The organism is Spiroplasma endosymbiont of Anurida maritima (assembly GCF_042465095.1).
Taxonomy (GTDB): Bacteria; Bacillota_I; Bacilli_A; order Mycoplasmatales; family Mycoplasmataceae.
The window spans coordinates 351029-408699 of sequence record NZ_CP102059.1; the positions used below are offsets into that span (position 1 = coordinate 351029).

The window sequence follows — 57671 nt, forward strand, 5'->3', positions numbered from 1 at the left end:
AGTTTTTCTCCATAAAGTTCTCCAGTTTAATTAAATTTATTCAAGATATTTACCTTTTGAAAAAGATAAATAATTTTTAATAACGATTATAATTTGTATTAACAATGTTATACCAACTAATGAAAATGATGTAATTGCTAAGGCAAAAATATAATTCTTATATTATTTGTATCATAATTAGTAAAAAATAAAATAACAAACACAAACCCCAGGAACAAAAAGAATGTAAATGGGATATATAATAAATTTGCTATTCTTGTTAATTTTTTTGATCCAATATAACATTCATTATGCATTGGTCCAACATTTTTAGAAATAAAGAAACTTCTCTTAAAAACAGGTTTTGCTTCAACAATTTTATTATTATTATTTATTTCTGTTTTACACAAAATACAATGCATCCATTAAAATTCATCTTTGATTGAAAATAAATTTTTAGCATTTCTAGTTGTAATACGAATCATTTCTTCGTATGGAATTTGCTTAATTTCAGCTAATTTTCTTACAGTATACACAATAAAATTAGGATAGTTTAACTTTCCTCTATAAGGATGTGGAGTTAAATATGGAGCATCAGTTTCCACAAGAAGTTTTTCAAATGGAAGTTCTTTTGCAACATCTCTTAATTCTTGAGCATTATTAAAGGTAATGTTTCCAGCAAACGAAATATATAATCCTAAGTCAATGAATTTTTTTGCCATATTTAAATCACCGTTATAACAGTGCATTAAACCTTTTGTGACATTCATTTCTGCCATAATTTCATAAGCATCTTCATAGGCATCTCGACAATGAATTATAACTGGTAAATCATATTTTTGAGCTATTTCAATTTGACGTTTAAATCATTTTTTTTGTACATCTGGTTCAACATTTTTATGAAAGTAATCTAAACCAATTTCACCAATTCCAATTATTTTGTCACTAGCAGCTAGTTTATCTAATTTAACATAATCATCTTCTTGATAACGATCAACATCTGTTGGATGAAACCCAACAGTTGCATAAACATTTTCATATTTTTGTGCTTGTTGTGTTGCTAAAATACTTGTTTCTAAATCATATCCAACATTATTAATTAAAGTAACATTTGATTGTTTTGCATCTTCTACAATCTTTGTAACTAATTCTTCGCTATCTTGATATTTATGTGATGCTAAATGACAGTGTGTATCAAAAATTCCCATATATACTCCTTTATTTACCTAAACAATACTTTCTAAACATTTCATCTAGAAGTGATTCTTCATTGATGTTCCCTAATATTTCTTGTAATAAACTTCAAGCATTGTTTAAATCAATATTAATTATGTCTGGTGGCATATTATTATCAACATTTTCTAGTGCTTGTTTTATAAAAAGATGACATTGTTCTAGTTTAGCTATTTGATTAATATCAACTAAAACTGTTGTGTTATCTTTAAAAAGTTCCTCATTTAAGAATATCTCTTTTATTTTATCAACTAATGATTTAATTTTTTGATTTTTAGCAGATATTTTTAAATAACTTTCTTTTAAATCTTTTATTGTTTGTTCTAAATCTTTATTTATAGCTAAATCTTCTTTATTAACAACTAAAATTAATTTTTTATCATTAACTTTAACTAACTCTAAGATTTCTAAATCTTTTTTAGAAAGTTTCTTTGTTCCATCCAAAACATATAAAACTAAATCAGCTTTACCTATTTCATTTTTAGCTTTTTCAATCCCTAATGTTTCAATTTTATTTTTAGTTTTTCTTATACCAGCTGTATCAATAATGTTTAATGAAATATCATCTAAATTAATTTTTGTTTCAATAATATCTCTAGTTGTTCCAGCAATGTCAGAAACAATTGCACGATCTTCATTTGCTAAAGCATTTAATAATGAAGATTTTCCAACATTTGGTTGTCCTAAAATTAAAACATTAATTCCTTCGTTTAGTTGTTTACCAATTTTGCTATAAAAAATTGTTTCTTGTAATTCTTTGTTTATATCAAATAACTTATCTTTTAAATCCTCTGTTGTTATATCCCCTACTCCATCATATTCGGGATAATCGATATTAACTTCAATATTAGCAACAATATCTAAAAGGTTGTCTTTTAATTGTGAAATTTTAGATGATGATTTTTTAAAAAGGTTTTTTTGAGCTAATTTTTTAGCATTACTATTTGTGGCATGAATTAGATTATTAATAGCTTCAGCTTCTATTAAATTTATCTTTCCATTTAAAAATGCTCGCTGTGAATATTCACCATTTAAAGCTAATCTCGCTCCATGTTCAATTAACAATTGAATTATTTCTTTTGTAATTAAAATTCCCCCATGACAATTAATTTCAATAACATCCTCGCCCGTAAAGCTTTTAGGACTTGTAAAACAACTTAGTAATACTTCATCAACAACTTGTTTTTTATTCATTATTTTTCGCAAATAAACTTTAAAAGATGATTTATTTAGGGATTGATCTAAAACTTTATTAATAATTTCATAACTATTAGGTCCAGATAATCTAATAACTGATATTGCTTGGGTCGCAAAAGACGTTACCGGAGCTACAATTGTATCATTAATCATTTATTTACCTTCCTAAAGCTTGCTTAGCAAGTTTGTCTGCTAAATCGTTATATTTATTATCACTGTGTGCTTTTATTTTATAAAATTTAATTTCTACCTTAGTTTTATAATCAGAAATTTTTGCAATATAATGTTTAGCAATTTCACTGTTTGCTTTTCATTTACCTAATGCTCATTTTTCAATTCCCGTGTAGTCATAAAAAATTGTTATTTGTTTTATATTGTGATTATATGCAAAATCAATTGCTTTTAAAGCGCCAAAAATTTCCCCAGCAACATTGCGAGCATCATTAAAACGAACATCATCAATTTTTTTACTATATTCAAGTTTATGAATGTTTTGCTCAGAATCCATGTAGAACATCACAACTCCAAATCCAAAACCTTTACGTCCTTTGATAAAAGAACCATCAACAAAAGCGGCACAAGCATTGAGGCTAACATATTTATTTATTTGCATAAGTTATTCCTTTTTATTATTTTACAAAAAAAAGTAAAAAGATTTCTTTTTACTTTTAAAAATTTATTTTTTTGGTTTATCTTTTTTTGATAAAGACACTTTAACTTTCTTCTTGGGTTGAGCTGTTCGAGTTTTGTCTTTTTTAGGTTTGTTATTTTTTGATTGATAACTTGTAACATCAATTGGTTCTATGTGGTTCACATCACCAGTTCCATTTGAAGTTGCAGTTGCTTTTTTAAAGTTAAATAAATTGATAAAACGATCACGCATTGTTACTGAGTTTTTCTTACGCTTTCTTTTTTTCAAGAAATGGAAGATTAATGTTTGCGTTATTTGAATTGTCGCTGAGAAAATTCAATAAATCGCAACCCCAGAAGCAATACTTAAAGTAACAATGAAGAATACAACAATCATTACCCCTTGCATAATAAATTGTTTTTTACGTGCTTTCTTTTGTTCGGGTGTTGTTGCTTTTTTACCTTTTAAGTTAAGTAATGTTGGTAACAACATTGATGTAACTTGAATTGGTAAATAAATTACTAATAATACTAAGTAAATTCAGTATCCTGAAGTAATCATGTCTCAAGGTTGTTGAATTAACGCGATTTCTCCAACTTGTGCTACTTTTAATAAACGTACAGTTCTAACAACGGTATACATCGCAATTAGGAAAGGAATTGATAAGAAAGATGAACCAATCGCTGATAATGGTGACACCCCTTCTTTTTTATACATTGACATTAATTCCAGTTGTTGCTTTTGTTTAGCTGCCGGATCTCGCGAACCTTTGTATTTCGCTTGAATCTCTCCTTGCTTCATTTGCATTAACTGCATTTTGTCTTGGTTTCGTTGTGCTTTTCACGAAAATAATAAAGTAATTAATCTAATAATTAATGATGTTAAGAAAATAGCTGCAATAATACCAGCACCATTACTTAATCCCCCAAATCCATTAATGAAACTAACCATTAATCAAGAAACTGGGAACACAAAGAATCCATAGAATGGTGATGCTGTTTTAACAAACGCATCTCCTCATGTTTGAATCCCTAAGTAAGGATATTGGTGTAATTGACCATCAATAATACTAAAATAATGTTCTTTTCCTAAACCTGATGTTCCAATAAGGATTTCAAAGAAAACCCCTGGTTTGTAAACATCTTGCCCTGTAACATCACGAACTTGTCAAACGTTGTATTTACTTACCATCATTTGTCCGCAACCTCAAAGCATAGAAATAATTAAAAACATATAAAGACCAAGCTTTAATCATTTTCAAGTTATTGCATATCAAGGTTTTCGATTTATTTTATTTTCTGAAAAAATATAATCTCGATAATTCATTTTACCCCTTTTGTTTATTGTTATTATTGTTAATTTTGTTAAAAGAATTTTTAACTGACGTTTGTTTTTCTAAAAAAGCTGTATTCAAAAAGTTAGCTCTAATAATCAATACAAAGTCGTAAGTTTTTTGATAATCTAGTGTTAAAAAAAAACTGTTTAAAATTGCTCTTGTTTGTCTTTTATATAAATTTCGATAAACAGCATTACACAACTTTTTACCAACTGAAATTCCAACACGATTTTTATCTATATTATTTTCTTTATAATATAAAAAATGCGTTTTACTTTTGATTATGTTACCTGTTTTAATAATGTCTTGGAATTCATAATTTTTTTTTACAATATATTCTTTTTTCATTAAAAAATGCTTTTATGCTGATATAGATTTTCTACCTTTAGCTCTTCTACGAGATAAAACTTTTCTTCCACCTTCATTAGCCATTCTTGCTCTAAACCCACATTTACGTTGGTGTTTAATCTTACTTGGTTGGTATGTTCTTTTCATATTTCCTCCTATTTTACTATAAAAACGCAAAATAACATTATGATAATATAATATTTTAAAGTGTAATACAAGAAAATATTTTAAAAATTGCTAAAACATATATTACAAAATGCCCTATTATTTTAGTATAATTATAACCGAAAAGGATTGGTTAGTTAAATGAATAATAATGTTTGAGATGATGTAAAAGAAATACTAGCAAAAGATGAAACAATTGATTCAGAATTATATAACCGATATTTTAAGAATACCTATTTTGGGAACATAATTGACAATAATATAATAATCGTTTGTAAAAATAAAATAACTATTAGTATTTTAAAAGCTGGCTTAAATAATAAAATTGAAAGAATTCTTTTTAATACAAATGGAATTCAATATAAATTACATTATGAGTTAGAAGCTGAGTTTAAAAATAATAAAACAAATGAAAATTTAAATATATTAAAAGAAAAGAAGATTATTGAAGATAATCAAGAACAAGAAGATAGCGATAATAAATTAGAGGAATTTTCAAAGAAATATACTTTTGATCGATTTATTAAAGGAGATTCTAATAATATCGCTTTTCATGCTGCATTATCGGTAACAAGAGAGATTGGTAACAAATGAAATCCATTATTTATATACGGAGATTCGGGATTAGGTAAAACTCACTTATTATTTTCAATTAAAAACAAAATAGTTAATGAAGATAAAAATCACTTAGTTAAATATTTAAACGCTGATGAGTTTGGAAAATTAGCTTTAGATGTTTTAAAAGATAAAAACCATTTAATTGAAGAATTTAAAACTTCATATAATAAATATGATTGTTTATTAATTGATGATATCCAATTATTGGCGAAAAGAAGTAAAACAAATGAATTATTTTTCTATATTTTTAATTCATTTATTGAAAAAAATAAACAAATTGTTATTACATCAGATAAATATCCAGATGAATTAGATGGTTTTGAAAGTAGAATCATTTCAAGATTCTCAAATGGTTTAAGTGTTGAGTTAAAATCACCAGACTTCGAAACAGCTTTAATAATATTAAAGGAAAAAATTAAAGAATTTAATCTATCAGCTTCAATTCATAATGATGCTTTAGAATATATTGCTCTTAATTTTAAAGGTGATGTTAGAAAAATTGAAGGTGCTGTTAAAAGATTGTTATTTTTAACATTAATTAACAATAAAAAAGATTTTGTTTTTACTTTAGAAAATGTTAAATCTGAATTTGGAAAAATAGCAATGAGCGATAACGAAAAAATTACCTTTAAAAAGATTAAAAAAGTTGTTGCAAACGAATACCAAGTAACAATTAAAAGTATGGTCTCGAAATCAAGAATTAAGATGATTAGAGAAGCTCGACAATTAGCAATGTATTTTTGTCGAATATTATTAGATGAACCTTTAAATAAAATTGGAAACGAATTTGGAGGACGAGATCACACAACCGTTATTAACTCAATTAGAAAAATTGATGAAGAAATAGCAAAGGACAAAAACTTCAAAAAATACGTAAATAGCATAAAAGAAAAAATTGAAAAGTAATTCACAACTTTATTAACAATTTATTTTGGTGTTTTATTAGATGAAATAAGGGATTTTTAACTTTTTCCACTTCCTAACACTTATAATAATAATAAATAATATATATAATATAAATTAATAAGAGATATATTAAATTTCAATTAAAGGTAGGTTTATAAAATGATTGTTAAAGTAAATAGAATTTTATTTTTAGATGCATTAATCAAAGCAGGTAGAATAGCAACTTATAAAACTAATATTCCAATTCTTCAAGGGATTATGTTAGATGTTAAAAAAGATCGTATGGTATTAGTATCATCTGATGGTTCTACATCTTTTAAAATTGAATTATTAGCTTCACACAAAGTCCAAATTAACTCAATTGGAAGTTTGTTAATAAAAAATAAACAAATCATTGAAATTGTTAAAAAAATGGAAGATGAATATATTAATTTAGAATCAGTTGAAAGTAGTGTTTTAAGAATCAAAGGAGATAAGTTTGACTTAAACTTTAATACTTTAAATGCTGTGGAATTTCCCGATATTGATTTTGAAACAAAAGGGGTTGAAATTAACTTTAATTCCAAAGAATTGATTAAAGCGGTTAATCAAACAGCTTTTGCAATTGATCCTAATGAAAATAACGTGATATTTACCGGTTTAAACATCAAATCAGACATAGAAAACAACAAAGTTGTATTTTCATCAACAAACGTTAAAAGATTGGCTTATAAAGAAACTTATTCAAGTCAAAAAAATAATTTTAATATCATTGTTCCTTTAAAATTTATTAGCGATGTTGCTAAATTAATTGAAAATGTTGAAAAAGTTTCAATGTTCTTAGAAGGAACAGGCATTACTTTTGCTTTCAACAATTCAATTATCAAATCTAAATTAATCGAAGGAAGTTATCCAGATATTTCAAGTGTTATTAAAATGGATACATCAACAAACATTTTAGTAAATCGTCAAAAAATCATTAAAGTTATGGATCGTGCTAGTGTCTTTTCTGTTCAAGATGAACAAAGAACGAATGTTGTAATTTTAAATGTTTTAGAAGATAAACTAAATTTCAGTTCGTATGCTAAAGAAACTGGGCAATCAGAGGAAATTGTTGATAATGTAAAAATTAATGGTAAACCAATCAAAATTTACTTTAATTCAAAATACTTCCTAGATGCCATCAGAGCTTTTGAGTACGATAACATTATTATTAGCTTTACAGATGAAAATGGTCCAATCATTATCAGTTCGAAAGAAGAAGAAGAACTACATCAAGTTGTTCTGCCAATAAAATCGTATTAAATAAACATTCAAAATAAACTATTTTTAACCTATTTTGAGAATAAAGTACTATAAAACGAACAAAGATATATAAATATAAATAATATGCTTTAAAATGCCTTATTTTAAGATAAAAATGGTAAAATTATCTTGAAATGAGGTTTTTTAATGGCTAATAGTTATAATTCAGATTCTATTCAAATTTTAGAAGGTTTAGAAGCTGTCCGTAAAAGACCGGGTATGTATATAGGTTCAACGAATAAAAAAGGTTTACATCATTTAGTATGAGAAATTATTGATAATTCAGTTGACGAAGCATTAGCTGGTCATTGCGATAGCATTTTTATTAAAATTAACAATGATAATTCAATCACAATTAAAGATAATGGGCGTGGAATTCCTGTGGATATCCACAGCAAAACTGGTGTATCAACTGTGGAAACTGTTTTTACAGTTTTACATGCTGGAGGAAAATTTAACTCAGATTCCTATAAGATATCAGGGGGTTTGCATGGTGTTGGTGCTAGTGTTGTTAACGCTTTAAGTAAATTTGTGAATATTGTTATTAACAAAGACGGTAAAAAATATTTAATCGAATTTGTTGATGGGGGTAAAGTAAAAAGTTCTTTAAAAGAAATTGGAACAACTGATGTTTCAGGAACAGAAGTTACTTTTTTACCAGATAAAGAGATTTTTACAGAAGAAAGTGAATTTGATTTTGAAGTAATTGAAAAAAAAGCAAAACAATTAGCTTTTTTAAATAAGGGATTAAGTTTTATCATCATTGATGAAAAAAATGATCGAACAATCAATTATAAATATGAAGAAGGTATTAAAGATTATATTAAAAGTTTTAGTAAAGATTTAACTGAATCAATTACAGGAATTTTTTATACAGAAGATATTCTTGATGGGATAACTGTGGAATGTGGTTTTCAATATAACAATAGTTATAACGACAATGTTTTTTCTTTTTGTAACAACATCAACACAAGTGATGGGGGAACTCACGAAGAAGGAATGAAATTAGCTTTAGTTAAAGAAATAAATCGTCACTATAAAGCAAGTAGTAAAAGTAAAAATGTTGAAAAATTCATTTGAGATGACATCAAAGAAGGAATTGTTGCTATTTTATCAATCAAACATCCAGATCCACAATATGAAGGACAAACTAAGGGTCGATTAGGAAGTTCTGATGCTAAAAAAGCTGTTAATGACATTGTTAGTCATAAATTACAGGAATTTTTACTAGAAAATCCGCAACAAGCTAAAAAAATCATTGAAAAAATTCAATTATCTTTTAAAGCACGTGTAGCTTCACAAAATGCTCGTGAAAGTACTCGTCGTAAAACAGTTTTTGACTCTTTTACACTTCCAGGTAAATTAACTGATTGTGAAACTAAAGATAAAGAACTTTCAGAAATTTATATTGTCGAGGGAGATTCAGCCGGGGGAAGTGCAAAATCAGCTCGTCACCGTTTTTTCCAAGCAATACTACCACTACGTGGGAAAGTTTTAAACGTTGAACGTGTAAAACAAGAAAAAGTTACTGGAAATAATGAAATAAATTCAATTATTTTAGCTTTAGGAACAGGAATAAAAAACCTTTTTGATGAAAAAAAACTTCGTTATAACAAAGTTATCATTATGACTGACGCTGATGTTGATGGGGCGCATATTAAAATCTTACTTTTAACATTTTTTTATCGTTATATGAAAAAATTATTAGAAAATGGGCATGTTTACATAGCACAACCACCATTATTTAAACTTTCACATAACAATAGTCATAAATATCTATATTCAGAAAAAGATTTAGAAAAAGAAAAAGCTATTTTAGATAGCAATTCTAAAAATTATAATATCCAAAGATATAAAGGGTTAGGGGAAATGAATCCAGACCAACTTTGAGATACAACAATGAATCCAGAAAAAAGATTGTTATTAAAAGTAAATGTGGATGATGCACTTGCGGCGAACGAACTTTTTGTGAGTTTAATGGGAGATAATCCTGAACCACGTAAGAAATTTATTAAAGAAAATGCTAAGTTTGTTAAAAANCTTAGATGTGTAGGAGAAACAATGAGTACAAGTGAAAAAATAAAAGAACTTTTATCTGGTACAAAAGTTGATGATGTTGATATCACAACCGAAGTTAAGACAAGTTTTTTAGATTATGCCTTATCAGTTATTGTTTCAAGAGCGATTCCTGATGTTAGAGATGGGTTAAAACCAGTTCATCGTCGAATTATTTACGCGATGAAAGGTTTAGGAATGACGTATGAAAAACCATATAAAAAATCAGCGCGTGTAGTTGGGGAAGTTATTGGTAAGTATCACCCTCATGGAGATAGTGCCGTTTATGAATCAATGGTAAGAATGGCGCAAGATTTTTCTTATCGCCATCCTTTAATTGATGGTCATGGGAACTTTGGGTCATTAGATGGTGATTCACCAGCCGCAATGCGTTATACAGAAGTGCGTTTAAGTCGATTAGCATGTGAAATGGTCCGTGATCTTGAAAAAGAAACGGTTCCTTTTGTAAGTAACTATGATAATTCAGAAAGAGAACCACGTTTTTTACCTGCCTATTTTCCAAATTTACTAGTAAATGGAACAACAGGGATAGCTGTTGGGGTTGCCACAAATTTAGCTCCTCATAATTTAGGAGAAGTAATTGATGCAACAATCGCTTATGGTGAAAATAATGATATTACAGTTGAGGGTCTTTTAGAATACATTAAAGGTCCTGATTTTCCAACAGGAGCCCTTGTTACATCTGGGGTTAAAATGATTAATGCTTATAAAGAAGGGCATGGTTCTGTCACAATTCGTTCAAAAATTGATATTGAAACACACGGTCCTAAAAATGATCGTAAAAGAATTATTGTTAAAGAAATTCCTTATATGGTAAATAAAGCAAAATTAATTGAAAAAATTGCTGATTTAATAAAAAGTAAGACAATTACGGGAATTTCTGACATTCGTGACCTTTCTTCAAATAAAGGTGGAGTTAGAATTGCGATTGACTTAAAGAAAAATGTTGAAGAAAAAATTATTAAAAATAATTTATATAAATTAACACCATTACAGACTAATTTTTCTTTTAATGTTGTGGCATTACATGATAACCAACCAAAAGTTTTATCATTACATGACTTAATAAAGTATTATTATGAACACAACATTAATATGATTATAAAAAGAAGTCAATTTGAGCTTAAAAAGCTTAAACAACGTCATTTAATTTTAGAAGGTTTAAAAATTGCCTTAGCAAATATTGATGAAGTTATAAAAATCATTAAAAATTCTGCAACAACACAAATTGCTAATGAAAATTTAGTAAAATCTTTTAATCTTGTTCCAGAACAAGCTAAAGCTATTTTAGAAATGAGACTTCAAAGATTAACAGCGTTAGAAATTGAAAAAATTAATAATGAAATTAAAGATATTGAAAAACGTATAAGTTATTTAGAAGAAGTTTTAAGTTCAAAAGAGCTTCAAAACAAAATTTTAACTAATGAGTTATTAGAGTTAAAAAATACTTATGATAACCCAAGAAGAAGTACAATTATTAAATTTGCTAGTACAGAAATTAACCCAGAAGAATTAGTTACTAAAGAAGATATTTTAGTAATGTTAACTAAAAATAATTACATCAAACGTCTATCTGATGAAGGTTTTAAGTTGCAAAAACGTGGGGGAAAAGGGATTAAATCCTTTAATGAAAACACATCTGAAGATAAACTTTCAAAAATTATTAATATGAAGACAACAGATTTAGTTTATTTCTTTACCGATCAAGGAAAAGTATATACATTAGAGGCTTATAAAATTGAAACGTATTCAAAACAAGCGCGCGGGTTACCGATAATTAATTTAATTCATATTAATAAAGATGAAAAAATTGTTTCAATCAATGCTTTATCAAAAGAAGATATGAATAAAAACTTTGTTTTTGCAACTGAAAAAGGAATTGTAAAAAAAGTTAGTGTACAAGATTTTGTAAAAGTGCCGCAAACTGGTNNAAAAAAAGCCACATCTTTACGAGATGGGGACAGATTATTTGGAGTAACGCTTTCAAAAGAAAATGATCAAATTATTTTAGTTAACTCAAAAAATAAGTTAGTTAAATTTGATGAAAGCAATTTATCATTAATGGGACGAACTACTATTGGTGTTAAAGGAATTCAAAACGATGATAGTACACTAATTGGATTAGTTTCAGCTCAAAACTCAGAATTTCTATTATCAATTTCTGAAAAAGGTTATGCTAAAAAAACTTTTATTAGTGAGTATAAAGAAACAAATCGTGGAACAAAAGGTGTTAAGGCTATGAACTTAACAGATAAAACAGGAAACTTGAAAACTGTTAAAGCAGTATTTGGAACTGAAGATGTTATTTTAACAAGTCATAATGGGTTTATTTTAAGAATTTCTTTAGAAGAAATTCCAGAATCAAAAAGACAAACAGTTGGGGTTAAAACTATTAAAGTTAACGACGATGATAAAGTGGAAATTTTAGAAGTTTTTAATCAACATCAAAAGGAGCAATAATGTTAGATCAAAAATTAATTGTAAATAAAACTAAAGAAGTTATTGAAAACCTAACCAAAAGAAATGGTGATTTTAGTTTTATCGAGAAAATTAAAGTAGAAATATTAGAAAAAAATACTTTGTTAGAAAAATTAGAAAACCTTAACAATAAACGTAATGTTTTATCAAAAAGCATTGGACAAATGATGCAAAAAAAAGAGCTTGAAAAAGCGCAAGAAGTTAAACAAGATATTAGTAATATAAAACAAGAAATTGTTAAGTTAGAAGGTAAAATTGAATCTTTTAATGAAAAAATCCACAACAAACTAGCTGTAATTCCTAACACTTTAGATTCTTCTGTTCCGATTGGTAAAGATGAAAATGACAATAAAGAAGTTTATGTTTGAGGCGAAAAATTTTTAAATCGAAATAAAGTTACATTAGAACATGATGTTATTGCGGTTGAAAAAAACCTTGCTTCATTTGAAGCTGGTGTTAAATTATCTGGATCAAGATTTTTAATCTATAAAAATCAAGGAGCAAAATTAATTAGAGCTTTGCATAATTTCATTATGGATTTACATGAAAAAAATAATTTTGAAGAAATTATTCCACCATTAATTGTTAATGAAGACATTATGTTTGGAACAGGGCAGTTACCAAAATTCAAAGATGATGCTTATAAAATAGAAGGCAAAAATGCTTACTTAACACCAACAGCTGAAGTTTCATTAACAAATATTTATAAAGATACGATTTTAGAAGTAAAAGAGTTACCTAAGAAATTAACAGCTTTTACACCATGTTTTCGTCAAGAAGCTGGTTCAGCTGGTAAAGATACAAAAGGGTTAATTAGATTACATCAATTTTTAAAAGTTGAGTTAGTAAAAATTGTTGATCCTGAAACATCTGATAAAGCATTAGAAGAGTTAACAAGCTATGCTGAAAACATCCTAAAAGCTTTAGAATTGCCATATCGAAAAATTTTATTATGTTCTGGAGACACAGGATTTAGTGCTGCTAAAACATATGATTTAGAAGTTTGATTTCCGTCACANAAAAAATATCGTGAAATATCTTCTTGTTCAAACTGTAAAGATTTTCAAGCGAGAAGGGCAATGATTAGAATTAAAAAAGATAAAAAAAATGTATTTGCTCATACATTAAATGGTTCGGCTTTAGCAATCGATCGTTTAGTAGCGGCTATCTTAGAAAACTATTGAGATGGCGAAAATATTAATATACCAAAAGTTTTAATTCCATATTTCAAAGCAGAAAAAATATAAGGGAACTTATATTTTTTTTTATGTTTATATGTTTCACGTGAAACATTCAACATAAATTATTGTATTTATAGTTTAAAAATATCTGAACACTACATTATTTTTCTACATAAACAACCACCTTTATTTAGGTTTATTTTTCTATTCAAATTAAAATGTTTCACGTGAAACATTTACAATGACCAGTTTAAAGGGTGGGTGTTTTTTATTGTTCTTGAAAAGTATGCATACAAGCATTTATTGCAGGCTTAATTTTTGTTATATAAAATCGTTTATTTCTATTAACAATTAAAATGTTTCACGTGAAACATTTGTAAGTCACAGCCTTTTGCTTCGTATTTTTAAAGCAAATAGATAATAAAATGCTAATTTATTTTTTAGAAATATGTATACAAGTTACACAACCAGCATTTATTTTATGTATACAAGTTACACAACCAGCATTTATTTTATGTATACAAGTTACACAACCAGCATTTATTTTATGTATACAAGTTACACAACCAGCATTTATTTTATGTATACAAGTTACACAACCAGCATTTATTTTATGTATACAAGTTACACAACCAGCATTTATTTTATGTATACAAGTTACACAACCAGCATTTATTTTATGTATACAAAACTATTGATCTTAAGTTTGATTTAACATTTTAAACGACCCGCAGAAAAAAATTTATAGACAAAATAAAAAGCATACACCTTAATTACAGATAAAAAATATGTATGCAAATTTATGCTAGGGAATGTCAATAAATTGTAAAAATCATTATTTTAAAAACTTGTTTTTCTTATGTGTATAAAATGTTTCACGTGAAACATTGGTTAATATCAAAAACTATATTTCAAATAGAAAACAATTATTTTTATATATGAATAATTAAAAGGGCACTACCAAATGTATATCTTAAAACATATATAATTTCATGTTAAAAAAATTAATTTTAGTATATTTTTAGAACACTATTTTCTATATGTTTCACGTGAAACATTTTAAAACCACTTTTAATTTATTATTTTTTAGTAAAAAACCCCTTATGTTCTAACAGCTTTTTTTAAAAATTTTTAAAATTAATAAATAATTTTATTTTTTACTACTTTGTAAATGTGCTATAATTTTATTGCCGGTACAATAGTTACATTCGAACCTGGTCAGAACCGAAAGGTAGCAGCCATAAGATTAAGGACTATGTGTGTTGGCATTTTTTATATATCGCGGAGTTCAGGATGAAAAATTTTAAAAACATAAAAGATTTTTTACAACATAAAATTAATAAAACTAGCGAAAAAAAAATACCGATAATAGCAGCAGCAGTTAAAAACAATAAAATAATTACCTTTTCTAAAAATAAAAAAGGGTGAAATAATAGGTTAAAACATGCTGAAATTAATGTGATAAATAAATGTCTAAAAAAGAAAGTAAATTTTTCTGACATCACTATATATGTTAATTTAGAGCCCTGCATGATGTGCATGGGAGCCATTAAAAACGTAGGTATTTCGAAAATATATTATTATGTTGAGAACCAAAAAAAAGGTTTCATAACATCAAATTTTACACACGATATATCAAAAATGGATATAAAAAAATCAAACGATAAAAAGATAAATAATTTTTTTAAGGAAAAACTTGAAAATTATTTTAAAAAAATAAGGGGATAAACATGGCATACATTTCACTATATAGAAAATATAGACCTAAAAGTTTTAGCGAACTTGTAGGACAAAAAGAGATAAAACAATCTTTGCAAAATTCAATTATTGATAAAACATTTCAACACGCATTTATTTTTTCAGGACCACGTGGTACTGGTAAAACAACAACAGCTAAAATTTTTGCCAAAACAATTAACTGTCTAGATATAAAAAATGGTGATGCTTGTAACAAGTGTTTAAACTGTAAAGATTTAAATGAGAATCACTCAATAGATATTATTGAAATTGATGCTGCATCAAACAACGGTGTAGATGAAATTAGAACTATAAAAGAAAATGTATACACAAACCCAACTAAAACTAAATTTAAAGTTTATATAATTGATGAAGTTCATATGTTGTCTATTTCGGCATTTAATGCTTTATTAAAAACATTAGAAGAACCACCGTCACACATAGTGTTTATTTTAGCTACAACAGAGTTATTTAAAATTCCTCAAACTATAATTTCACGTTGTCAGCTTTTCCCATTCAATAAACTTTCTAACAATGATTTAAATTATAATATGCAAATAATTTTAGAAAAAGAAAATGTTAAATTTGAAAAAGAAGCTTTAAATGAAATATCAACTTTGTCTAGTGGTTCTGCAAGGGATTCACTAACAATTTTAGAACAGATAATAAATTTTTCTAAAAGTAGCGATGTCACTATGGAAAATTTAAAAAACAGTTTTATGATATTATCTTCAAAAGAAAAAATGAATATTTTACTAATGATCATTAATTACAAAGTTAGTGATTTACTTTCTTTTATTGATTACATATCTTCTAAGGGAATTAATTTAATTCAATTGTTAAATGATTTATTAGTCATAATTAAAGAATTACTACAGTTTAAATTAACTTGAAAACAAGATTTTATCTCAACAATTAATATTGATTTTGCAGAAGAAATTGCAAGCAAAATTGATTACAGTTCGCTTTTAAAGTTGTCAGATGAATTCATTTCAGCAATTTCAAATCACAACGCAAACGTTTCAGAAGAGAGCTATATTAAACTTTTATTTATCAAAAGTTTAAAAATATTTGAAAATGGACAAAACATTGTTGATAACAAAGTTCTAAATAATATAGATAATGTAGAAAATATTTCCAAAACAAAAAAAGAAGAAACATTGGAAATAAAATCTTACGACGATAAACCAAAAAGTACGGTTGTTGAAAAAAACGCAATTAACCAAAACGAAAAAGACATAGAATTAAAGATTGTTGATAATCAAGAGTTAGAGTCGACAAAAATTTCGGAAGTGGAAAAAATAGAAAGTGTAAAAGCTGACTTTGTTCAAGAAAATGAAGTTCACACAAATACAGTTTTACCAATTCATGAATTAAAAGACATCAATGTAGAAATGGATACTTTAATTCAAATTTTGTCTAATGCAAACAGTTCAAGTTTAGCAAAAGAAAGACGCGAAAAAATAGTAAATATTTTAAATAAGATTTATAGCGAAAAAACTTTAAAGCTAAATTATTTAGATGAGTTTAAAGACGCAAAAGTTGTTTGTGTTAGTGATGATGAAATTATGCTAAAGGTAGAAACAAAAGCACAAGCTAATGCTTTATTGCACGAGTTATCAAATTGAGAGACAAGAAGTAAATTATTTGTTATTTTAGAAAAAGAATATCTAATTGCTGTTGTTAGTGATCAAGAATTACAAAACTTAAAAATGGATTTTTATAAATTAAAACAAGCAAATAAATTACCACAAAATCAAAGTCAAAATATTGAAAAATATTACGAAAATTTATTTAGCAAAAAAATTGAAGATTATGAAGAACATAAAGAAGCAATTGAATTAGGAAAAGAAATTTTCAAAAATATACAGATAAAATAGGTTTTTATGGACAAATACACAGAATTAATTGAACAATTTAAATTACACTTTAATGTATCTAAAAAACAAGCTGAGAGGCTTTTGGCGATATATTTAAACAATGAAGATAAGTCTAAATCATTAATTGAATTTTTAGAAAATTTTCATTCTAAATATAAACAATGCAAAACTTGCTTTTCTCTTGTGTTAGATCAAGATTGTATGTTTTGTGAAAATGAAGAAAGAGATCAAAATATTATTTGTGTTGTTGCAAATGTTTCCGATGTATTTTCTTTTGAAAAAAGTAAATTTTACAATGGTTTATATCATGTTTTAAATGGAGAAATTAATATTCGTAATGGAATATTGCCGGAAAATTTAACATTAAATCAGTTAAATAAACGTTTAGATGTTAATATTGTTAAGGAAGTAATAATTGCTTTAAGCTCAACTTTTGAAGGTGAAGTTACATCTCAATTTATTAGAAATAATATAGTTTCAAAAGAAATAAAAGTAACAAGGTTGGCAAAAGGAATTTCAACTGGTAGTTCAATCGATTACTTAGATGAAGAAACACTAAAGCAAGCATTAAAAGGAAGAACAGATATATAGGAGGAGTTTATGCTCTTTATAACACTTGAAGGAATTGATGGTGCCGGTAAATCAACGGTAGCAAGATTTTTAAAAGAAAGATTAGTAGAAGCCGGTCACGAAGTTATTTTAACGAGAGAACCCGGGGGGCAATGAAATTGCAGAACATATTAGAAAAGTTATATTAGAAAAAAAATATGTTTCAATGGACCCTTGAACAGAGGCACTTTTATATATTGCGGCTCGTAAGCAACATTTAAATGACGTAATTATTCCTGCTTTAAAAGAAGGCAAAATCGTTATTTGTGATCGATTTATGGATTCGACATCTGTTTATCAAGGATATGCAAGAGGTTTAGGAATTAGAACTGTTGATGAAGTTCAAAGAACTGTTATTGGCTCAACACAACCAGATTTAACATTATTTTTTGATTTAACAGTTGAAGAAGCTCGTAAAAGAAAAATAAGTCGTTTTGAAGAATCAGATCGCTTAGACTTAGAAAATAGAGATTTCTTTGTAAAAGTTCATGAAGGTTACCAAGTTTTAATAGGTGACAATGTGGATCGTATTAAAGTAATTGATGCAGAAAAACCGCTAAAAAACGTGATTGAAGAAGCATTTTTACAAATTAAAGACAAAATTAAAGATATTAAAGAAAGCGTTTAAAATGAATATATTTGATAATGAAAAAGTTAATAATTTATTTTTAGATTTTAGAAAAAAAAATAATTAATGGCGATTTTCCCAATCAAATAATTTTTTATGCTCAAAACAATCAAATTTTAGAAGATTTTTCAAATTTGTTAGCAAAACAACTTTTTTGTCCAAAAGAGCAAAAAGACATTAACTGCGATTGCGCTACTTGTACCAGAATTGAGCATATTCACGATTACATTAATGTTGGTAATTTCAAGGATCAAATTAAAAAAGAAGAAATAAAAAATATTATTAAATTGTTTTCTCGTTCAGCACTAGAAAAAAGTGCAATTAAACTTTATCGTATTAAAGGAATAGAAAATTTTAATAGTTTTTCAGCAAATTCTTTATTAAAATTTTTAGAAGAACCACCAAATAATACATTTGCAATTTTGTTAACAACAAATTTAGAAAAAGTTCTTCCAACAATAAAATCTCGTTGCCAAATTTTCTTTTTAGAAGATAAAAATAATAAAAAGGATGTAAAAGATAGTAATAATATAATTGATAAATTACAACAACAATTTCTAAAAAACCTAGCGACTAATAAAGATAATAACTTTATTTTAATTAGAAGTATTATTGCTATGAAAGATTTTGATAGTAAAGATTTCTTAAATAAAATGCTTGAAACATTTATTGAATCTAATTTCAATAACTATGAAATTACGCTAAAAGCTTTAGCGGAACTTAAACGAAATCAAAATGTTAACTTAGTAATGCAAAAGTGAATTTTGGAGCTTACATAATGGAAATTCTTAATGATGTTTTAGGTTATAAAAATACTAAAATTATTCAAGATAGTGAAATGTTTAACTTCACTTTAGATTCAGTATTTTTAGCTCGTTTTGTTTCCTTTAGACAAAGAGACAAAAAAATTTTAGACATTGGAACAAACAATGGTATTATTCCGATTATATTAACAAAGTACTTTAAAGGAACAATTGATGCTATTGATATACAACAACCAGCCATTGATTTAAGTTTAAAAAATTTAAAATTAAACAACATTGAAAATCAAGTTAATTTAATTTTAAAAGATATCAATGAGTATAAAGTTGCTAACGAAAACAAATATGATGTTGTTGTGTGTAATCCTCCTTTTTATAAAAAAGGAGAAGCTAAACTCTCAAATAATGAAGCTGTAGAAATTGCTCGCCAAGAAAAGTACTTAACCTTAAAGCAATTAGTTCAAAAAGCAAAAAGCTTACTAAATAATAAGGGATATTTTTATATAGTCTTAAGAGCTTCAAGGTTGCAAGAGCTAATGGTGCTTTTCAATGAAAATAATTTTGGAGTTCAAAAACTAAAATTTATTTATCCTAAAATAACTAAACCAGCAAACAGTGTGCTTGTGGAAGCAAGATTATTATCAAATTCTAATATTGTTGTTGAAAAACCATTAATAACACATAATGAAGATAACACTTATACAAAAGAGGCGCAGAAATATTTTGAAGATTAAATTTAACAAAAAAATGTTTGATAAAAATAAACAATATATTATTGCTGTTTCGGGTGGACCTGACAGCGTTTTTTTATTGGATTATTTTGTTCAAAACATAAGTAAAAATATAATTATAGCGACAGTTGATTATTGCAAAAGAAAAGGCAGTGATTTTGATTTTAACTTAGTAAAATCATACGCCAACAAGAATAACCTTAAATTTTTAGGTTTAAAATGTACAAAGAATGTCTATGGCCAATACAAGCAATATAAAAATTTTCAAGAACAAGCACGTAAAATTAGATATGATTTTTTTAACAAGATATTAAAAGATTGCAACTTACAAACGGGTGTTATTGTTGCTCATAATTTAACAGATAATATTGAAACATTTTTAATTCAAAAAGAACGTAAAACAGTTGTAGAACACTATGGTTTGAATGAAACAAGCTATTATTATAATCATAATCTTGAAAATAATAATCAACTAAAAGTTTTTCGACCAATGTTAAACGTTAAAAGAGAAACAATAATAAAATATTTAGAAAAACATAAAATAGCTTATGCAATTGATGAATCAAATGCTGAAAGTAACTATTTGCGAAACTATATTAGGAATAATGTTTTAAAAACAAAAAATTATAAACAACTTCTAAAAAGCATTTTAAAAAGTAATGAAGAGTTAATGAAAATAAAAAATACTTATAAAAATTTGCTAGGTAAAACAAGTTTTAATATTAATTTATATAATAATTTATCTTTACTAGCTAAACCAATGTTTATTTATAGTTTTATAAAAGAAAAAAACATGGAAAAACTACTTGTAGATAAAAAAAAGAAATTTGTTTTAGAAATTGTAAAACAATTAGATCAAGAAAAGCACAATGTTTTAATAAGTCTTGGTTTAAATTATTATTTTTGTAAAAATTATAAAGATATCCATATCATTAAAATTGATGATAACGATGTATATAATAAACTTGATGAAAGTAAAATACATTATAAAACAAATGATAGAAATATTTTTACAAAATTAAATTATAAAAAAGTTAAACTAAACAAAATCATTATGAAGTCAAAGATTCCATTATTAGAAATAATAAATGGTTATGTTATTTATGATAAAAAAGGTAATGTAATTGATTTTTCAAATAATATTAAAAAAGCTATGTTGAATAAATATTTATAACAATAGTTATTTTTTAATATTGGGTTTATATATGATAAAATCATATTGTTTATATTTTGATAAAATAAAAGTTTTATAAAATACAAGAAAGAGGTACTTAAATGAATAGTAACAACAGCGGAAATAACACTGCTAGAAAAAGAATGTGATTGGGGGTTTTCAGTTTAATTCTTTTTATCGTGTTAATCGTTGCGATTGTACTTTTATGACTTAGAAGTGATGTAACTAAAATATCACAAGGAGACATGGAAAAAGTAGTAGAAAACGGCGAATATAACGATACTGAGATTGATCGCATCACAGTAACGGCCAAATCTGGTAGAAACACAGTTGCAATAGAAGGAGAAATCCAATTTCAAGGACAAGTATTAAAATACAGTTCTGAATGATCAAGAGATGCTTTTGACGCTTTTTCTTTTTACACAATTGAAAACCCTGAAGGGGTTGTTGAATATCATAACCGCTGAGAAGAAGAGTTGGGAAATAAATTATATGGTGGATTTAATGTAATCGATCGTGAATATGTACCAGCATGACAATCAATGTTAATGCAGTGAGTACCATTTGTGTTAATAATAGGTCTTGGAACATTCTTTATGTTTAGAATGATGTCAAGAGCCGGTGGTGGAGCCGGTGGTGGTAATCCATTCACAATGGGTAAAAATAAAGCAAAAGAAATTAAATCTAATGTTAAATTTACAGACATTGCTGGAATTCAAGAAGAAAAAATAGAATTATTAGAACTTGTTGATTACTTGAAAAACCCAGGAAAATACTCAGAAATGGGAGCAAGAGCACCTAAAGGGGTATTAATGGAAGGTCCGCCAGGAACTGGTAAAACATTATTAGCAAAAGCTGTAGCTGGAGAAGCTGGAGTACCATTCTTCTCAATTTCAGGTTCAGAGTTTGAAGAAATGTTCGTTGGGGTTGGAGCTTCTCGTATTAGAGAAATGTTTAACACAGCAAAAAAAGCAGCGCCATGTATTATCTTTGTGGATGAAATTGATGCTGTTGGGCGTAAACGTTCAAATTCAATCGGAACAGGAACAAGTGAACAAACACTTAACCAATTATTGGTTGAAATGGATGGATTTGGAACAAACTTAGGGGTTATTATTATGGCCGCAACTAATAGAGTTGATGTATTAGATCCTGCTTTGTTAAGACCTGGTCGTTTTGACCGTCAAATTCAAATTTCATTACCAGATATTAATGAGCGTGAAGCAATCTTAAAACTACATGCTAGAAATAAAAAAGTATCATCTGAAATTGATTTTCGCCGTATAGCAGAAAGAACACCTGGTTTTTCTGGAGCGCAATTAGAAAACGTATTAAACGAAGCATCAATTTTATGTGTTAGAAAAGATCTTAAATTAATTACTGTAAAAATAATCGATGAAGCGATTGATCGTGTAGTTGGGGGACCAGCCAAAGAATCAAGAAAATATTCTGTTATTGATAAAAAAATTGTTTCTTACCATGAAGCTGGTCATGCATTAATTGGAGTTAGATTAGATGCTGCAAGTAAAGTTCAAAAAGTTACAATTATTCCACGTGGACAAGCTGGTGGATATACAATTATGACACCAAAAGAAGAAACAATGTTTCATAGTAAAGAAAACTTGTTTGCAACAATTACTGGTTATTTAGGTGGGCGTGCATCAGAACAAATTATTTTTGGAAAAGATCGCATTACAACAGGAGCTCATGATGACTTAGAAAAAGCAACAAGAATTGCAAGAAACATGGTAACTGAATATGGAATGTCTAGTTTAGGGCTATCACAATTAGAATCTGTTAAAGATGAATATATGGGAGCACAAAAACGTTATTCTGAAGCTGTTTCTGCAAAAATAGATGCAGAAGTAAATAAGATTTTAGATGAATGTTTTGTAAAAGCTTTAAAAATTATTGAAGAAAACCGTAACTTACTAGACTTAATTGCAGAAAGTTTACGTATTTTAGAAACAATTACAGCAGAACAAATTGAGTATATAAGTGAAAACTTAGATTACCCACACGCTGTTAAAGAACAACAAGAACGTGATAAAGAATATAATGAGAAAAAATCACGTGGTGAAGTTTTAGAAATAAAACCGAAAAAAGCTAAAAAGACAGATAAAAACTAATAAATAAAAACCGTTTAGGTTTTTTATTTTTATTTAAATTATAAATTTCAAGGGAGACAAACTTATGGCAAATATAACAAAGGCAACTAGTAAAAAGTATAATATTAGATACACAGTTATTGATGGAACTGATATGGTAAATGAAATGTTAAAAACATTACAAATATCACCATTAGCTACAGTAGCTTTAAGTCGTGCAATGTTTGCTGGGACTTTAATTGCTGTTGATGAAAAATCAAAATGAAATGCTCATTCTTTTGTTTTAAATGGAAATGGAATTTTAGGTAAAATCTATGTTGATTATTTTGACAAACAAACTAGAGTAACTTGTGCAAATCCATATTATGATCATAAATTAGTTGATAATGCTAAAGGAAACTTAGTTTCACAACTTGTAGGAACGACTGGAATTTTAAAAGGAATTAGATTCAATGAACACAACAAACCTTTCGAAACAAACGTGCCAATAATTTCTGGAGATGTTGATTTAGATTTTGCTTATTATTTAAACCAAAGTGATCAAATTAAATCTGTAATTGCAAGTTCAATAAAAATAGCGCCAACACCTTTTAAAGTTGAAGGAGCCAAAGGTTTTTTAGCTCAACTATTACCAGGATTTACGGATGTTGATATAGAGTTTTTAGAAAGTAAAATTACAAATTTACAAAGCGTAGAACATAAATTACTAGAATTTAAAACTAATGAAGAAATCATTAAGTTCTTAGATGACAGTGCAAAAATTATCGGAACAGATAATGTTGTTTATAAGTGTTTTTGTGTAAAAGATAATGCTAAAAAAGCACTTTCTGCATTAACAGAAGAACAAATATTAGAAACAATTAAATCTGATGGTAACATTGAAGTTTCTTGTGAATTTTGTTCAAAAAAATATCATTTTTATAAAGAAGATTTAGAAAACTTCGACGCAAAAAAAGAATTANNAAAAATTAAAAACCACAGAATAAATAAATAACTTCATGTTAGAAGAATTTATTTATTCTTTTGTTTAATGGTATTATTTAATGGTATTATGTTATTAACATAAATTTATAGAGGTAAAAGAATGTCAAAAAAAGAAACAAACATAAAAAAAGAAGTTAAAGACAAACCAGTTAAAGGTGAAGCTTTAAAGCAATTTAAGAAGGATTTAAAAGATCAAAAAAATTTAACTAAAATTAATTCTAAAAAAATTCTAAAAGGTGAAGTTGTTACAACAGAAAACCACAAACCTAATACAGAAGATAACATTATTGAACTTGTAAACGTTCAAAAGTCATATATTACTGGAGAATTAGAAACTAAAGTTTTAAAAGGTGTTAATATAAGTTTTAAAAAGGGAGATTTCATCGTTATTTTAGGGCCATCTGGTTCTGGTAAAACTACTTTATTAAACATTATTTCAGGTTTAGATAAAACTTCTAAAGGGGATGTTTTTGTTTTAGGACATAACTTAAGTTTATTAAAAGATTCTGATTTAACTAAGTTTAGAAGAGACCATGTTGCTTTTATTTTCCAACAATATAATTTATTAACAAACTTAACAGCAAAAGAAAATGCTGAAGTTGGAGAAAACTTAGCAAAAGTTAAGAATGATAAAATGACAATTGAAGATATTTTTGAAACTATTGGGATGAAAGAACAAATGAACAAGTACCCTCACCAAATGTCTGGGGGACAACAACAACGTGTTTCAATCGCAAGAGCACTTTCAAAACAACCATCTATTTTATTTGGAGATGAACCAACAGGAGCTCTAGATGAAGAAATGGGTAGAAAAGTATTAGAAATTTTAGTTGATGTAAACAAAAAATATAAAACAACAATTATCGTAGTTACTCACAACCCTAACATTGCAGACATTGCAAACACTGTTATTCACGTACGTAACGGACTAATTGATGAAGTTAAAAATAATAAAAATCCAAAATCACCAAGTGAAATTGATTGATCATAAAATAAAAAATAAAAAACAGAGGTTTTTTATTTTTTATTAAAAATTTAAAAAGGTAAGAAATGAAAATAGGTAATATTGAAATAAAAGGAAAAGTTTTTCTAGCGCCAATGGCTGGAATTACAAATCAAGCATTTAGAATCTTGTGTCGAGAACAAGGGGCTGGTGTTGTGTATGCCGAAATGGTTAGTGATAGCGGGATTGTTCAACAAAACCAAAAATCAATTTCTATGATTAAGGTTAACAATGAAGAACACCCAATTGCCTTACAAATTTTTGGTAACAACGTAGAAACTTTTGTAAAAGCTGCTAAATATGTTGATAAACATAGTGGTTGTGACATCATTGATATAAATATGGGTTGTCCAGCACCGAAGGTTGCTAGTAGTGCACAAGCCGGTTCTGCTTTGTTAAAAGATATGGATCGTGTTTATGAAATTGTTAGTGAAGTTGTTAAAAATGTTAAAAAACCAGTAACAGCTAAAATTCGCATTGGATGAGATGAAGATAATATTAACTGTGTAGAAATAGCTAAAACAATTGAAAAAGCCGGTGCAAAAGCAATTGCGGTTCATGGGCGTACAAGATCACAATTTTTTGGTGGTAAAGCGGATTGAACCTGAATTAAAAAAGTTAAAGAAGCTGTTAGTATTCCTGTAATTGGAAACGGCGATATTTTTACCAAAGAAGACGCTAAAAAAATGTTAGATGAAACGGGCTGTGATGCTGTTATGTTGGCTCGTGGGGCCCAAGGAAACCCTTGGATATTTAAAGAAATTCAAAATTATTTGGACGGAATAGAATCAACACCAAAACCAACTATTAACGAGTGGCGAGAAACAATCTTTAGACACGCAACAATTTTGGAAGAATTAAAAGGTGAAGAAATTGCTTGTAAAGAAATGCGAAAAAACTTAGCATTTTATTTAAAAGACAAACCAAACGTTAATGTAACAAAAGTCAAAGCAGTAAAAGTTAATACTATCAAGGAAATAAAAGAAATAATAAACGATTATGTTGAAAACATATATAATTAATATTAATACAAGGAAAAGGAATAAATAATATGAGTCAAAGANCATTTTTCAGAACAAGAAATTATTAGAAGAGAAAAATTAGCAAAGTTAGAAGCTGAAAATAAATATCCGTTTTTAATTGCAAAATTTGGTAGAACACATCAAACAAATGAATTAATTAAGGAGTTTGAAAGTTTCTCAAAAGAAGAATTAAAAGAAAAAAATGTTGTTGTTAAAATTGGTGGAAGAATAAGAGCTTTTAGAGAAGCTGGTAAAGCTGTTTTTGCTTTAATTCAAGATCAATATGGAACAATTCAACTATACATTAGACAAGATGTTGTAGGTCAAGATATGTACAAGGATATTTTAGACTTAGATCTTGGAGATATAATTGGAGTTGAAGGTTCAATGATGAAAACAAACACAAATGAATTAACTATTCGTGTGGAAAAATTATCATTGTTATCAAAAGCTTTAAAACCATTACCAGATAAACACCATGGGATGACTGATGTTGAAGAAAGATATCGTCGTCGATACGTTGATTTAATTATGCGTCCAGAAACAAAAGATGTTTTCTTAAAGAGAGCTAATGTTATTAAATATATGCGTGAATTCTTAGACACAAAAGGATTTATTGAAGTTGATACACCAATTTTACAAGTTATCCATGGTGGAGCTAATGCTAAACCATTTACAACTCATCACAACGCTTTAGATATGGATTTATATTTAAGGATTGCTACAGAACTACACTTAAAAAGATTAGTTGTTGGTGGATTTGAAAAAATATATGAAATTGGACGTATTTTTAGAAATGAAGGAATGTCAACTCGTCATAATCCAGAGTTTACTTCAATTGAGTTATATGCAGCATTTGAAGATGTAGAATATGTTATGAATATTACAGAAAATGTTATTAGATATATTTCAGATAAAATAACAAAAAAAGAATCTGTGATGTACAACGACAAAGAAATATTTTTAGGTAAAAAATTTGCTAGAGTTCATATGGTAGATGCTATTAAAGAAGTTACTGGCGAAGATTTTTGAAAAGTTTACAAATTAGAAGATGCTTTAAAAATAGCAAAAAAACATAATGTTAAAGTAGATAAATTTAATCGTTCTGTTGGACAAATTATTAATATTTTCTTTGAAGAATTTTGTGAAGAAAAAATTGTTCAACCAACATTTATTTTTGGACACCCAGTTGAAGTATCTCCGTTGTCTAAGAAAAATGAAAAAGATGCAAGATTTACAGATCGTTTTGAATTATTTATTGATGGAAGAGAATATGCAAATGGTTTTTCTGAGTTAAATGATCCAATTGAACAATATGAAAGATTTGAAGAACAATTACAACAAAAAGATCATGGAAATGATGAAGCTCACGAAATGGACATAGATTTTGTTGAAGCTTTAGAATATGGCTTACCACCAACAGGTGGAGTAGGAATTGGAATTGATCGTCTAGTAATGTTGCTAACAGGACAAGATTCAATTAAAGATGTAATTTTATTCCCTCACATGAGACCAAGAGGAAAATAATAAAAAATAGTTTAAAACTATTTTTTTTATGAGATTCAAAGGAGAAATTATGAAATATTGTGTAATAATTCCGGCAGCTGGTAACTCTACGCGTTTCAGTGAAAGTGAAGACAAGCTTTTAAAGTTAATTAATAATAAAAATTTATTAGCTCATACAATTACAAATTTTTTAGAAGATACAAACTGCATAAAAATAATTTTAGTTGTCCAATCAAAAATAAAAAATTTACTATTAGTTAATGATTTATTTAAAGATAAAAAAAATTATTTGAACAGATGGCGGATCTTCAAGAACACATTCTGTATATCAAGGCTTTTTAAAAACTATTGATATAAAAGTGGATAATATATTAGTTCACGATGGGGCACGTCCTTTTGTGTCGATAAATTTAATTAATAGTTTGTTAAAAGAAATTTCAACAAAAGATTTTGCTTTACCAGCTATAAAAACTACAGACTGTATAAAAAAAGTAGAGGATAATAAATTAATAACTATTGAAAATGAAAATTTACATGCAATTCAAACACCACAAGCATTTAAAAAGGGAGTTTTAAACCAAGCTTTTATTAAATGAGACAAAAAAACTATATATAAGGATGATGCGGAACTTATAGAAAAAAACATTAATAGTTATAACTTTTCACTTGTTCTTGGTGAAGATACAAATATTAAAGTAACTTATAAAAAAGATTTGTTTAATAATACAAATGACTTTAACGGTTTTTTTTAATTACTTTTTTATCTATTTTTATGATATTATTAATACTGAGTTAATAATTTAAATATTAATTCCTTGTTCTTATAAAAGAACCAAAGACCGTAAGGAGAGGTAACATGAAAAAATACGAAATTATGTATATTCTAAATCCAGAACCAACTAAATTAGAAGCAGTTCAAAAAAAATTAGAAGATATACTAAAAAGTAACAACGGAAAAATTATTGAAGAAAACGCATGAGGGGTAATGGATGCTGCTTATGTTATTAAAAAACTTAAAAAAGTTTTTTATAAAGTGTTAATTGTTGAAACAACAACAGAAAATATTTTAGAATTTGAAAGAATTTCACGTATTGACGCAAGTGTTTTACGCACACTAGTAATTAATACAGAAAATGAAAGAAACTACATTCAATCAACACAATTTGCAAAAACAGATGTAAGCAAAGATGAGAGAGAAAAACGTGATTTTAAAAAATTCAACAGATTTAATAAAAAAGATAATTACAACAAAGATGGTTACAACAAAGATCATGCTAAAGTTGATACAAAAGTAAATAAAGAAACAGAAGTAGCAAAAAAAGAAAGCAAATAAATTAATTAAACAAATTGAGGTATACAAATGTTAAATAGAGTTTCATTGGTAGGAAGAATAACAAGAGAACTAGAAATTAGAAAAGCGGCAAATGGTAATCCGTTTGTAGCTTTTACGTTAGCTGTTAATAACATTTATTCACAAAATGCATCTTATATTGCTTGCTTTGCGTGAAATAAAACAGCTGAAAACATGGCTAAGTTTTTAAGAAAAGGTTCTTTAATTTCTGTTGATGGTAGACTTACAACAAGAAATACAGAAATTGGTGGGCAAAAAACAACTGTTATGAATGTTGTAGCTGAAAACGTATCATTTTTAGAATCAAAGAATATGGCAAATAGAGTTGATAACAACAACAATTATCAACCAGTAAATAATAATGCTTCAAATAATTATGAAGATGCATTTGATTTACCAACTATGTCAAACAATAGTACTTTTGATAATAATTCAAACAATGACAACAATTCTAACAATTTATCATTTGACGATGATGATGGCTCAATTTTGTGAGAATAGGAGATATTAAATATGCAACCAAAATACAGAAAGTTTAAAAAATTATGTTATTTTAAAAAAAATAACATTGATTACATTGATTATAAAGATGTAAATTTATTGAAAAAATTTATTTCAATAAACGGACAAATTATTCCTAAAAGAGTTACTGGAACATGTGCAAAAGCACAAAGATCACTAGCGACAGCTATTAAAAGAGCTCGTTTAATGGGATTATTACCATATATTGTGGAATAATTATAAATAAACCAAAAAATAACCAAAAAATAGTACAATTACAAGTGTACTATTTTTTTATTTTATTTAAGTGTTAATAAAAATTTGAAGGGTTAATAATAAATATATGAAAAAGTTAAATGATAAACAAATTTTTAATCTAAAGTTAGTTATGATAATTATCGTTTTTTTCTTTTTATTGGCAAGTTTTTATCAAGCTGTTTTTAACCCAAACAAAGTTTTTGAAATGTTGTCTTATGGGGAAAGGGCATCAGTATATTTTTCATATTTTACAACTCAATCCAATTATATGGTGTTAATATATTTAATATTTGCGCTTTTTAAGAAAAAGTTTTTTGGTGAAAATCCACGTTATATTTTAATGTTAGCGACAACAACATATATTTCTTTAACAATGATAGTGTTTTGGGTTGGGATTGCAGCATCTTTTGGTGTTGCAACTTATACTTGATATGAATGAGTAATTACAATTTTTTTACATTTGGTTATGCCAATAACAATGATAGTTAATTATGTTTTAACTTGTGGAAAATCATTTTATAAATATGAAGATCATCATAAAGCTAATTTATTTTTCATATCATCGTATATGCTATTTTATCTAATTTTTGTTTTAGTTAGGGGTCATTTACGATTTTTAGATGACAAACCAGTAGCAACACAGTTTCCATATGAATTTTTTAACTGATATGAATACAACGGAGAGTGAATGCTTTCTGCGGCAATTGTGATTATTTTGTCATTATCAATATCAGCACAATATTTTTATATTTGAATTAATAATGCTGTTTATCATCGAAAACAAGTAAAAATAGATGCGAGAGGTATTAATGAATTATATCGTTTGCGTGTTATTAAAAAATACAACTTAAAAAAAGAAAAGAATTCTATTTTTACTAGGAGAATTTTTATATGTTCTCTTATTTACTCTGTAATAAATTTATTTATTACAACATTATTTTTTGCTGAGGCAATTGTTAACCCAACACCAGAAGATCGCTTTATATATATTGCATCATCTTTTGCTTTTGTGTTAATATTTTTCTTCTTAAATGTTTTATTAATAAGTTTAGGATATAAAAGAAATCTATATATTAAAACTGTATTGGCAATTGTTAATTTAATTTCAATGTTTGTTGCATTATTTTGAATTATTGGGCCAGTATTTGGGATGTTAATTGGATTGGCATTAATCTTTTCTAAAAAAGACTTAGATATACCTCAAGCTAAACCTTGGCTTAATAAAATTATTTCTGCAAAAGATTTGACATAGCAACTACAAACAACTATATAATACAAGTAGGTAACAAAAAAAGAAGGAGTGAATATGACTTTTTTATCGAAATCAAATGAAGACGATAGTATATTACATGGTTTTTTCTCAATATCTCAATGAGAATCACTTGTGTCAATTTTAATCTTTTTTGGATTAATGATTGGTTTATACTTTTTGATTCGTAAAACAAAAATGCGATTTATGTTTCGTGTTTTAATAGCCTTGGGAATAGGACTTGTATTTGGGGTTGTGATTCAAGGGATCAACGGATTCCCATTTGATTCAGCAAATCCATCAAATAACTTAACAAACCCACTATACCCAGATCCAGAAAATCCTGGAGAGTTTCTAACAAATCCAATTTATAAAATGTGAGTTGAAGAACTAGCAATATGAATTGAGTTATTAAAACAAGTATTTATTAGAGGAGTTTTATTATTAACAGTACCAATAGTGTTCTTAGCTATTGCCAAAGCTGTTGCAAAACAACATACTGCAAAAGGAACTGGTAAAGGAACAGCAATTACAATAACATTCTTATTAGTAAATGTATCAATCGCCTTTATTATTGCCTTAACATTAGGTATGGTATTTAAAATCGGTAATGGTTTTGAAATAGTTGGTGAAGGTGATTACGCTCAAGAAGCATCAAAACCACTACCAGCTCTTATTTATGGATATGTTTCTGATAACTTATTTGGAACATTTGTAGCTGGAGCTATTATTCCAGTTATGGTAATTGGGGCATTGCTTGGTTATGCTGTTAAGAAATCAAGTAAACGTCACCAACAAGAAATGGATAATGTTCGTCATGGTTTTGAAAGATGATGAACAATCGTAATGTCAATATTAACTGTATTTATTAAATTAATGCCATATGCTGTTATGTCAATGATTGCAAATGCAATTATCACAAGACCAATTGGTTACTTATCACAAATCGGAATTGTAATAGGGGTTGCTTACTTAGCACTTACAATTATGTTAATGGTGTTTACAGCGCAAATGCCATTATTCGGAATCAACCCAGTAATATGATGAAAAAAAGGTTACAAAATTTTAATTCAAGGTTTTGCAACACAATCATCAAATGCAACACTACCAGTATCAATGGAAATTTTAAGAGATGAAATGAAGGTTAAAGAAGGTATTGTTGGTCTATCAACGCCACTTTCAAGCTCAATGGGATTAGCTGGTTGTGCGGGAGTACAATCCGGAATAATTGTTTCGTTTATATCAACTGCCGGTTTATATGAAATGAACCCAACTAATTTTATAATTGCGTTAATCGTAACTGTAATTGCTTCGTTAGGAATTGCTGGTGTTCCCGGAACTGCCGCTGTTGTAACAGCTGGGGTTTTAGGAGGATTAGGATTCTCTGCATTATATGGACCTGTATATTCAATCATCGGAGCTTTAGATGGAATCTTTGATATGGGTAGAACTGGTGTTAACGTAACTGGGGGAGCGCTTGCTACAACAGTTGCTGGTAAATTAACAGGTAACATCGAAGGAGATGAGTTATTCTTAAAACGAAAAGCTAAAATAGCAAAAATAAAAAAACCACAAGAAAAAATTAAAGAAAAAAATCAAAAGAAAGATAGTAAAAAAGATAATTAATTTATCTTTTTTACTATATTAAGAGAGGTTATATATGAAAATAGTTATCATCGGAGCAGCTACAGGAGGAATGACGGCAGCCGCTAAAATTAAAAGGTCGTTAAAAGAAAAAGTTAAGATAACAGCTTATCAAAAACTAGCATACCCATCACTTGGGGCATGTGGATTACCATATTTTGTTGGAGATAACTTTTCTGATTCAAATAAGTTGATTGCAAGAACTGTGGAAGAGTTTGATAAATCAGACATTAAAGTTCATGTAAATCATGAAGTTGTGAAAGTAGATTTTGTTTCAAAAAAAATTGTTGTTAAGAATTTAGAAACAAATAAAGAAATTGAAGATTACTATGATAAATTAATTATCTCTACTGGGGCGAAAGCAAGAGAATTACCTAATATAAAATATAGTTTAAAAAATGTTTATAAATTAAACCAAATTGAAGATGCTGTGGCCTTAAAAGCAGTAAATGAAAAGAAAAATCAAAACATTACTGTAATTGGTGGCGGGTTTATTGGTCTTGAAGCTGTTGAAAATATGCAAAAAAACAACAACATCACATTATTAGAAGCAACACCAAGATTATCGCAAAAAGTTTATGATGCTGAAATTGGAGATCTTTTAAAACAAGAATTAATCGATAATAAAGTTAATGTTATTACAGATGCTAGAATTAAAAATGTCGTTATTGAAAATGATGAAGTTAAAAAAATTATTTTAGAAGATGGAACAGAAGTTAAAACTGATGCTGTATTAGTGGCAATCGGGGTTGTTCCAAATACTGAATTTTTAAAAGGAACATTAGTTAAATTAAATGAATTTGGCGCTGTTATTGTTAACGAAAAGTTAGAAACAAACATTAAAGATGTTTATAGTTTAGGAGATTGTGCCTTAACATTTGATCGTGTTACAAAACAACAAGTTCATGTACCGTTAGCTACAATCGCATCTAAACAAGGTAAAGTTTTAGCAAATGTTATAATGGGCAAAAATGATGCCTTCCAAGGTTCAATTGGAACATCAATTATCCAAGTATTTGAAGGGCAAATTGCTAGAACAGGATTAACTGAAGACTATGTTGTTGCTAACAAAATACCTTATAAAAAACTATTTTTAAATGGTGTTGATCATACACACTATGTTCAAGGAGCTAAACCAATTTACGTTAAAGTAATTTATAATCCTGAAACAAAAATGATTTTAGGAGCTCAAATATATGGTTATAACAACAGCGTTTTAAGAATAAACAGTATTGTACCATTAATATGAAATCAAACTAATTATCAAACAGTTAGAGATTTAGATTTGCCATATTCGCCACCATTTGCTAAATCATTTGACATTATGAATGTATTATTTGGAATGCTTGGAGGAGAATAAAATGAGTTCTAGAAATTTAACTAATATTATTAATGAAAGAGTTTCTGTTGTTAATTACAATAAAAAACAAAATGTAAGCGAAGACAAGATTTTACAAATTATTGATGCCGGTCGTTTAGCACCAAGTTCTGTTGGTTTAGAATACATTAGAATTATTGCTGTTAGAAACCAAGAATTAAAAAATAAATTAGCAAAAACTGGATTTTTACCATCAAATTCACAAAAAGTTATCGATTGTGATACTGTGTTGCTATTTGTTAGTTCAAAAAAAGAAAACTTTTTATCAAAAGAAACTTTAACAAAAAAATTATCACAAGTTTTTAAAGGCGAAGAGTTACAACATCGCGTCGATGGTTATTTTGGATTTTTAAATACAATTAAAGATTTCGATGGATTTTGTGAATCACACGCCTATTTAACTTCATCATTTGTTGGGTTAGAAGCTGAAAATTTAGGATTGGGAGCAACTTGAATTGGAGGATTTATTCCAAGTGAGATTAACAATATTATTAAAGAAGAAAAATTAGCGATAGATAAGTTTGAAAATACAATATTTACAATGTGTATTGGAGAATATGATATTAATCAACAACCAAATAAAATTAAAAAAAGAGTTGCAATGAAAGATTTTTATAAATTAGTCAAATAAATATATGTATTTCTTAAATTTTATGGTATTATAATAAATGTTGATATTAAAATTAAAAGAGGTAATATATGGCTAAAACAGGAATACATCCAAAATACTTTGAATCAAAAGTAATTTGTACAACATGTAGCTCAGAATTTTTAAGTGGTTCTACTAAAAATGGAGAGTTAAAAGTTGATACATGTTCATCTTGTCACCCTTTCTACACAGGAAACCAAAACTACTCAAATGCAGCTGGTCGTGTTGAAAGATTTAAAAGCAAGTTTGCAAAACAAGAAGAACTTAAAAAAACAGTTGATCAAAAATCAAAAGAACAAAAAGAACTTAACAAAGCAGCAAAAGCTAAAAAAAGAAAAAAATACAAAATAATCAATAGATATTTTGTATTTTTTTTTATATAATTAAGAAACTAAATACAAACAGAAATGCAGGCAATCTTTAAGATGAGTTTTAAATTTGAAAAATTAAGTATTAATAAAAGATCTAAAACATTAATAAAAGATTTATCCTTAACAGCTGAACAAGATAAAGTTTTATCAATGCAGTTTAAAGATAAGAAAAGTTTAAAAGCTTTTTCAAAAACATTGCTAGCTAAGAGAAAACCTTCAAAAGGAAAAATTTTTATTAATGAAGAAAATTTAACAACAGCGACTTTTCGCGATCGTGGAATTGCTTATATAGCACCATTTTCACTATGAATTGGCTTCATTCCTTCACGTTTAAGAATTGTGTTTAATTGTTTGAAAAATGCGCGTTTTTTGTATGATTCATCTAAAAAATACATTCATGCTCGTTATGAGTTTTTATTGCGTGAAATGTCAGAAAACAATAAACATCGTTACGATGTTATTTCGTATTCACAAAAATTAATGAAAGAGTTTATCGAATCAACAATTCAAATAAATAAGGATTGAAGCGATGAATATTTAACACAAATAGCTGATTTTCATAAAGAACAATTACACGATATTTTTAAAGATCAAAACCCAATTTTATTTGAGACTGTTTTATCATTTATAAAAAATAAAGATGAAAGCTTAATCTTAGCGGCGCGTTTGACATTTCTACAAGCTTTATGAGACAAGATTGAGTATATAAAAAATATTGAGTATTCATGTAACTGTTTTAAAATAGTTAAGACAAAAAAGATTAAAGATAAAATTTTTAACTTTGAAGATATTAAAACATTATCGNNAAAAAAGTTTTCTAATTTATTAAATGCAGAAATTTTATATACAAGATACGCAATTTTAAAGAATAAACGCCAAGCATTACAATATAAATTAAGTTTAAAAAAAAGAATTTACAAACAACAAAAANNCAAAGAAATTAGTTATAAAAAATTTGTTAAATTTAACACTCCTGAGTTTAAACTTTGAGATGATTTAAGAAATGATCAATGATCAATTTTTACAGAAAAACAAGATCAATTAATAACAAAAATATTACCAGATGATGCTTTAACAATTAAAAGTAAAATTATTGAGCTTGCTCATAATTTGCATAACTTGTTGTTGGATAATATGGAAAACAATATAAAAAATGTTTTTGTGAATTTAGAAGCAAAAACATATAAAAAAAACATTAAAAATATTTGAACACAAGCATTAGACTATTCAAGCAACATAATGAAAAAACTTGAAATTAGAATGAACTTGTTGTCTTTAACAAAAAACTTAAGTGGTTTTGATCAAATAAAGATGAAAATTCTTTATGCTGTTCTAAAACATAAGCAATTGGTATTTTTCTATAATACATTTGATAATTTAACACAAAACGAAATATTAGAACTATCAATAATTATTGCCAATATTCAAAATGAATATAAAGACATTAACTTTGTAGTTACAACAAATAATTTTGAAAAGATTAGGTCAATTTCTAGTCAGTTTATTATTATTAACAAAGATGGAACAAATTTTGCTAATAGCTTAATGGAAAATGCTAATGCTCCAAACACTTTATCAAACTATAAATTAATAAATGGTAAGTCAGCTAATATATTTGTCACAAAAGTTAAAAAAATTCCCTTTATGTGAAATGACATTAATATTTCTTCGTTTAATACCGGTATTAAAATGGATCAAATAATTAAAGTAGCAATCAATCCACAAAATGTTTCTTTTCTTCATCAAGAAAATTACGTAAAGGCTTTAAACGGTAGAGTANNAAAAAAAGTTAAAAAACTTGGAAGTTTTAATTTGGTTTATTTTAAAGTTAACAATTTAGAAAACAAAATTATAAAAATTATTGTTTCAAATTATGTGGATGTTACAGAACAAACTACAATTTATTTGTTAAAAAATTCAGTTTATCTTTATGATGAACAAGACAAATTATTAGACGTTTTTTAGAGGTGATTTATGAAAAAAACAAATTTTAGAAAAAATTATACAATATAATAACATTTATATTTGTGGCCACAAAAACCCTGATGGGGATGCCATTGGTTCTAGTGTCGGGTTAGCCTTATGAATAAAAGATAATTTTAAAAATAAAAATGTTTTTACATTAAATGAGAGCGAAAATTACTTAGAAAAAATTGATGAAAATATTAGTAAAACTAACATTGAAAATGATGCTAAAATTGATTTTGAAAACTCATTATTAATCATTACAGATGTTGCAAACCAAGAACGCATTGCATACGATGATTGAAAAAACTTTAAGTTCATAATTAAAATTGATCACCATTTAGTTAATAAAGAAGCTGATTTATATGGAAATATAAATTGAATAGAAGATGATAAAATAGCTGCTTGTGAATTAATAGCAGATTTTGTTGTGGATATGCAAAAAGAAGGCTACAAACTTTCACAAGAAAGTGCTAGATTAATATTTTTAGGTATTGTGACTGATTCTAATAGATTTTTATTTAATAAAACAAATCATAAAACATTAAAATTAGCTGGTAAATTATTAGAAACAAATTTTGAATTAGCAAAGTTATATGACAGTTTATATTTACAACCCTTTAGTTTTTTAGTTTTTCGTACTAAATTACTAAAAAGAGTTAAAAAAGTTGGAGATTTAGCATATATTTATATTAACAAGCAATTTTTAAAAAAACATAATTTAGAACCAAACTTTGTTAAGGGTCATGTGAATATTATGTCAGGATTTAGCGATGTTAAAATATGGGCTATGTTTGTAGAAGATGAAAAGCACAATCATATTGCCGCAAGTTTTAGAAGTCGTGATTTCAACATAAATAAAGTGGCATTAAAATACCATGGTGGAGGCCACAAGTTGGCAAGTGGGTGTAAGGTTTTAAATAAAAAACAATTTAAAAATTGCCTTGAAGATTTACAAAATTTGATAGATTAAACGTAGGAGAAAGATAATGTTTTTTTTAAATAAAAATGCTAAATTTGGCTGAATGGAAATAATTGTAGGGTGTATGTTTGCGGGTAAAACAGAAGAGTTTATTCGTCGTTTAATAAGGTTGGAATATGCAAAGTTTAAAATTCAAGTATTTAAACCAAGTGTAGATAATCGTTATAAAGAAGATAGTGTTACTTCACATAATAATCGCTCTTTTGATGCTGTTGCTGTTGTGTCAGCTGAAGATTTATATAATAGTGTTGATAAAGATACAAAAGTTGTGGGAATTGATGAAGTACAATTTTTTGATGCAAATATTGTTAAAATCGCTAACAAATTAGCTGATGAAAACAAATTAGTAATTATGAATGGATTAGATAAAGATTTTAGGGGTGAAAGTTTTGACAATGTAGCACAATTAATGGCATTATCTGAAAATGTTAAAAAGCTACATGCCATATGTGTTATTTGTGGAAATTTAGCTAATAGAACACAAAGAATAATTAATGGTAAGCCTGCTAATTATAATGATAAAATAATATTAATAGGTGAAAAAGATGCTTATGAAGCTAGGTGTCGTCATTGTCATCAAATTTCAAATAAGTAGAGGGACAAAATATGTACGATAAAAAAAACATGAAAAATGAAGCAATTTTTTATAAAAAAAGAGCGCCACACAACCCTAAAAAAATTAATGGGCATTATGTAGAAAACTTACCAATAAATTCTAAACTTTTAATTTTAGAAGATGAAAGTTATCAAGAAAATGACTTTGTAGTTGTGGGGATTAATGTGTTTACAATCGCACAAGTTATTATTAAAAAACATCCATTAAGAAAAACTTTTGAAGCAAAAGAGTTTACCTTACGTTGAGTTGGTGTTGTAAATCAAATGAAAAAAGTGCAAGAAATTATTGCAAAGGTAGAATAAAATGAATAAAAAAACTATTGAAAGATTAGAAGCCATTTTAAAAAGACTTAAAGAAATTGATAAATTGGTCATCGAAGCTTCACAAAGTAATGAAATTAAAAAAGTCACAGAACTTTTAAAAGAAAAATCACAAATTGAAGACTTAGCTTTAGAGTATGGTGAATATAAAAAAATTTACGATAGCTTTCAAGATAATAAAAAATTGTTAGGAGAAGAAACTAACAAAGAAATGATTGACTTGTTAAAAGAGGAAATTAAATCAGCTGAGCACAGTTTACCTTTAGCTGAAGAAAAACTAAAAGTTATGTTGCTACCAAAAGATCCCGATGATGATAAAAATGTAATTATTGAAATTAGAGGAGCTGCTGGTGGTGATGAAGCAAACATTTTTGCAGGTGATTTATATCGTATGTATTTACGATATGCAGAAAAACAAGGGTGAAAAGTTAGTTTAATTGATTCCAATTCATCAGAATCTGGAGGATTCACAACAATTTCTTTTCTAATTAAGGGTACTTTGCTTTTTTCAAAATTAAAATTTGAATCAGGAGCTCATAGAGTGCAAAGGGTACCAAAAACTGAAAGTAAAGGAAGAGTTCACACATCTACAGCTACTGTTGCTGTTTTACCAGAAATTAAAGAAGTTGATTTTGAAGTTAAAACAGCCGATTTAAAAATTGATACTTACAGAGCATCTGGAGCTGGTGGTCAGCACGTTAATACTACAGATTCTGCTGTAAGGATAACTCACGTTCCTTCAGGAATTGTTGTTACATCACAAGATGGAAGAAGTCAGCATGATAACAAAGCATTAGCGATGCAACATTTAAGAAGTAAATTATATGAAGAACAACAACGTAAAATAAATGAAGAATTTGCGTCTATTAGAAAAACTGCTGTTGGTTCTGGAGATCGTAGTGAAAAAATCAGAACTTATAACTACCCTCAAAATAGAGTAACAGATCATAGAATTGGGTTAACTTTAAATAAATTAGACATTGTTATGCAAGGTAATTTAGATGAAATTATTTCTGCTTTAATAAATGATGAGCAAAGAAAGTTAATGGAAGGAACAGAGTAGTTTTGACATATCAAGACTGTTTATTTTGAGCTGATAATAATATACAAAAACACAATAATTTAAATATTAGCAAAAACGATATTTTTGAACTTATTTGTTTTCATGCAAAAATATCTAAACCAATTTTATTGGCAGATATAAATAGTTCTATAAATTTTAATTTTAAAAGCTTTAAAAAAAAGCTTTTATAAATTACTCAAAAATATTCCCCTACATTATGTAGTTGGAAAAAAAGAAATTGAAGACTTAACTTTATATTTAAATAAAAGCACATTAATTCCGAGGGATGAAACAATTGAATTAATTTATAAAACATTTTCTAAGATTAATAATAAAAAAAGTGTTAGAATTTTAGAAATTGGAACAGGGTCTGGTGTTATTTCTTTGCAATTAGGAATTTTATTAAAACATGCAAATATTAGTTATGAAATTGTGGCAACAGATATTTCTAATAAAGCTTTAAAAATAGCTAAAAAAAATCAAAAAGTAAACAATGTGGAAAATATATTTTTTGTTAAAAGTAATATTTTTGATAAAATAGATAATAAATTTGACGTGATTATTTCAAATCCGCCATATATTGATAAAAATGATCCACATATAAGCAAAATTGTAAAAAAATACGAACCAAAAAAAGCTTTATTTGCAAAAAATCAAGGACTTTATTTTTATCAAGAAATTTTTAAAAATGCTTTTAAGTATTTAAATAAAAATTACCTGATTTGTTTTGAGCATGGTTTTAAACAAAAAGAAGATTTATTAAAAACAATTAAAAATCAAAAATTTTTTGCTTTAAGCAATATAATTTTTGAAAAAGATCTATCAAACAAAGATAGGTTTTTGTTTGTTAACAATTTATAGTAAAATTACATTAAAGGTTTAATTTATGACAAAAATGGAAAAATTAAAAAATACAAATAGAGTTTATTTTTTTTAACGCGACAATGATAATTATTATTTTAATTATTTTAAGTCCGTCTATTTTGTTTGTTTTTGTGAAAAATGCAAGCACCACTTTAGAAAATTATATTGATTTTATTAATTATATTCCAAAAGAAGATTTAAAAGTTTTTTCTTCACTAAATATTCCAAATCATTTTGAAATTTTTGGAACCGGATATATAGGTTTAGGAATTACAATATTTGGTGTTATTTGAGTAATTTTTTGAAATTATATGAATAAATATAAGATTAACAATTTTATTGCAAGTAAAACAACTATTATCGGAGTAACGGCAATACTATTTTCTTTGTCGGTTGTATTTTCGGCAATTAGTATATTTAATTATGATATTGTTATTTCATGAGCTGATTCTTTAAGAGGACAAAAGGGTAATTGAAAAGAAAACTTATTGGATTTGATTCCGGAGGGAATGAATAATAGAGAAGACATTATTTATAAATTATCAAATATTGTTACAGGACAAGGTACAAATAATCCAAATCCAATGAAATGAATTGGGGTTGGGGAAATAGGGTTTTTTGCTACATTACAAATTGGATTCATAATTTTTGTTATAACTAGAACAAACTTAAAAATTCAAAGANNTATTTTGACGCTATTAATGAAAATTCAGATTTTATATTGAATACAAAAAGAAAAGTAAAAAAGACAAAGAGTTTATACAAAATCTGAAAAGTTTATAGCTTTTTTTGAAAAGTCACATAACTTTCAGATTTCAAAACTTGCCCTTCTAATTGGTGGGTTTGTTGTTTTACCTCAAATTTTTTACCTTATTGTTATTACTTATTTTAATTATGCAGATGGTGGTACCTTTTTTGATAATTTAATTTTAAGGATTAATTTAGTTAAACAAAATTTATTTAATAGTGATTCTGGAATTTATGATCCACTAAATATGCTTTATTATAATAAATTAGCAAGTATAAGGTTTATAGACTATTTTACAATCACAATTTTGCCATTCATTGGGCTAGCCTTTATTTTTGCACAGCTTTTAGTTTTTAGTAGAATTGTAATAAATAAAGAACAAATTTCTGTAAAAAACTTTAAAAGACTATATATAATAGCGGTAGTTGTATTGGCTTTATCTTTATCCCTGTTTTTCATTTCACAATTTAATTTATATCGTATAAATAATATTTGAAATAGGCAGACAGAGTTCTTTAGAAACAATATTATAAAAAAACTATTTGGCCAAAGTGCTATTGCACCCCTTTGGATTTCTGAAATAAAAGCGATAGCTGTATTAATTATTTCGTTTTTATCAATTGGAACATTTGGAGCAATGGGGTTATCAAAAATTCTTAAAGAAGAGTTTAAAGAAATAAATCAAAAATATACTTACCAAATAAATCAAAAAGTTATTGGGTGATTGGAGGACTAACATGGAAAAATATAGAAAAAAAGATTCTCGCAAAATTGCTAAATTGATTAAAATGGGAAATGTTTTTGTTTTACCAACAGATACAATTTATGGACTTGTTTGTTATGTTGATGATGTTTACGGTTATAACAAAATTTTTAGGATTAAGAAAAGGCCAGTTTCGCAACATCTTTCAGTTCTTGTTAAAAGTAAACGCCAAGCTTTAAAGTTTTTTGATAAAAACCAAGATAACTTTGAAAAAATAAAAAGCTATCTTTCTCATGAAACACCAGTAACAATTGTTGGTAAAATAAGTAGTAAAATTTCTAATAAATATCTTCTTCTACCAAAAAACAATGTTGGGGTAAGGGTGGCGCGTAATCGATTTATTAAAAAAATAATTCGTAAAACTGGACCATTATTTGCAACTAGCTTAAATGTAAGTAAACAACCATATGAAAAGACATTGCACAACATTAATAAATTTGATGTAAATGGTTATGTTGATGTTGGAGGATTAATTGGTCCTCCATCAAGAATATACATTGCTAAATTAGATGAGTTTGTGAGATAGATATGAAAAAACATAAAAAAATAATTTTTTTATTAACGATTTTTATTCTATTTTTATTAGGGAGTGTGCTTTTAACATTATCATTTTTTGTAGGAAAAAGTCATAAAAGTGGAATGTTAGTATCAGGAATGATAATTTTATTAATTGTTTCTTTGGTGGTTTCATTTTGATTTATTGGCTCTTCTTTATCGAGCGGTAGTTCTATTAAAGTAAAGGATAAAGATATAGAAAAAGATGATAACAAAGATATTAAAAAAGATGTTGAATCAAAACAATCTCTAGATAAAGAAGTTGTTGTAGATGATAAAATAAAACAACTAGAACAAGAAATTGAAAAATTAAAAAAAGAAAAAATAAAAATAATGAATAATTTTCTTGTTTTTCTCTTATTTAAATTTTAAAATTTTATAGTATAATAAATGAAGTAAAACCTTAATAATCGAAAGGACTATTATTAATATGAAAAACAACAAAGAATACACATATTTAGCTGTTGATTTAGGAACAAGTAATATAATTGTTTATGTTTCAGGACATGGAATTGTTTATAATGAGCCATCAATAATGGCTTATAATACTTTAACAAATGAATCTATAGCTTTAGGGGCTGAAGCTTACGACTTAGTAGGAAAAACTCACAGCGAAATAAGATTAGTTAAACCAATATCTGAAGGGGTTATTACAGATATGGATGCTGCTAATGATTTATTAAAACAAATATTTGGAAGATTAAAAATGATTGATGTTTGAAAGAACTCAGTAGTTTTAATTGCTTGTCCAAGCGGAATTACAGAATTAGAAAGAGATGCATTAAAGCAAATTGCTAAATCACTAGGAGCAAGCTTTGTATTTACAGAAGATAGTGTACTTTTAAGTGCAATTGGAGCTGGAGTAAACGTAACATTACCACAAGGTAACTTAGTTATTGATATTGGAGCTGGTACAACTGAAATGGCTATTGTTTCATCAAACTTAGTTATTGCTTCAAGAAGTGAAAAAGTTGCTGGAGATCATTTTAACGAAGAAATCGCTAAATATGTTCGTGCAGAATATAATGTTTTATTAGGTGAAAAAACAACTGAAACTGTTAAAAAAGAAATCGGAACATTAATTAAACTAACAAACGATCGTGAACTAAAAGTTTATGGACGTGACGTTGTAACTGGATTACCACGTGAAGTTATTTTAAGAGCTAACGAAATTAAAAATGTTTTATTAACACCATTCTCAAAAATTACTGATGCAGTAGTTGAGTTATTAGAACAAACACCACCAGAATTATCAGGTGATATTATAAGAAATGGAATCACATTATCAGGTGGGGGTTCATTGATTAAAGGTGTTGTAAAATATTTTGAATCAATTTTCCAATTAAAAGTAACAGCAGCACAAGATCCAACTTTATGTGTAATTGAAGGGGCAAGATCATATGAATCAAACCTTTCAAAATTTGTTGAAAGAGCACAACTTTTAGAAAAAAGAATGACACCATTCACAAAACTAAGATAAGAATTAATAATAAAGAGCAACTTAGTTGCTTTTTTTATTTTTATAATTTATTTGTTATAATAGTAAAAAGTTACAATTTTATTGACTTTATAATTACAAGAAAGTAAAGTAAAGGAAATAAAATATATGAAAAAATTATTGAATATATTAAGTTCAACAATTATTATTGCCAGTACAGCAGCAACTGTTATTGCTTGTAGTACAGAAATGGCAACTAACACTTATAAAGATTCAGAATTAGGATCAATTAAAGATAAGTCATTATTAAGGTATATTGAAGCATCATCATCTGTTGCTAAAAACTTCATTGGAGCAAGACATGAAAACGCCAACTATTCAGCGGCTACATTTTCAGGTATTTTTGGGCGTTATTCTGCTCCATTATTAGCACCAAATGGAGAAAAAATAGATTTGGATCGAGAAATGACAAGCCTACGCCAATTAAATCCAAATATTCGTAATAGAGATCCATTAAATGATGCCACAAGAGTTTCAGAATCATATTTTGAATTTACAAATAAATTTAAAGGTGAAGGTTATGATCCAAATAACACAGCTTGAGCATTATATGATACAGGGCCCGTTGCAAACACAGCAATAGCTCCCGGTAATAGCATAGCTAGAGATTGAGTCATTCATAAAGAGGATGATACAAGGTTTTCACAACGCCATGATGGAGCAAGTTATCTATCAAGTCACTTCTTACAAAAATATAATGCTGATGATTCTCCGATTTATAACAAAGATAGAGAACAATATAATTTAAATTTTAAAAAAGAATTTGAAGATAAAAGCAAAAGTTTAACTTTTGGTAAAAATATGGGAGAAGCCGAAAGAGGTTCCTATAATCTTTTAGGAACTGGTGTTTTAGATAATTTTAAAGTAGGGTTAGATGCTTTTGGTCGTGGAACAGAAGAGTTTACACTTGCAGCCCTTTCGGCTGTTTTACCAATTCTAAATGTTGGAAAAACTACTGAAAGATACGCTAGAGATTTTTACTTAATATTTTCTTTACTTTTAAATTTATCAAAAACTGATTGATTTGATGGTAAAAAATTGATTAATGATGAAGGTGTTTTAGCTAATTCTTCAATTAATTTTGATGAGACAACAGAGGATTTAGAAAGAGAATTATATGATGTGATAGAAAATTTAAATGGTAAATTGACAGATCACTTTGATGCTGATGCTAAGCTACTACCAGAAGATCAAAAAGGATTTCCATTAGATGGAACTGTTCCAGAAGTAAAAGAAGCTTTTAGAGAAATTAGAAAAATGGAATTAATTTTTACAAAATTAATTGATAATTCTCCAAATTTTTCAATTAAAAAGTTTAATCAAGTAATGTCAGCTCCATTATCAGGTCTTTTGGAAATTATTGTTCCAATAGTTGGTGATAGTGTTTCATTGCAAATTCAATCATTATTAGCAACACTAAAAGAAGTTTTTAGTGTCGGAATGTTCCCAGCTTATGAGCTTGCTAATTTTATTGGAGATATTGCTAAATTATTCACTATAAATACTTCAGATTCAACATTTGTTGTTGAAGATAATAATGAAATGTATGAAAAAATTAATAGTGTTTATAATTTTGCGGATGGCAAAACTGAAGAAGAATTAGAAAAACAAGGTTATACAACTGATATAACAGAAATAAATAAATCATGAACTTCACCCCAAGGAAAATACTATAAAACAATCATGCAAGCTTATGGTCTACAATCAGAAGAACAAGAACAATATGATGAAGATAGTATTTTTAAATGAATTTGAAATATGCAATATCCAGGAGAAGACGGTAATAATTCTGGAGGCTATGATTTAATTCAAGCCTTATTTAATGATGCTAATAATCCATTTACAAGAGTTGCTACAGAGGCTAATGAAAGCATAACAAATAACTGAATCGATAAAGTTTTTCTAGATAAAAACTGAGACATCTCAGCTGATGGTATAGGGGTAAATGGACAGAAACTTGGATGAGTTGATAAAGATAAAAAAGCTCTTGTTTATCAATTAGATTACTATGGCCCAAAGGATGGAACTGTTGATTTGGAAATGCATAAAACTAAACTTGATTACTTAAAAGATGGTGAAGAATATCCAACAGATATTCCAGAACAAATAAAAAATCTTACAATTGATGAACAATTAAAATATGACGGGTTAGGTAACAGTTATTTAAGTAATAGTAATGAAATTAAATATAGTTATATAGTTCGTTTTGAAGAAGTTGAGTATGCTGATTCAGCAATTTTACCAGCATGAAAATTCACAGACTTTAAATGATTCTATAACAACAATAGATATTACTAAATATTTTATAATTTATGCAAAAAAAAATATTTTTTGCTATAATATTTTCTATACCAAAAATAAAAGTTACATAAGTATTTATTAATGACCAAGGAAAAGGAAATTATATGAAAAAGTTATTAAATATTTTAAGTGCAACAATTGTTGTAGCTAGTTCGGCTGCAACAGTTATTGCTTGTAGTACTGAAATGACATCTAATACTTATAAAGATACAGAATTAAACAATATTAAAGATAAATCACTTATTAAATATATAGAAGCATCATCAATGGTGGCTAAAAACTTTATTGCGGGGAGACATGAAAATGCTAACTATTCTGCTAATTCTTTTTCAAGAATTTTTGGTGGATATTCATCACCACTAGTTGCTCCCGATGGGCAAAAAATTGACCTAAGTGATGCTATTAGTAATTTAAATGATTTAAACCCTGTTTTACAAAGTCGTGATCCAATAAATGACATGACAAGAGTTGCTAAAACATATTTTGAGTTTTCAAAAGATTTTGAAGGTGAAGGATATGACAGAAATAATACGATTTGATCATTGTATGACATGGGTCCTTTGATAAACAGTTATTTATCAGAGGGTAATAGCTCTACTGCTAAAAAGTTACTAACACGTAAACCAACAGATAATCCTGAAGGTCAATTTGCTGAAGCTCAAAATGGTGCTAGCTATATGGCGGGCCACTTAATTCAAGGTATTAATGAAGTTGGAGATGAAAATATTCCAATATATAATAGTAAAAACAACAATTATAATTTATTGTTTGATAAAGAACTTCCTACTGGTGGGAACATGGTTACTTTCGGTAAAAACATGGGAGAAGCAGAACATGGAATGCACGACCTTATTGGGTCTGGTATTTTAGATGCTTTCAAAGTATCAATGGAAATGTTCGGTAAGGGAACAGAAGAATCAGCACTAGCTAGTTTTTCTTCCGCATTACCATTAATTAATATCGGAAGAGATTCAGAAAAATATGCTAAAGATTTTTACATGGTTTTTGGACTTCTTTTAAAAGAAGTAGCTTACAGGTTTTCTAGGATCAAGTATTCCNNTTGGTTTAATGAAGACGGTTTAATTAATCCTGAAAGCCCAATTTGAAAATCTTCAATTAATTTTGATGAGACAACAGAGAATCAAGAAAAAAGAATTATTTGATATTATTTCAGTTATTTCTGGTGATTTGTTAGACACACTTTATGACTGAAGGAGCAACGTTTCCCATTAGACGGTTCATCAAGTGAAGTAAAACAAGCTTTTAGATTAATAAAAGAAATGTCACTTATTTTCGGAGAATTAACAAGTAATTCACCCAATTTTTCAGCAACAACTTTTAATAATACAATGTCACAAGGATTAGGTCTTTTAGTTGAACTTTTAGGAGGTNNATTAGCTGGTAATGCACTTATCNNTTTACAAGTTGAAACATTAATTGGAATTTTAGGTTCTGTTTTTTCTGCGGGTAAATTTCCAGCACATGAATTTGCAAGATTTATGGGAGATATAAGTACTTTATTTACCAATGTTGAAGAAACAGAAACTGGTGAAGTTATAATTACAGATAAAGATGAAATGTATGACAAAATTGACAGTGTTTACAATTACAAAAAAGGTAAAACAGAGCAACAATTAAAAGATGAAGGTTATACAGAAGATGTAACTAAATTAAATAAATCATGAACTGATAAGGGTGGTACTTATTATCGTCATATTATGGAAACTTATGGACAAATTACAGAAGATGCTGAAAAATATGAAAATGGAAGCATTTTAGAGTGATTGCAAAATCTACAACAACCGGGTTATGGAAGCAATTCTGGTGGATATGATTTATTCCAAGCTATGTTCCATGATGATAGCAACCCATTTTCTAAAGTATATAGTGACGCGAACAAGGTTGTTACTGAAAAATGAGTAGATAAAATATTTTTAGATCAAAATTGAAATATTACAGCTGATGGTAGCGGTGCTAATGGTGAAAGTTTAGGGTGAAATGCTGACAAAACAGCTATAACATACCAATTAGACTACTATGGTCCAAAAGACGCTAGTGTTGATTTATCAACTCACGAAGATAAAATTTCATATTTAGATGAAAGTGAAGAGTACATGCAAGATGTGCCAGAACAATTACAAGAAAGGTCTTTAGAAGACCAAATTAAATATGATGGTTTAGGAAATGAATACTTAGAAAATAGCGACCAAATTAAATATAGCTATGTTATTAAATACGAAAATGTAAATAGCAATAATGTTGAATTACAACAACATTGAAAATTTACTGATTTTGAATGATTTTACAATGGAAAAAGATACTACTAAAAGTAGTATTTTTTTTCTAAATTTACTCTTTTTTGTACTATTTTTTTTAGTTTTTATATCAAAACACCACCTTATCAAGAATTATTTACAAAAAAAATAAATAATATTTTTTATTTTTCCCAAATTGATTTTTTTTTGCTATAATTCCTTTCATATTTAAAATTCGTTTTAAATTAACAAGGGAAAAGAAATAATTTATAAAATATAAAGGAGAGTAATATGAAAAAGTTATTAAATATTTTAAGTACAACTATCATAGTATCAAGCACTGCTGCAACAGTTGTGGCATGTAGTGCTGAAATGAATTCAAATGTTTATAAAGACACAGAGTTAAATAATATTAAAGATAAATCACTTATTAAATACATTGAAGCATCTTCAATGGTAGCTAAAAATTTTATTGCTGGAAGACATGAAAATGCTAACTATTCAGCAACATCTNNTTTGCAAGAATTTTTGGAAATTACTCAGCACCACTGGTTGCCCCAGATGGTCAAAAAAATTGATTTAAGTAATGCAATAAATGATTTGCATGATTTAAATCCAGTCTTACAAAATCGTGACCCAATCAAAGATATGTCGAGAGCTGCAAAAACTTATTTTGAATTTTCAGCAGATTATGAAAGTGAAGGGTATGATCCAAATAATACAATATGATCACTTTATGATATGGGACCATTAATAAATACATCACTTACAAAAGGAAATAGTAAAACTGCTCGTGATTTGTTATTTAAAAGAGATTTTTCAGAAGAACCTGGTGGAACATTTTCTCAGTATCATAATGGTGCTGGATATATGGCAAGTCACCTTTTACAAGGGTCTAACAAAATTGATGGAAAATTAACACCAATTTATGATCGTGATAGTAAAGACTATAACTTAAAATTTGAAAAAGGTGATCAAGAAGTAATTAGTTTTGGTAAAAATATGGGAGCAACTGAAAGTGGTAATCATAATATTGTTGGGATATCAGCATTAGATGTTTTTAGAACTGGACTAGAAACTTTCGGTAAAGGAACAGAAGAATTTGCTTTAGCAAGTTTATCTTCATCATTGCCGATTATTAATATTGGAAGAACATCAGACTTATTTGCCAGAGATTTTTTTAATACATATGGAACATTATTATTTTTAAACTCTAACTTTGGAGTTTGGTTTAATGAAGATGGAACTATTAACCATGAAGGAATTTTAGCTAATTCTTCAATTAAATTTGATGATACAACACACGAACAAGAAAAAAGAGTTTTTGAAATAATAAACACTCTAACAACAGAACTTTTACCATACTATATGGAAGATGCTAAAAAACCAGTTGAAGAACAAGTTGGGTTCCCATTAGATGGTTCATCAAATGAAGTTAGAAAAGCATTTAGACTTATTAGAGAAATGGCAGCTATTTTTGGAGATTTAACAAGTAACTCTCCAGACTTTGATGGAAATATCTTCAATAGCAAAATGTCTGAAATTTCTAGTAAAATGTTAGAATTATTACTTCCAATAATTGGTAAAGATGTTTCAGTGCAAATAGAAACCTTAATGGAAATCCTGGGAGAAGTATTCATGCAAGGAAAATTTCCAGCAAGAGAATTTGCAAGATTTTTAGGAGATACTAGTGCCTTGTTTACAGATGTTACAGATAATGGCGATGGAACTTATAAAGTTGTAGATAAAGAAAAAAATTACAAAGCTATTAGTAATGTTTATAACTTTAGCAAAGGTAAAACAGAGCAACAATTAAAAGATGAAGGTTATACAACAAACATAAATAAACTAAATAAATCATGAACAGATAAGGAAGGAAAATACTTTAGAACTATTATGAATTCATTTGGTTTACAAAACCAAGAACAAGAACAATATGATGAAGGAAGTATTTTTAAATGAATTGAAAATATGCAACAACCAAGTAAAGATGGACCTAACTCTGGGGGATATGATTTAATTCAAGCGTTATTTTATGATAACAGTAATCCATTTACAAAAATATTTAAAGAGGGAAATGAAAGTATAACAAACAATTGAATTGATAAAATATTTTTAGACCAAACATGAAATATTACAGCTAACGGTATTGGAGCTAATGGTGAAAGATTAGGATGAAACAAAGATCGTAATGCAGTTACATATCAATTAGATTACTATGGCCCAAAAGACGCTAGTGTAGATTTATCAACTCATGAAAATAAAATAAACTATTTAAATAAAGATGAAAAATACTTAGAAGATGTTCCGCAACAACTACAAGATTTATCATTTGAAGACCAAGTTAAATATGATGGGTTAGGAAATGAATACTTAGAAAATAGTGACCAAGTAAAATATAGTTATGTAGTCACATATGAAAATATAAATTCTGATAGTAAAATAGAACAACAGTGAAAATTTACAGATTTTGAATGATTTTACAATAATAAAAGATATTATTAAGAAGTAACATATTGTATTGTGTGTATTTGCTCACAATCGTATAATAAGGTATTATTATATTATCGTTTTATTAAGAAAATCTAGGAGAAAAAAATGCTATTATTCTTGCAATCATTTAAAAGGGCGTTTAAAGAAAAAATACAAATAATTATTTTTTTAGCACTAGTTATATTATCAACCTTACTATTAACTTCCACTTGAGTTGTATCAAATCGTTTAAATACAGGGTATGACTTTATGGGACGTGGAGAGTTTAAATATGATTATTTATTTGAATATGATTCACGTAAATCATTAAAAGAATCAAAAAAAACTATAACACCATGAAATACTTTTGCAAATGATTTTTATTCATTAGTTGAAGAAAATGCTGATGGAACAGAAGAGGTTCTTGAAACAGCACCAATTTTAACTATTGGAGATAATCAAGCACTACAAGCACTACAAGCTGATTGAATTCAATTCGAAACAAGTGATGGGATAGTAGATTCAATTAATAGTTCTAATAAGGATAAATTACAGCAAGTAATTGTAACAAAACCGCTTGAAGAAAGTGTTGACGCTGTTGATGCTATTCTTTCAAAAGGAATTTATAATATTAATACAAATTCAGATTATTTTAAAAGCTCAACAATGGGACTTATATATAAAAGAATTAAAGATAGTAATTTAGAGTTAACAAACCCTTTAGTTAAAAATTTTATTAACTATTTTACAGAATTTCACAAAAGTGATATTGCATTAAACACTAACGGAATGTTAGTTGATTATGTTAAATATTTAGCTTCATCAAGTACAGTAACAAAAGAAATTTTTGTTAATAAAGTAAACTATAGTGAAGTTGGAAAACAGTGAAGCAAAAAAGTTATTATTGGGCAAGATACAAACATTTTACCAACAAGTATAGATAACTTTTTTAATGAAGGTATTAATGGTAGATTATCAACATATATTGAAGATAAAACAGACGAAGGGGCAGTTATTCATAAATATTTTTATGCTAAAAATGTTTATGATTTAACTTCTCCAATTGTTCCAGATCCAGAAGACCCAGAAGACCCAGAATACCCAGAAATTGATAAAATATTACACGGTTACAATTCATCATTAGATTATGCAACATTTTCATATCAAGGTTTCTATGAAGATTACACAACTGCTAGAAATTTTGATGCAAAATTATTTGCTGAAAGTTATTATGATGCAATTGCAACTCTTACAAACTACAAACTATATAATAGAGAACAATATGTTTATTTCGATTTAAAGAAAGATTTAAAATATCGAATTATTAACTATGACCCCATTTATGAAGATGGTCACATGAAGTTAATTGAACAATATTCAGAATTTGATTTTGAAATGCCGGGAGTATACGTTGTTGTTTCAGCTAACCATGCTTATAAAAATAATATTAAATTAGGGGACAACTTAGAAATTGGTGAAAACAACAATTTATATGTTGGTGGTATTGGTGGAGATTCATCTAATATTTATACAACAGTTGAAAACACTGACATTTTCCCTGATGCTAAAAAAGATGTACTAGTTTATGTTCCAACAGAATTGTATTCTTTAAAAGAAGGTGAATTTGATTACATAACAAATCCAAACGATACAGATGATTTATCAACAACATTTATGGATTATCAAGGGAGTAACCTTGATGCTGATACAAAAAAATTCCAAGAGTATGCATCAAGTAATCCTAGATCTTTACATNNAAAAAAAGAAGATAATTTTTCAATTAAATCAGAAGAAGCAACTGCTTTAATTTCAACAAGATATTCATTATTAGGTAATGCTATAAATATCTATATTTTAATTAATGTTATTCTTATTGTTTTCTTCTTTGTTGTTCTAATATTTACACTAACTGTTTTAATTAAAAAAATTATTAACAAAGAAAAAATATCATCAGGAATTTTAAAAGCTAACGGTTATGGAGCTTTCCATATTTCATCAACATATTTAGTATATGCAGCGATTGCAATTCTGTTCGCAGTACCAATTGGATGGCTACTTGGAGTTGCGGTCCAAATACCATTAATGACAATCTTTAATGATTATTTTGTAATTCCAAGACAATTAGATTTTTCATATCAACCATTCTTAATTTCATTTGGATTAATGGTAGTATTTATGTTTTCAACAATTTTAATTGTTGCTATGAAACAATTAAACCGATCACCATTAGATTTATTATCACCAGATGTACCACCAAAAGTAAGTAAGCTAGCTCAATATGCTTCACGTGCTAAATTTAAAAAGTTTACAACAAGATTTAGATTAATTCTAATATCGGTTTCAGCAAAAAAAATTGCGGCATTTTCATTTACATTCTTTATTGCAACGTTAAGTTTAACGTTAGCATCAATTGTGCCAACAGCACTATCGAGATTTAGTAATGATTATTATCGTTATTTAGAATATGAACAAGATTATAAATACAATGGCGTTGTGGGTAATTTACCATTATCAAGACAACAATTAATTGAATGAGAAGGACCTAACGCAAGTAAACCTGGTTATCCTATTCAAAACAACTTACTTTTATCAGATTACATTTTAAGTGATTATGATGGAGATGATAGTTTTAATTGATATGAACCAAAAGATTTTTCATACGGTTCTGAAGATAACCCTGTAGCTGAAAATTTAGATTTTAGAAAACATGATCAAGTAATTAAAGATATGACAACTTTAAACTTTACAACAGGTAAAGGTGCTTCGTTATCTATTAATGGATTTATGGAAATTGTTAATACATTTGAAGATGAAGAAATTAGAAAAGTTGTTGAAGGTGATATTGAACTATTATTAAGAGTATTATTACCACAAGTATTTGGGCAAGGACCGGCAAACATTTCTCAAGAAGATGATTTTGATAATCGTTTAAGTGAATATATAAATCATGCAACGAAAGATTTCTTACCGGCTAAAATTAAACAATTATGAAACACTGATCGTAAACAACGAAACGAGTTTGCATTAACATTCGGAACAGAGTTATATAACAAAGATAAAGAAAATTTATATACACGTTTTGATACAAAATTTAACGACTTAACTGAAACAACTGGAGTTTACGGAATTTCTGAAGACAGCNNTTTATTGGATTTAAGAAAAAAGGTGAAAAAGAAAAAAATCTTTAATTACAATGAAGATTTAGATGTTCATAAAGATTCAATTCCGCTTATTATAAATAAAGCGGCAGAATTAAAACATAAATGAAGTGTTGGACAAACTTTAACATCAACAGCTGAAGTACCATTATTGCACTTTGCAACATGAGACAGCAGTGACAACATCGTTTACAAAGAAGTTAAAAAAGAATGATGAAGTTATAAATGAAATGAAGACGATAGAGAAAAATTAGGTTTAGATGATGTTAATTCTAAACAAGAAACAGATCCATTTAAAATTGATTTATCTAAATTAACTGGAATGCCTATCAATAAAAATAAAACACTAGGATATTATGATAAAGAAACTAAACAAGCAGAACCATATTATAGTTTAAAAAATTTAGTGTTAACAATTCCAAAAGAAGAATTTTCAGGATCAATTCCAAAGCAATTTTTAACTCCTTTAACAGGAACAACAGCTGCTCAAAGAAAAATTCCTGGGTTGTTGGATGCTAATCCAACAGGAGAATATAATGAAGAACAGTTAAACATTGTGAACGATGATGGTGGTAATTTCATTATTAAACCGTTTAGCACTGATTATGATTCACCATTAACTTCATGAGGAAGTATGGTTACAGGATATCCAACAGATTGATATAACCTAGCTTACGAAAATAACTTCTTAAAAATTCAAGATGTTAAAAAACCATTAAATTATAAAGTTGTTGGAATTCAAGATAGTTATGATGTTCCAAAAACATTTATCGATCAAAAACTAGCAAACGATATTTTAGAATATAACAATGATCTTTCAGCATATCCAATAAGTGGAGACAATCCAAACTTATGATATAACGGAAAATTTAGTAAATATGAAGATCCAGTTGATCAAACAACTAGATATAATATCATTCAAAATAATGGTTCAAACTCATTTTTAGCCTTCACAAACGGAGATACAACAAGTGGGGTTGGAGCTACCGATTATTTAAGTATTAAACGAAGTGTTATTAACCAATTAGCAATCGTAACAATTAACTTAACAATTGTCTTTGTGTCCATCACAATTGCAGCTTCAGTTATTATTATTTATATTATGACTGAGTCATTTGTTAATGGGTTCTTAAAATTCATTGCTGTAATGAAATCAATGGGATATTCAAACCGAGAAGTTAATAGTTTAACTTTAGGGATCTTTACACCATTTGTCTTTATTACTTGGGGATTAACCTTATTAGCGACATGGTGAGCAACAAAAGGGTCTGTATTGCTAGTTGCAAAATCAGCTGGTTATGCATTACCAATTTTATTCCCATGAGCACTAATACCAATTACATTAGGAGTAATTACAATAATCTATTTCTCAACATTCTTTATTTCTTACAATAAGATTAAAAAAATGTCGATTCAAGAACAAGTAAATGCTCAAGAAGTTTAAAACAGGCAACTGTTTTTTTCTTTTTTAAATACCATGTTTGTTTTTTGGTCTTAAATAAAATATAATATTTAATAATAGATATATAAATCGGAGAAACACTATGAAGAAAATACTTACTTTATTATCATCACTAACATTAGTGGCTGCTACAACAGCAACTGTTGTGGCTTGTGGAACTTTAAATAATGCCAACACTGTTGTACGTCAAAACATTTTGGGTAACAACCATGAGTTAAGAGCAAAAGTTAAAGAAACAATTTCAGAATCATTAGTTTCTACAAAGGCTAGTAAAAGCATTTTATCTGTCGATGATTTATTAACTGATATCAACTCGGCCATTCAAAGTTATGTCGCAAGTGAAAGCGAAATTGATGAGTATATTGATGAATCAACAATTGAAGCAGAACTGTTTTGAAATTATAAAGATGATGATTTAACATTTTCACAAAATAGAGGTCAAAAAATTGAAACTATCACAAGTGATTTTATAAATTATAATTTTGCTGTGGGCTTAAAATACATTGAAGTTGAATTAGATGATAATGAACGTGAGTTAGAATATGATGCTATTTCAATGATTTATAGTGAAGTTGATTTAGCTACATTACCAACTCTTAGAAAAGATTTATATGTAGAATGAGAAAATGAGTGAGATGAAACAATTGCAGACTTTAAAAGCGAAATTGTTGAAGAATATTTTGATTCAATCAAATATGAAAAAGATTTTTGAGCAACTAATGATAATAAAATGGGAGTACCAACAGAATTTTTATATGATGATGAAGACCAAAAAGAGCTTTATTCAGATGTTAAAGTACAAATTTTAGATAAAGCTGGTAATGAAATTATTGATAAAAACGATATTATTTATGATGAAGTTTATGAAGTAAGACTTTTAGGTAATGAAAAATCAAAAACATATACAGGAGAACAAAACTTATCTGTTTATGTGCAATATGATGATTAGAATAAATTTAATATTTATAAAGGACTATAATGGCGAGCAATAAAGAAACAAAAGATGTTTTAAAACAATTAAATACTGATGATAAAACAGGACTTTCAACTATTGAAGCCAATAAAAGATTAAAAGAAAATGGACCTAATGCAATTGCGGAAGATAAACACACATCACCATTTGTGCTCTTTTTAAAAGGGTTAATAGAACCACTATCATTAATTTTGATATTTACAGCAATTATTTCTTTATCAATTGAACTATTTGTAAATCAACACGCTAATTTAATTGAGTTTTCTGTAATTATATTCATTGTTGTTGTAAACGCTTTAATTCAAACTATTGAAGAAATCAAAGCTCACAATTCAATTGATGCTTTAAAAAAAATGACTATTAGTAAGTCGACAATTATTAGAGACGGTCAAACTTTAGAAGTTGAAAACAAAGAGTTAGTAACAGGAGATATAGTTCTATTGGAAGCTGGTAAATTTGTACCGGCTGATATTAGAATTTTNAATGCTAATCACTTACAAATTGATGAATCAGCTTTAACGGGAGAATCACAATCTGTTAACAAAACAAGCGATGCTTTAAAAACAACAAAAATTTTAGGTGATCAAAAAAACATGGCTTTTATGTCAACGTTTGTAACTAATGGTAGAGGAGTAGGTGTTGTTGTTAGAACAGGTCTTCAAACTGAAATGGGTAAAATATCAACAGAAATTAAAAATGT

Annotated in this window: 49 protein-coding genes, 1 other RNA gene and 2 pseudogenes (2 of these 52 running past the window's edge); 44 read left to right on the forward strand and 8 right to left on the reverse strand. The window is 27.3% G+C overall.

Features of this window, described 5'->3' with window-relative positions:
• From NPX79_RS01825 to rpmH, 8 genes are all read right to left on the reverse strand, one after another.
• Positions 1-13: the start of a DpnII family type II restriction endonuclease gene (locus NPX79_RS01825; protein WP_381415419.1), read on the reverse strand. The gene continues 842 nt to the left of window position 1, outside the view; 13 of the gene's 855 nt are visible here — the first part of the coding sequence; its start codon is at positions 11-13; its stop codon lies off the left edge, out of view.
• 124 nt (positions 14-137) lie between these two features.
• Positions 138-401, reverse strand: a complete 264-nt coding sequence (locus tag NPX79_RS01830; RefSeq protein ID WP_381415420.1) for a hypothetical protein — start codon at positions 399-401, stop codon at positions 138-140.
• Positions 402-404: 3 nt separating this feature from the next.
• Positions 405-1187 (reverse strand): TatD family hydrolase, encoded by a 783-nt coding sequence (locus NPX79_RS01835; protein ID WP_381415421.1) that lies wholly within the window; start codon positions 1185-1187, stop codon positions 405-407.
• A gap of 10 nt (positions 1188-1197) precedes the next feature.
• The gene (gene mnmE / locus NPX79_RS01840) at positions 1198-2562 is read right to left on the reverse strand and encodes a tRNA uridine-5-carboxymethylaminomethyl(34) synthesis GTPase MnmE (RefSeq protein ID WP_381415422.1); all 1365 of its coding nucleotides are present in this window, start codon (positions 2560-2562) and stop codon (positions 1198-1200) included.
• 4 nt (positions 2563-2566) lie between these two features.
• On the reverse strand, positions 2567-3022 hold the full coding sequence (locus tag NPX79_RS01845) for an RNase H family protein (protein ID WP_381415423.1): 456 nt from the start codon (positions 3020-3022) through the stop codon (positions 2567-2569).
• A 63-nt stretch (positions 3023-3085) separates the two neighbouring features.
• Complete coding sequence (gene yidC / locus NPX79_RS01850) at positions 3086-4366, reverse strand: membrane protein insertase YidC (protein WP_381415424.1); 1281 nt, start codon at positions 4364-4366, stop codon at positions 3086-3088.
• Position 4367: 1 nt separating this feature from the next.
• Entirely contained in the window at positions 4368-4724 is a 357-nt protein-coding gene (gene rnpA / locus NPX79_RS01855) for a ribonuclease P protein component (protein ID WP_381415425.1), read from the reverse strand.
• Positions 4725-4736: 12 nt separating this feature from the next.
• Positions 4737-4871, reverse strand: a complete 135-nt coding sequence (gene rpmH, locus NPX79_RS01860) for a 50S ribosomal protein L34 (RefSeq protein ID WP_381415426.1) — start codon at positions 4869-4871, stop codon at positions 4737-4739.
• Positions 4872-5030: 159 nt separating this feature from the next.
• Between rpmH and dnaA the strand changes: the two genes are divergently transcribed.
• The 44 genes and pseudogenes from dnaA to NPX79_RS02080 form a co-directional block, all read left to right on the forward strand.
• On the forward strand, positions 5031-6413 hold the full coding sequence (gene dnaA, locus NPX79_RS01865; RefSeq protein ID WP_381415427.1) for a chromosomal replication initiator protein DnaA: 1383 nt from the start codon (positions 5031-5033) through the stop codon (positions 6411-6413).
• A gap of 159 nt (positions 6414-6572) precedes the next feature.
• The gene (gene dnaN, locus NPX79_RS01870) at positions 6573-7697 is read left to right on the forward strand and encodes a DNA polymerase III subunit beta (RefSeq protein ID WP_381415428.1); all 1125 of its coding nucleotides are present in this window, start codon (positions 6573-6575) and stop codon (positions 7695-7697) included.
• A gap of 147 nt (positions 7698-7844) precedes the next feature.
• Entirely contained in the window at positions 7845-12233 is a 4389-nt protein-coding gene (gene gyrA / locus NPX79_RS01875) for a DNA gyrase subunit A (RefSeq protein WP_381415429.1), read from the forward strand.
• Positions 12233-13498 carry a serine--tRNA ligase gene (gene serS / locus NPX79_RS01880; RefSeq protein ID WP_381415430.1) on the forward strand — a complete coding sequence of 422 codons (1266 nt, stop codon included), beginning with the start codon at positions 12233-12235 and terminating at the stop codon, positions 13496-13498. Before gyrA ends, serS begins: the two co-directional genes overlap by 1 nt.
• Before the next feature lie 359 nt (positions 13499-13857).
• Entirely contained in the window at positions 13858-14136 is a 279-nt protein-coding gene (locus NPX79_RS01885; RefSeq protein ID WP_381415431.1) for a hypothetical protein, read from the forward strand.
• A gap of 481 nt (positions 14137-14617) precedes the next feature.
• An RNA gene (ffs, locus tag NPX79_RS01890) (signal recognition particle sRNA small type) lies at positions 14618-14706 on the forward strand.
• A gap of 19 nt (positions 14707-14725) precedes the next feature.
• Positions 14726-15160, forward strand: a complete 435-nt coding sequence (locus NPX79_RS01895) for a deaminase (protein ID WP_381415432.1) — start codon at positions 14726-14728, stop codon at positions 15158-15160.
• A 2-nt stretch (positions 15161-15162) separates the two neighbouring features.
• Complete coding sequence (gene dnaX / locus NPX79_RS01900) at positions 15163-17049, forward strand: DNA polymerase III subunit gamma/tau (RefSeq protein WP_381415433.1); 1887 nt, start codon at positions 15163-15165, stop codon at positions 17047-17049.
• A 6-nt stretch (positions 17050-17055) separates the two neighbouring features.
• Positions 17056-17640, forward strand: coding sequence for a recombination mediator RecR (gene recR, locus NPX79_RS01905; RefSeq protein WP_381415434.1), 585 nt, complete (start codon positions 17056-17058; stop codon positions 17638-17640).
• Positions 17641-17649: 9 nt separating this feature from the next.
• Positions 17650-18286 (forward strand): annotated as a pseudogene (gene tmk / locus NPX79_RS01910) (dTMP kinase).
• A 59-nt stretch (positions 18287-18345) separates the two neighbouring features.
• Positions 18346-19065, forward strand: coding sequence for a hypothetical protein (locus NPX79_RS01915; protein WP_381415478.1), 720 nt, complete (start codon positions 18346-18348; stop codon positions 19063-19065).
• Positions 19065-19781 carry a tRNA1(Val) (adenine(37)-N6)-methyltransferase gene (locus tag NPX79_RS01920; RefSeq protein ID WP_381415435.1) on the forward strand — a complete coding sequence of 239 codons (717 nt, stop codon included), beginning with the start codon at positions 19065-19067 and terminating at the stop codon, positions 19779-19781. The genes NPX79_RS01915 and NPX79_RS01920 overlap by 1 nt, the downstream gene beginning before the upstream one ends.
• Complete coding sequence (gene tilS, locus NPX79_RS01925; protein WP_381415436.1) at positions 19771-20952, forward strand: tRNA lysidine(34) synthetase TilS; 1182 nt, start codon at positions 19771-19773, stop codon at positions 20950-20952. The genes NPX79_RS01920 and tilS overlap by 11 nt, the downstream gene beginning before the upstream one ends.
• Before the next feature lie 101 nt (positions 20953-21053).
• The gene (gene ftsH / locus NPX79_RS01930; RefSeq protein WP_381415437.1) at positions 21054-23081 is read left to right on the forward strand and encodes an ATP-dependent zinc metalloprotease FtsH; all 2028 of its coding nucleotides are present in this window, start codon (positions 21054-21056) and stop codon (positions 23079-23081) included.
• Positions 23082-23145: 64 nt separating this feature from the next.
• Entirely contained in the window at positions 23146-24054 is a 909-nt protein-coding gene (locus NPX79_RS01935) for an Hsp33 family molecular chaperone HslO (protein WP_381415438.1), read from the forward strand.
• Between the two features lie 90 nt (positions 24055-24144).
• Positions 24145-25035, forward strand: a complete 891-nt coding sequence (locus tag NPX79_RS01940; RefSeq protein ID WP_381415439.1) for an ABC transporter ATP-binding protein — start codon at positions 24145-24147, stop codon at positions 25033-25035.
• 59 nt (positions 25036-25094) lie between these two features.
• The gene (gene dusB / locus NPX79_RS01945) at positions 25095-26069 is read left to right on the forward strand and encodes a tRNA dihydrouridine synthase DusB (protein ID WP_381415440.1); all 975 of its coding nucleotides are present in this window, start codon (positions 25095-25097) and stop codon (positions 26067-26069) included.
• Positions 26070-26096: 27 nt separating this feature from the next.
• Positions 26097-27596: a lysine--tRNA ligase gene (gene lysS / locus NPX79_RS01950; RefSeq protein ID WP_381415479.1), complete on the forward strand. Its 1500-nt coding sequence runs from the start codon at positions 26097-26099 to the stop codon at positions 27594-27596.
• A gap of 49 nt (positions 27597-27645) precedes the next feature.
• Positions 27646-27942, forward strand: a complete 297-nt coding sequence (locus NPX79_RS01955) for a 2-C-methyl-D-erythritol 4-phosphate cytidylyltransferase (RefSeq protein ID WP_381415441.1) — start codon at positions 27646-27648, stop codon at positions 27940-27942.
• A complete protein-coding gene (locus NPX79_RS01960) occupies positions 27836-28327 on the forward strand; it encodes a 2-C-methyl-D-erythritol 4-phosphate cytidylyltransferase (protein WP_381415442.1) in 492 nt (163 codons plus the stop codon). Before NPX79_RS01955 ends, NPX79_RS01960 begins: the two co-directional genes overlap by 107 nt.
• Positions 28328-28431: 104 nt before the next feature.
• Positions 28432-28908 (forward strand): 30S ribosomal protein S6, encoded by a 477-nt coding sequence (gene rpsF, locus NPX79_RS01965; protein ID WP_381415443.1) that lies wholly within the window; start codon positions 28432-28434, stop codon positions 28906-28908.
• Between the two features lie 27 nt (positions 28909-28935).
• Complete coding sequence (locus NPX79_RS01970) at positions 28936-29427, forward strand: single-stranded DNA-binding protein (RefSeq protein ID WP_381415444.1); 492 nt, start codon at positions 28936-28938, stop codon at positions 29425-29427.
• A 12-nt stretch (positions 29428-29439) separates the two neighbouring features.
• Positions 29440-29664 carry a 30S ribosomal protein S18 gene (gene rpsR, locus NPX79_RS01975; protein ID WP_381415445.1) on the forward strand — a complete coding sequence of 75 codons (225 nt, stop codon included), beginning with the start codon at positions 29440-29442 and terminating at the stop codon, positions 29662-29664.
• Positions 29665-29770: 106 nt separating this feature from the next.
• Positions 29771-30937, forward strand: coding sequence for a hypothetical protein (locus NPX79_RS01980; protein WP_381415446.1), 1167 nt, complete (start codon positions 29771-29773; stop codon positions 30935-30937).
• Between the two features lie 54 nt (positions 30938-30991).
• Positions 30992-32560 (forward strand): dicarboxylate/amino acid:cation symporter, encoded by a 1569-nt coding sequence (locus NPX79_RS01985; RefSeq protein WP_381415447.1) that lies wholly within the window; start codon positions 30992-30994, stop codon positions 32558-32560.
• A gap of 34 nt (positions 32561-32594) precedes the next feature.
• Entirely contained in the window at positions 32595-33938 is a 1344-nt protein-coding gene (locus NPX79_RS01990; protein WP_381415448.1) for an FAD-dependent oxidoreductase, read from the forward strand.
• A 1-nt stretch (position 33939) separates the two neighbouring features.
• Positions 33940-34587, forward strand: coding sequence for a nitroreductase family protein (locus NPX79_RS01995; RefSeq protein WP_381415449.1), 648 nt, complete (start codon positions 33940-33942; stop codon positions 34585-34587).
• Positions 34588-34655: 68 nt separating this feature from the next.
• Complete coding sequence (gene rpmE, locus NPX79_RS02000) at positions 34656-34988, forward strand: 50S ribosomal protein L31 (protein WP_381415450.1); 333 nt, start codon at positions 34656-34658, stop codon at positions 34986-34988.
• 2062 nt (positions 34989-37050) lie between these two features.
• Positions 37051-37377 (forward strand): annotated as a pseudogene (locus NPX79_RS02005) (bifunctional oligoribonuclease/PAP phosphatase NrnA); the annotation flags it as partial.
• Positions 37378-37914 carry a bifunctional oligoribonuclease/PAP phosphatase NrnA gene (locus tag NPX79_RS02010; RefSeq protein ID WP_381415451.1) on the forward strand — a complete coding sequence of 179 codons (537 nt, stop codon included), beginning with the start codon at positions 37378-37380 and terminating at the stop codon, positions 37912-37914.
• Between the two features lie 16 nt (positions 37915-37930).
• Positions 37931-38518, forward strand: coding sequence for a thymidine kinase (locus tag NPX79_RS02015; RefSeq protein WP_381415452.1), 588 nt, complete (start codon positions 37931-37933; stop codon positions 38516-38518).
• Positions 38519-38529: 11 nt separating this feature from the next.
• Entirely contained in the window at positions 38530-38841 is a 312-nt protein-coding gene (locus NPX79_RS02020; RefSeq protein WP_381415453.1) for a hypothetical protein, read from the forward strand.
• Between the two features lies 1 nt (position 38842).
• Complete coding sequence (gene prfA, locus NPX79_RS02025) at positions 38843-39922, forward strand: peptide chain release factor 1 (protein ID WP_381415454.1); 1080 nt, start codon at positions 38843-38845, stop codon at positions 39920-39922.
• Between the two features lie 171 nt (positions 39923-40093).
• Positions 40094-40783 carry a peptide chain release factor N(5)-glutamine methyltransferase gene (prmC, locus tag NPX79_RS02030; RefSeq protein WP_381415480.1) on the forward strand — a complete coding sequence of 230 codons (690 nt, stop codon included), beginning with the start codon at positions 40094-40096 and terminating at the stop codon, positions 40781-40783.
• 998 nt (positions 40784-41781) lie between these two features.
• A complete protein-coding gene (locus NPX79_RS02035; protein ID WP_381415455.1) occupies positions 41782-42270 on the forward strand; it encodes a hypothetical protein in 489 nt (162 codons plus the stop codon).
• 1 nt (position 42271) lies between these two features.
• Positions 42272-42823, forward strand: coding sequence for an L-threonylcarbamoyladenylate synthase (locus tag NPX79_RS02040; protein WP_381415456.1), 552 nt, complete (start codon positions 42272-42274; stop codon positions 42821-42823).
• A gap of 2 nt (positions 42824-42825) precedes the next feature.
• Positions 42826-43224, forward strand: coding sequence for a hypothetical protein (locus NPX79_RS02045; RefSeq protein WP_381415457.1), 399 nt, complete (start codon positions 42826-42828; stop codon positions 43222-43224).
• Between the two features lie 58 nt (positions 43225-43282).
• The gene (locus NPX79_RS02050; protein WP_381415458.1) at positions 43283-44332 is read left to right on the forward strand and encodes a rod shape-determining protein; all 1050 of its coding nucleotides are present in this window, start codon (positions 43283-43285) and stop codon (positions 44330-44332) included.
• Positions 44333-44458: 126 nt separating this feature from the next.
• On the forward strand, positions 44459-46648 hold the full coding sequence (locus NPX79_RS02055; protein WP_381415459.1) for a lipoprotein: 2190 nt from the start codon (positions 44459-44461) through the stop codon (positions 46646-46648).
• 107 nt (positions 46649-46755) lie between these two features.
• Entirely contained in the window at positions 46756-48978 is a 2223-nt protein-coding gene (locus tag NPX79_RS02060) for a lipoprotein (protein WP_381415460.1), read from the forward strand.
• 219 nt (positions 48979-49197) lie between these two features.
• A complete protein-coding gene (locus NPX79_RS02065; protein WP_381415461.1) occupies positions 49198-51411 on the forward strand; it encodes a lipoprotein in 2214 nt (737 codons plus the stop codon).
• Between the two features lie 93 nt (positions 51412-51504).
• Positions 51505-55980 (forward strand): FtsX-like permease family protein, encoded by a 4476-nt coding sequence (locus NPX79_RS02070; RefSeq protein WP_381414784.1) that lies wholly within the window; start codon positions 51505-51507, stop codon positions 55978-55980.
• 100 nt (positions 55981-56080) lie between these two features.
• Positions 56081-56947 carry a lipoprotein gene (locus NPX79_RS02075; protein WP_381414785.1) on the forward strand — a complete coding sequence of 289 codons (867 nt, stop codon included), beginning with the start codon at positions 56081-56083 and terminating at the stop codon, positions 56945-56947.
• Positions 56948-56976: 29 nt separating this feature from the next.
• On the forward strand, positions 56977-57671 hold the 5' portion of the coding sequence (locus tag NPX79_RS02080; protein ID WP_381414786.1) for a cation-translocating P-type ATPase. 1951 nt of this gene lie beyond the right edge of the window; only the first 695 of its 2646 coding nucleotides appear in the window; its start codon is at positions 56977-56979; its stop codon lies beyond the right edge, outside the window.